At 56.8% G+C, this 56,253-nt stretch carries 54 protein-coding genes (2 of these 54 only partly in view); 41 read left to right on the top strand and 13 right to left on the bottom strand.

What is annotated here, in order from left to right:
• A protein-coding gene (gene hda / locus N2M06_RS11440; RefSeq protein WP_019934324.1) for a DnaA inactivator Hda crosses the window boundary here: on the top strand, positions 1–469 show its 3' portion. Its footprint begins 254 nt before the window's first position; only the last 469 of its 723 coding nucleotides appear in the window; its start codon lies off the left edge, out of view; the stop codon is at positions 467–469.
• A gap of 167 nt (positions 470–636) precedes the next feature.
• Here hda and N2M06_RS11435 read toward each other — a convergent pair whose 3' ends face one another.
• Together N2M06_RS11435 and arsC are read right to left on the bottom strand one after the other, a co-directional pair.
• Positions 637–1,011: a DUF2069 domain-containing protein gene (locus N2M06_RS11435; protein WP_346350808.1), complete on the bottom strand. Its 375-nt coding sequence runs from the start codon at positions 1,009–1,011 to the stop codon at positions 637–639.
• The gene (gene arsC / locus N2M06_RS11430; protein WP_346350807.1) at positions 1,008–1,358 is read right to left on the bottom strand and encodes an arsenate reductase (glutaredoxin); all 351 of its coding nucleotides are present in this window, start codon (positions 1,356–1,358) and stop codon (positions 1,008–1,010) included. Before arsC ends, N2M06_RS11435 begins: the two co-directional genes overlap by 4 nt.
• Before the next feature lie 50 nt (positions 1,359–1,408).
• Here arsC and N2M06_RS11425 point away from each other — a divergent pair, with 50 nt between their 5' ends.
• On the top strand, positions 1,409–1,855 hold the full coding sequence (locus N2M06_RS11425) for a TlpA disulfide reductase family protein (protein WP_019934321.1): 447 nt from the start codon (positions 1,409–1,411) through the stop codon (positions 1,853–1,855).
• A 53-nt stretch (positions 1,856–1,908) separates the two neighbouring features.
• On the opposite strand, the gene N2M06_RS11420 is transcribed toward N2M06_RS11425, so the two are convergent.
• A complete protein-coding gene (locus tag N2M06_RS11420; protein ID WP_346350806.1) occupies positions 1,909–3,351 on the bottom strand; it encodes a M48 family metalloprotease in 1,443 nt (480 codons plus the stop codon).
• Between the two features lie 114 nt (positions 3,352–3,465).
• Here N2M06_RS11420 and N2M06_RS11415 point away from each other — a divergent pair, with 114 nt between their 5' ends.
• Genes N2M06_RS11415 through N2M06_RS11405 form a run of 3 tightly spaced genes read left to right on the top strand, consistent with a single transcriptional unit; the run spans position 3,466 to position 6,138 of the window.
• A complete protein-coding gene (locus tag N2M06_RS11415) occupies positions 3,466–3,687 on the top strand; it encodes a sulfurtransferase TusA family protein (RefSeq protein WP_019934319.1) in 222 nt (73 codons plus the stop codon).
• Between the two features lie 9 nt (positions 3,688–3,696).
• A complete protein-coding gene (locus N2M06_RS11410; protein ID WP_346350805.1) occupies positions 3,697–4,767 on the top strand; it encodes an AI-2E family transporter in 1,071 nt (356 codons plus the stop codon).
• 33 nt (positions 4,768–4,800) lie between these two features.
• A complete protein-coding gene (locus N2M06_RS11405; RefSeq protein ID WP_019934317.1) occupies positions 4,801–6,138 on the top strand; it encodes a sodium-dependent transporter in 1,338 nt (445 codons plus the stop codon).
• Positions 6,139–6,285: 147 nt separating this feature from the next.
• On the opposite strand, the gene N2M06_RS11400 is transcribed toward N2M06_RS11405, so the two are convergent.
• A complete protein-coding gene (locus tag N2M06_RS11400; RefSeq protein WP_019934316.1) occupies positions 6,286–7,122 on the bottom strand; it encodes a tetratricopeptide repeat protein in 837 nt (278 codons plus the stop codon).
• Positions 7,123–7,134: 12 nt separating this feature from the next.
• Positions 7,135–7,845 (bottom strand): 4'-phosphopantetheinyl transferase superfamily protein, encoded by a 711-nt coding sequence (locus N2M06_RS11395; protein WP_317075190.1) that lies wholly within the window; start codon positions 7,843–7,845, stop codon positions 7,135–7,137.
• A gap of 207 nt (positions 7,846–8,052) precedes the next feature.
• Here N2M06_RS11395 and N2M06_RS11390 point away from each other — a divergent pair, with 207 nt between their 5' ends.
• Positions 8,053–8,442, top strand: a complete 390-nt coding sequence (locus N2M06_RS11390; RefSeq protein ID WP_317075365.1) for an NlpC/P60 family protein — start codon at positions 8,053–8,055, stop codon at positions 8,440–8,442.
• Between the two features lie 62 nt (positions 8,443–8,504).
• Here the strand turns inward: N2M06_RS11390 and N2M06_RS11385 are convergent, their stop codons facing one another.
• Both N2M06_RS11385 and N2M06_RS11380 read right to left on the bottom strand, forming a co-directional pair.
• Complete coding sequence (locus N2M06_RS11385; RefSeq protein WP_346350804.1) at positions 8,505–10,355, bottom strand: DUF3413 domain-containing protein; 1,851 nt, start codon at positions 10,353–10,355, stop codon at positions 8,505–8,507.
• 33 nt (positions 10,356–10,388) lie between these two features.
• Positions 10,389–10,616 carry a DUF1414 domain-containing protein gene (locus tag N2M06_RS11380; protein WP_019934312.1) on the bottom strand — a complete coding sequence of 76 codons (228 nt, stop codon included), beginning with the start codon at positions 10,614–10,616 and terminating at the stop codon, positions 10,389–10,391.
• Positions 10,617–10,693: 77 nt separating this feature from the next.
• Between N2M06_RS11380 and yejK the strand changes: the two genes are divergently transcribed.
• Positions 10,694–11,695: a nucleoid-associated protein YejK gene (yejK, locus tag N2M06_RS11375; protein WP_346350803.1), complete on the top strand. Its 1,002-nt coding sequence runs from the start codon at positions 10,694–10,696 to the stop codon at positions 11,693–11,695.
• Positions 11,696–11,744: 49 nt separating this feature from the next.
• Here yejK and ahpF read toward each other — a convergent pair whose 3' ends face one another.
• Both ahpF and ahpC read right to left on the bottom strand, forming a co-directional pair.
• Positions 11,745–13,286 carry an alkyl hydroperoxide reductase subunit F gene (ahpF, locus tag N2M06_RS11370; RefSeq protein WP_317075193.1) on the bottom strand — a complete coding sequence of 514 codons (1,542 nt, stop codon included), beginning with the start codon at positions 13,284–13,286 and terminating at the stop codon, positions 11,745–11,747.
• A gap of 80 nt (positions 13,287–13,366) precedes the next feature.
• Complete coding sequence (gene ahpC / locus N2M06_RS11365; RefSeq protein WP_346350802.1) at positions 13,367–13,933, bottom strand: alkyl hydroperoxide reductase subunit C; 567 nt, start codon at positions 13,931–13,933, stop codon at positions 13,367–13,369.
• A gap of 805 nt (positions 13,934–14,738) precedes the next feature.
• Between ahpC and N2M06_RS11360 the strand changes: the two genes are divergently transcribed.
• The 5 genes from N2M06_RS11360 to N2M06_RS11340 all read left to right on the top strand — a co-directional run bounded on the left by N2M06_RS11360 (position 14,739) and on the right by N2M06_RS11340 (position 21,682).
• On the top strand, positions 14,739–16,337 hold the full coding sequence (locus N2M06_RS11360; RefSeq protein WP_346350801.1) for an isocitrate lyase: 1,599 nt from the start codon (positions 14,739–14,741) through the stop codon (positions 16,335–16,337).
• Positions 16,338–16,482: 145 nt separating this feature from the next.
• Positions 16,483–17,643, top strand: coding sequence for a thiamine pyrophosphate-dependent dehydrogenase E1 component subunit alpha (locus N2M06_RS11355; RefSeq protein ID WP_346350800.1), 1,161 nt, complete (start codon positions 16,483–16,485; stop codon positions 17,641–17,643).
• Positions 17,640–18,617 (top strand): alpha-ketoacid dehydrogenase subunit beta, encoded by a 978-nt coding sequence (locus N2M06_RS11350; protein WP_346350799.1) that lies wholly within the window; start codon positions 17,640–17,642, stop codon positions 18,615–18,617. The genes N2M06_RS11355 and N2M06_RS11350 overlap by 4 nt, the downstream gene beginning before the upstream one ends.
• Before the next feature lie 9 nt (positions 18,618–18,626).
• Entirely contained in the window at positions 18,627–19,859 is a 1,233-nt protein-coding gene (locus tag N2M06_RS11345) for a 2-oxo acid dehydrogenase subunit E2 (protein ID WP_346350798.1), read from the top strand.
• A complete protein-coding gene (locus N2M06_RS11340) occupies positions 19,859–21,682 on the top strand; it encodes a phosphotransferase (RefSeq protein ID WP_346350797.1) in 1,824 nt (607 codons plus the stop codon). Before N2M06_RS11345 ends, N2M06_RS11340 begins: the two co-directional genes overlap by 1 nt.
• Here the strand turns inward: N2M06_RS11340 and N2M06_RS11335 are convergent.
• Together N2M06_RS11335 and N2M06_RS11330 are read right to left on the bottom strand one after the other, a co-directional pair.
• Positions 21,646–22,233, bottom strand: coding sequence for an ACP phosphodiesterase (locus tag N2M06_RS11335; protein ID WP_317075198.1), 588 nt, complete (start codon positions 22,231–22,233; stop codon positions 21,646–21,648). The genes N2M06_RS11340 and N2M06_RS11335 overlap by 37 nt on opposite strands.
• Positions 22,230–22,736 (bottom strand): CBS domain-containing protein, encoded by a 507-nt coding sequence (locus N2M06_RS11330; protein ID WP_346350796.1) that lies wholly within the window; start codon positions 22,734–22,736, stop codon positions 22,230–22,232. The genes N2M06_RS11335 and N2M06_RS11330 overlap by 4 nt, the downstream gene beginning before the upstream one ends.
• 182 nt (positions 22,737–22,918) lie before the next feature.
• Between N2M06_RS11330 and queA the strand changes: the two genes are divergently transcribed.
• The 27 genes from queA (at position 22,919) to N2M06_RS11195 (ending at position 49,055) form a co-directional block, all read left to right on the top strand.
• On the top strand, positions 22,919–23,980 hold the full coding sequence (queA, locus tag N2M06_RS11325) for a tRNA preQ1(34) S-adenosylmethionine ribosyltransferase-isomerase QueA (protein WP_346350795.1): 1,062 nt from the start codon (positions 22,919–22,921) through the stop codon (positions 23,978–23,980).
• 85 nt (positions 23,981–24,065) lie between these two features.
• Positions 24,066–25,217 carry a tRNA guanosine(34) transglycosylase Tgt gene (gene tgt, locus N2M06_RS11320; protein ID WP_317075201.1) on the top strand — a complete coding sequence of 384 codons (1,152 nt, stop codon included), beginning with the start codon at positions 24,066–24,068 and terminating at the stop codon, positions 25,215–25,217.
• 33 nt (positions 25,218–25,250) lie between these two features.
• Entirely contained in the window at positions 25,251–25,580 is a 330-nt protein-coding gene (gene yajC, locus N2M06_RS11315) for a preprotein translocase subunit YajC (RefSeq protein ID WP_019934299.1), read from the top strand.
• A 24-nt stretch (positions 25,581–25,604) separates the two neighbouring features.
• A complete protein-coding gene (gene secD, locus N2M06_RS11310) occupies positions 25,605–27,458 on the top strand; it encodes a protein translocase subunit SecD (protein ID WP_346350794.1) in 1,854 nt (617 codons plus the stop codon).
• Positions 27,459–27,470: 12 nt separating this feature from the next.
• Positions 27,471–28,415, top strand: coding sequence for a protein translocase subunit SecF (gene secF / locus N2M06_RS11305; protein WP_346350793.1), 945 nt, complete (start codon positions 27,471–27,473; stop codon positions 28,413–28,415).
• Positions 28,416–28,559: 144 nt separating this feature from the next.
• On the top strand, positions 28,560–29,435 hold the full coding sequence (gene nlpI / locus N2M06_RS11300; protein WP_346350792.1) for a lipoprotein NlpI: 876 nt from the start codon (positions 28,560–28,562) through the stop codon (positions 29,433–29,435).
• 82 nt (positions 29,436–29,517) lie between these two features.
• Entirely contained in the window at positions 29,518–30,246 is a 729-nt protein-coding gene (gene trmJ / locus N2M06_RS11295) for a tRNA (cytosine(32)/uridine(32)-2'-O)-methyltransferase TrmJ (protein WP_019934294.1), read from the top strand.
• 83 nt (positions 30,247–30,329) lie between these two features.
• Positions 30,330–30,827, top strand: coding sequence for a Fe-S cluster assembly transcriptional regulator IscR (iscR, locus tag N2M06_RS11290; RefSeq protein ID WP_026344735.1), 498 nt, complete (start codon positions 30,330–30,332; stop codon positions 30,825–30,827).
• A gap of 52 nt (positions 30,828–30,879) precedes the next feature.
• Complete coding sequence (locus tag N2M06_RS11285; RefSeq protein ID WP_019934292.1) at positions 30,880–32,094, top strand: IscS subfamily cysteine desulfurase; 1,215 nt, start codon at positions 30,880–30,882, stop codon at positions 32,092–32,094.
• Between the two features lie 31 nt (positions 32,095–32,125).
• Complete coding sequence (gene iscU, locus N2M06_RS11280; protein WP_019934291.1) at positions 32,126–32,512, top strand: Fe-S cluster assembly scaffold IscU; 387 nt, start codon at positions 32,126–32,128, stop codon at positions 32,510–32,512.
• Positions 32,513–32,522: 10 nt separating this feature from the next.
• The gene (gene iscA, locus N2M06_RS11275; protein ID WP_019934290.1) at positions 32,523–32,846 is read left to right on the top strand and encodes an iron-sulfur cluster assembly protein IscA; all 324 of its coding nucleotides are present in this window, start codon (positions 32,523–32,525) and stop codon (positions 32,844–32,846) included.
• A 10-nt stretch (positions 32,847–32,856) separates the two neighbouring features.
• Positions 32,857–33,375, top strand: coding sequence for a co-chaperone HscB (hscB, locus tag N2M06_RS11270; protein ID WP_317075203.1), 519 nt, complete (start codon positions 32,857–32,859; stop codon positions 33,373–33,375).
• Between the two features lie 5 nt (positions 33,376–33,380).
• Entirely contained in the window at positions 33,381–35,225 is a 1,845-nt protein-coding gene (gene hscA / locus N2M06_RS11265) for a Fe-S protein assembly chaperone HscA (protein WP_346350791.1), read from the top strand.
• Positions 35,226–35,227: 2 nt separating this feature from the next.
• Positions 35,228–35,566, top strand: a complete 339-nt coding sequence (gene fdx, locus N2M06_RS11260) for an ISC system 2Fe-2S type ferredoxin (protein WP_346350790.1) — start codon at positions 35,228–35,230, stop codon at positions 35,564–35,566.
• Positions 35,567–35,592: 26 nt separating this feature from the next.
• The gene (gene iscX / locus N2M06_RS11255; protein WP_346350789.1) at positions 35,593–35,793 is read left to right on the top strand and encodes a Fe-S cluster assembly protein IscX; all 201 of its coding nucleotides are present in this window, start codon (positions 35,593–35,595) and stop codon (positions 35,791–35,793) included.
• Positions 35,794–36,088: 295 nt separating this feature from the next.
• Complete coding sequence (gene pepB, locus N2M06_RS11250; RefSeq protein WP_346352179.1) at positions 36,089–37,393, top strand: aminopeptidase PepB; 1,305 nt, start codon at positions 36,089–36,091, stop codon at positions 37,391–37,393.
• 97 nt (positions 37,394–37,490) lie between these two features.
• The gene (gene ndk / locus N2M06_RS11245; RefSeq protein WP_019934284.1) at positions 37,491–37,922 is read left to right on the top strand and encodes a nucleoside-diphosphate kinase; all 432 of its coding nucleotides are present in this window, start codon (positions 37,491–37,493) and stop codon (positions 37,920–37,922) included.
• Between the two features lie 199 nt (positions 37,923–38,121).
• A complete protein-coding gene (locus N2M06_RS11240; RefSeq protein ID WP_346350788.1) occupies positions 38,122–39,639 on the top strand; it encodes a nucleobase:cation symporter-2 family protein in 1,518 nt (505 codons plus the stop codon).
• Between the two features lie 158 nt (positions 39,640–39,797).
• Positions 39,798–40,916 carry a bifunctional tRNA (adenosine(37)-C2)-methyltransferase TrmG/ribosomal RNA large subunit methyltransferase RlmN gene (locus N2M06_RS11235; protein ID WP_019934283.1) on the top strand — a complete coding sequence of 373 codons (1,119 nt, stop codon included), beginning with the start codon at positions 39,798–39,800 and terminating at the stop codon, positions 40,914–40,916.
• A 24-nt stretch (positions 40,917–40,940) separates the two neighbouring features.
• A complete protein-coding gene (gene pilW, locus N2M06_RS11230) occupies positions 40,941–41,723 on the top strand; it encodes a type IV pilus biogenesis/stability protein PilW (RefSeq protein WP_346350787.1) in 783 nt (260 codons plus the stop codon).
• Positions 41,716–42,642, top strand: a complete 927-nt coding sequence (locus N2M06_RS11225; protein ID WP_346350786.1) for a RodZ domain-containing protein — start codon at positions 41,716–41,718, stop codon at positions 42,640–42,642. The genes pilW and N2M06_RS11225 overlap by 8 nt, the downstream gene beginning before the upstream one ends.
• Before the next feature lie 20 nt (positions 42,643–42,662).
• Positions 42,663–43,781, top strand: a complete 1,119-nt coding sequence (gene ispG, locus N2M06_RS11220; protein WP_317075207.1) for a flavodoxin-dependent (E)-4-hydroxy-3-methylbut-2-enyl-diphosphate synthase — start codon at positions 42,663–42,665, stop codon at positions 43,779–43,781.
• A gap of 42 nt (positions 43,782–43,823) precedes the next feature.
• Positions 43,824–45,101 (top strand): histidine--tRNA ligase, encoded by a 1,278-nt coding sequence (gene hisS / locus N2M06_RS11215; protein WP_346350785.1) that lies wholly within the window; start codon positions 43,824–43,826, stop codon positions 45,099–45,101.
• Position 45,102: 1 nt separating this feature from the next.
• Positions 45,103–45,738, top strand: coding sequence for a tetratricopeptide repeat protein (locus tag N2M06_RS11210; protein WP_019934278.1), 636 nt, complete (start codon positions 45,103–45,105; stop codon positions 45,736–45,738).
• Between the two features lie 2 nt (positions 45,739–45,740).
• A complete protein-coding gene (gene bamB / locus N2M06_RS11205; RefSeq protein ID WP_019934277.1) occupies positions 45,741–46,913 on the top strand; it encodes an outer membrane protein assembly factor BamB in 1,173 nt (390 codons plus the stop codon).
• A 76-nt stretch (positions 46,914–46,989) separates the two neighbouring features.
• On the top strand, positions 46,990–48,492 hold the full coding sequence (gene der / locus N2M06_RS11200; RefSeq protein ID WP_026344732.1) for a ribosome biogenesis GTPase Der: 1,503 nt from the start codon (positions 46,990–46,992) through the stop codon (positions 48,490–48,492).
• Between the two features lie 122 nt (positions 48,493–48,614).
• Positions 48,615–49,055 (top strand): universal stress protein, encoded by a 441-nt coding sequence (locus tag N2M06_RS11195; protein WP_019934275.1) that lies wholly within the window; start codon positions 48,615–48,617, stop codon positions 49,053–49,055.
• 5 nt (positions 49,056–49,060) lie between these two features.
• Here N2M06_RS11195 and N2M06_RS11190 read toward each other — a convergent pair whose 3' ends face one another.
• Entirely contained in the window at positions 49,061–49,201 is a 141-nt protein-coding gene (locus N2M06_RS11190; RefSeq protein ID WP_019934274.1) for a hypothetical protein, read from the bottom strand.
• An 89-nt stretch (positions 49,202–49,290) separates the two neighbouring features.
• Positions 49,291–50,697 (bottom strand): membrane-bound lytic murein transglycosylase MltF, encoded by a 1,407-nt coding sequence (gene mltF / locus N2M06_RS11185; RefSeq protein WP_346350784.1) that lies wholly within the window; start codon positions 50,695–50,697, stop codon positions 49,291–49,293.
• Positions 50,698–50,898: 201 nt separating this feature from the next.
• On the opposite strand from mltF, the gene purL reads away from it, so the two are divergent.
• Together purL and N2M06_RS11175 are read left to right on the top strand one after the other, a co-directional pair.
• Positions 50,899–54,786 (top strand): phosphoribosylformylglycinamidine synthase, encoded by a 3,888-nt coding sequence (gene purL, locus N2M06_RS11180; protein WP_346350783.1) that lies wholly within the window; start codon positions 50,899–50,901, stop codon positions 54,784–54,786.
• Positions 54,787–54,943: 157 nt separating this feature from the next.
• On the top strand, positions 54,944–56,253 hold the 5' portion of the coding sequence (locus tag N2M06_RS11175) for an EAL domain-containing protein (protein ID WP_317075212.1). 421 nt of this gene lie beyond the right edge of the window; the window shows 1,310 of its 1,731 coding nt (coding positions 1–1,310); its start codon is at positions 54,944–54,946; its stop codon lies beyond the right edge, outside the window.

Genomic DNA, 56,253 nt, shown 5'->3' with positions numbered 1-56,253 from the left:
TTTACAGTCTTACCAGCGTATGACGCCCAGCCTGCTGGAGGGCATGGAGCTGCTGCCCTTGGTGTGCCTGGATAATCTGGATGCCATTGCCGGCGTGGAAGAATGGGAGCGGGCGGTATTTAACTTCTTTAACCGCCGGCGGGAGCGGGCCGGTGGCAGCCTGGTGATCAGCGCCCCGGCACCGTCCCGCAATCTGGGGCTGAGCCTGCCGGATTTGGCCTCACGGCTGGACTGGGGCGTGGCCTATCAATTGAAAACCCTGGATGACGAAGGCAAGCTCAGTGCCCTGCAGTTGCGCGCCGAGCTGCGTGGCTTCAAGCTGCCCACCGATGTGGGCCGGCTGCTGCTGAGCCGGTTGTCCCGGGACATGAGCACGCTGCTTGCCGCTCTTGATCTGCTCGACAATGCCTCGTTTCAGGCCAGGCGCAAGCTAAGCCTGCCCTTCACCCGGGAAATACTGGGGCTTTAACGGCCCTTCGGGCCAGCTGTAAGCCATAAGCGGTCAGCTGTAAGTTAAACCTGAATATGCGGGCTGGGCATGTTTTTGTGGCTGCCACTTTAGTCGGCAGGGCCTGCGAAGCAGGTCCCGCCAGCTGAAGCGGCGGCTACAATTCCCTAATCCCCAGTCCCTGGCCGTTAATCCTTCTTTTTGCGAATGCTCAGGCCCAGCTCGCGGCCGCGTAGTTTGGCGTAATAGGTGCTGCCCACAAACATGGTGGTGGCCAGCAGCAGCTCCACCAGTGCCAGCCAGCGTTCGCCTTCATCCACCCACAGCAACGTCAGTGAATGCAGAAAGTAGGGCATGATTAAAAACACTGCCCAGGCGTGAGTGTAGGGATTACCCTTGAGCATGCCCAGCATGGGAATAAACAGCCAGGGCAGCCACATGACCAGCATAAAGACTGATCCCAGCTCAGGATGAGGAGACAGCACACCGTGCCACAAGGCCACCCAGACAATCAGCCCGAGATAACCGGTGAGCGCCAGTTTGCGCGCAAATGAAGTGGTCATGGCAGTATGCTCAGCACCTGCTCCGGCGGGCGGCCCAGCGCTGCCTTGCCATTGCATACCACTATGGGGCGCTCAAACAGTTTGGGGTTGGCCACCATGGCATTGATAAGGGCGGCTTCGTCGGTCACGTCAGCCAGTGCCAGGGTTTTGTATATTTCTTCCTTGGTGCGCATCAGTTCCCGGGCCGAGCTCATGCCCAGCTGGTTCAGCAGTTGTGTTATTTGTTCTGCATCAGGGGGCGTGTCGAGGTATTTGATAATCTCGGGCTCCAGACCTTTTTCCTGCAGCAGGGCCAGGGTTTCCCGGCTTTTAGAGCAGCGGGGATTATGATAGATAAACAGATTCATTTTTCACTCCTGTGGCGTGGCTGCGGGCATTGTATAGAAGGGACCTCGGAATGGGCAAACTTCGCCTTCTGTTTTTAACGGCGCTGCTGGCGCTGGCCGGTTGCGGCGAGCCGGCCAGCCTCACACTGGCCGATGGCCGGCAGCAGACCTTGAATGATTTTAAGGGAAACTGGCTGGTGGTGAACTATTTTGCCGAGTGGTGCCAACCCTGTTTGCGGGAGCTGCCATTACTCAATGAGCTGAACGACAGGCAGGGCCCCAAGGTGCTGGCGGTGAGTTTTGATGCACTGGCCCCGGAGGCGCTGCAGGCCCTGGGCGAACGCCACCAAATGACCATGCCGGTGGCGGCCAGTCTCAGTGGCCCCTGGCCCTTTGAGTCGCCCCGGGTGCTGCCCACCACTTTTGTAATCGATCCCGACGGCCAGCTGGCGGAACGCCATCAGGGGGAGCTGAAGGCGGAAGATATTGTCCGCTGGCGGGAAAAGTACTGGGAATAGGGAATGGGGAGCAGGGAATGGCTTCACTACTCCCCATTGCCTATTCTCTGAAGTTAGTTTCTGAGCGCGTCCCATTCCTGTTGTTGCTGGCGCAGCTGCTCCAGACGGGCCCCCAGGCGGGCGCGCTGCATGGTGTCCTGAGACAGGGTGGCGGCCAGCTCCATTTGCTGTACCGCTATATCATAGCGACCTTCCAGCGCGGCCAGCTCGGCCCGGGCACGGCGAAAGGCCGACTCATCACCCAATGGACGCAGCGCCTGGGCCAGCAAATCCCACACCAGCGGCTCTTCAGGATGGCGGCGGGCGTAGTCATCCAGCAGAGTGGCGGCATCCTGATGCCGGCCTGCCTGCAGCAGAGTATCGGCCAGGTTAATTACCACCACCTTGTGCTCGGGTAAACGTTGCTGAGCCTGAGTAAGCCGGGTAATGGCGGCCTGATGGCGGCTTTCGGCGTTATCCAGATCCGTCAGTGCATCGAGCACAAATAAATTGTTGCCATGACGCCGGGCCAGCTGCTCCAGCAGGGGTCTGGCCTCTTCCGGCTTGTTAATATCCAACAGCCCCAGGGCCTGACCATAACGGGCGGCGTCGGGCAGCCAGCTGCCATGGCCGTTGACCTCTCTGGCAAAGTACTTGTGCAGCTCTCTGGTTCCCGACTGCTGCAAGCGCACCATAATGCGCGCCTTGGCAAACTGAAAATCGAGTGAAGGGGGGACCTTGTCTGCTTTATAATCAGCAGCCCGGGAGCGGGCTTCGGCAATACGGCTGGCGGGCAGGGGGTGGGTCAGCAGCATTTGTGGCGGTGTACTGGCAAACTGATATTTTTCGGCCAGTTTCTGAAAAAAGCCAGCCATGGCATTGGGATCAAAGCCGGCATTATGCAACAACCTCAAGCCTAAGCGGTCGGCTTCAAATTCGTTGTCCCGGGTGTAGTTGATGGCCGACTGCATTTTCAGCCCCAGTGTGGTTTGTAACGCCGCCATGCCTGCCTGCGGGTTCACCACCGCCAGCGCGACCGAGCCTACCAGACCGGCAATCGTTAATGGTGTGCTGCGCGACTGGGACTCCAGATAGCGGGCGATATGACGCTGGGTAACGTGAGTGATTTCATGGGCCATTACCGAGGCCAGCTCACTTTCGTTGTCGGCGTACAGGAACAGACCGGTATGCAACTGCACCACGCCGCCCAGAAAGGCGCTGGCGTTGATGCTGTCGTCTCGGATCAACAAAAACCGGAACGGAAACCGTACCGAGTCTGCCTGAGATAACAGCCGGTGTCCCAGACTGGTGATATATTCGTTCAGCACAGGGTCATTCACTACCGGCTGATTAGCCCGGGCAAAGCGGCTGAAGGCTTCCCCAAAGCGGGCTTCCCGCTCCACCGACATGGCACTGACACCGGCGGTGCCGATATCGGGCAAACGGTTGTCGGCCTGAGCGGGCAGACTGTTGCCAAGAAAAAGAGCCAGTAACAGGGGCGTGGAGTAAAACCGCATAGTTCAACCTTTTGCCGAAGGGGACAGGCAGAATAACCGGCCGTTTCAAGGGTAACAAGCATTGTTTGCGAACCTCAGGCAGGGGATAATGCCCCTTTGTATAAGGGGCAGAACATGGAACAGCTGGATGTAAGCCACCTGCGTTGCCCTCAGCCCCTGCTTGAGGTCAAGCTTTGGCTAAAACAGGCACAGTGTGGCCAGCAGCTTGAACTGGTGCTGGCTGATGCCGGCTCGCGCCGGGATATTCCCGCCTATCTGGAGCGCGTCGGGCACAGCGTGAAAACAGTGTCACACTCTTCCCACCGGCTCAGGCTTATCATTACCAAACTCTCATAAGGACAGGTCATGTTGGATGTAATCAAGCACTGGTATCGGCAGCGCTTCTCCGATCCGGGTGCCGTGGTATTGTTTCTGCTGTTGCTGTTCGGCTTTGTGGTCATGTATTTCATGGGCCGCATACTGACCCCGTTTTTTGCTGCCATTGTGATTGCCTATCTGCTGGAGTGGCCCGTGGGCCGTCTGCGCCGCCTCGGGCTGGGCCGTGGGCCGGCGGCGGGGGTGGTCTTGCTGCTGTTTGCGGTCTTGCTGGTATTGTCACTGGTCAGTCTGGTGCCCTCCATTCTCAATCAGAGCACTAATCTGGCGCGGGAAATTCCCACCATGATCAACCGGGCTCAGGAGGTGCTGCTGACCCTGCCGGAAGACTACCCTGAGCTGGTGGATGTGACCCTGATGCAAAACCTGCTGACCGAGCTGCGCGGCCGGCTGCTGGGCTCAGCTGATGCCATTTTAAGTGTCTCTATCAGCTCGCTGACCAATGTGGCTGTGATGCTGGTTTATCTTATTCTGGTGTCTGTGCTGGTGTTTTTTATGCTGAAGGACAAGCCGTTGCTGCTGCAGAGCATGAACCGTTTTTTGCCGGAAAACCGGGAGCTTATTTCCCGCGTGTGGCATGAGATGAACGTGCAGATTGCCAACTACGTGCGCGGCAAGGTGATTGAAATTCTGATAGTGGGCAGCGTCAGTTATGTCACCTTTGCGCTGCTGGGGCTTAATTATGCCCTGCTGCTGGCGGTGCTGGTGGGCTTTTCGGTGCTGATCCCCTACATAGGTGCTGCTGCGGCCACAGTGCCGGTGGCCATGGTAGGGCTGTTTCAGTGGGGTTTTACTCCGCCGTTTTTCTATCTGATGGTGGCCTATGGCATTATTCAGGCACTGGATGGCAATGTGCTGGTACCTGTGTTGTTTTCGGAAGCCGTTAACCTGCACCCCATTGCCATTATTGTCGCTGTGCTGGTGTTCGGTGGCCTCTGGGGTTTTTGGGGGGTGTTTTTTGCCATTCCGCTGGCCACCCTGGTAAAGGCGGTGATCAACGCCTGGCCGCGGCAGAATGCATTACCTGATAAGCCGGCTTGATCTAGTAACAAACAATAATTCAAGGAATACAGAGTGAGAGAACATTTTGCTTCCCGCTTCGGGTTTATTATGGCGGCCGCGGGAGCAGCGGTAGGACTGGGTAATATCTGGGGCTTTCCTACCCAGGCGGCCAGCAATGGCGGCGGAGCTTTTCTGGTGGCCTATCTGGTATTGGTGCTGATCCTGGCATTTCCCATGCTGATTATGGAAGTGGCCATTGGCCGGCACGGTCAGGCCAACCCGGTGGACTCGGTGCGTAAACTGGGTAAAACCCGGCTGCAAAAGCAGCTGGCGGCCCTGGTGGGTTATGCAGGCATGCTGGTACCCAGCCTGGTGCTGTCGTTTTATGCCATTGTGGCGGGCTGGCTGCTGGCTTTTCTGGCCGCCAGCGTAACCCGTATGCTGGGCTGGCAGGCCGCCACCGGCTGGCTGGAAGCCTTTGGCCTGGGCCGTAATATTGTCTGGACCCTGGTGTTTTACCTGCTCACCATTCTGGTGGTGCAGGCCGGTGTGCGCAAGGGCATAGAACGCTGGTCGGCACGGCTGATGCCGGCGCTGTTTGTGCTGTTTATTCTGCTGTTTGGCTACATTCTCACTCAGAATGGGGCCATGGAAGGGTTGCGTCATTATCTGGTGCCTGACTTCAGCAAAGTGATGGACAGTCAGCTGTTGATCAGTGCCATGGGGCAGGCGTTTTTCTCTCTGACCATCGGCGGTTGTTCCATGCTGATGTACGGCTCTTATCTGAGCCGGCAGGAAAGTATTCCCGCCACTGCTTTTCAGGTGACGTTGCTGGATACCGGCGTGGCCTTTCTGGCGGGGCTGGTGATTTTGCCCGCCATGTTTGTGGCCATGCATAACGGTGTGACCATTTATGCCGAAGACGGCAGCCTGCTGAGCAGTGATACCCTGGTATTTGAGGTACTACCGGCCTTGTTCGAGACCATGGGGCCCGTGGGCCTGGTGATGGCGCTGGTGTTCTTTGTGCTGATGGGGATAGCAGCACTGACCTCATCGATTTCCATGCTGGAAGTACCTGTGTCTTACACCACAGAGCGTTTTAATGCTCCCAGACCCATGGTGACCTGGTTGCTGGGAGGGGCGCTGGCGCTGTTCAGTGTGGTGATCTGTCTGAATTTCGGCGCTTTGTTCGGTTTTGTTATTCGCCTGTCTACCCAGAATATTCAGCCGCTGGTGGGGCTGGGCTTTTGTGTGCTGGGGGGCTGGATGTGGGGCCGGGCCAAGCTGTTTGACGAGCTGGTGAAAGGTACTCCCGAGCTTGCCGGCAGCCTGTTCTGGCGTATCTGGCCCTGGTATGTGCGGCTGGTGTGCCCGCTGCTGGTAGTGCTGGTGATTGCTGCCAGCTGGTAACCCCCTTCGGGGAGCCGTAAGCCATAAGCTGTCAGCGGTAAGAAGAGTAGGTTGGGATGAGCAGCGCGAATCCCAACACTGTCACGGCTTGCTCGATTGTTGGGACTCGCTTCGCTCGTCGCCAACCTACGATATCCCTGGTCCCGATCAGTACAACATACTGTACAGCTTGCGGCGGTAGCGTGATGCCAGCGGATCGGCACCCATGCTGGTGAGCATATCCAGCAGGTGTTTTTTGGCTTCGCCAAAAGCGAGGTCTTTCTGCAATATTTCAATCAGCAGCTGTAAACCTTCTTCCTGCCGGCCGGCCTGAAAATACTGCACTGCCAGCTCTTCTTTCAGTCCAAGGTCGTCCGGTGCGGCAGCCAGTTTCTGCTCCAGCTCGCGCAGCTCGGGGCTGTCGGCGGCTTCCTGAGCCAGCTCCAGCCGGGCCAGAATATGCTGATACTGACTGTCCTGATCTGCCATGCCGATGGTGCCGAGCAGCTGCTGAGTTTCTTCCAGTTTGTTCAGGGCGAGGGCGGTTTCGGCCAGGGTCAGGCGAATGGCCGGGGTGTCGTCCAGCGCTCTGGCCTGCTGCAGCAGACCGTAAGCGGCTTTTGGATCCATACCGAGCATTTGCTTGGCCTGATCCAGCAGCAGTTCCGCCTCGTTGGGCAGATAGGGCTTGAGAAAAGTCTTGAGGGCATGTTCATCCTGCGGGCCTTCCAGTACGTCTACCGGCTGCCCTTCCTTAAAAGCCACCAGCGCCGGCAGCGCCTGCAGTCCCAGCTGCATGGCCAGACTTTGCAGCTGCGGATCGGCCACATCTACCCTGGCCAGATCCACATGGCTGTTGTCGGCACCGATCAGCTGCTCTGCCTGAATGCGCATGGGCTCACATTCGGGCACCTGAGCGGCATGAAAGAAGATCACTACCGTTTTTTCCATGGATGCCTGGATCAGCGCCTGCTGAAAATTTTCTACCGTGATATCAAGGATCATGTAAATGTCTCTTTAGGGGTTTATGGCTAGATTGGGTTGCACACCGGTAATTTCAAGCATCGGCCCATAATCAGCCAGGTCCGGCAGCCGCACCGGCGTACTCCGGGCTGAAGCCAGCGTTAATGTACCGGTGCCAACAGGCCAGTGTTGCAGCCGGTATTCCCGTTCGTTGAAGCGGGCGCTATGACTGCCGGGCTGCCAGCATACTCTGTGCAGATTATTGGCGATGCCGCTGCCATCAGCTTTCAGGACCGCTTCCTTGATGGTCCAGAGCTGCTGAAAGTCACTGGCAGGCTGTGTACTTTGTGCCAGCCAGGTTTGTTCTTGCGTTGCCAGATAGCGCCGGGCCAGCCGCTGAATGCCGGCAGGTGCCAGCAGCCGGCTTTCCAGATCCACGCCAACGGGCTCGCTGGAAATGGCCAGTGCCAGCAGTGAGCCGCTGTGGCTCAGGTTGAATCTGAGCGGTTCGCCATGCAGCTCGGGTTTGCCTTTGTCGGTACGATAAAAGTCAAGGCTGTCGGGAGGCACAGCCAGCAGACTGCCCAGCCGCTGGCGCAGCAGGTAGCGGCTGAGCAGATACAGGTGCGCCTGCTGCGCATTTTTGATGGCTGCCAGGCGCTGTTTTTCCGGAGTTGAGAGCAGCTTATAAGCATCTTTCGGCGAATTTATCGCCATGGCGTCACAAATTAACAGCTCTGCAAAAATATCCTTGTTTTTACTCATTTTTCGCTTTGCAAAATACGCAGCAACTGGACTATGCTGGAACCCATTGTTCGGTTGCCATTGTTCATAATGCTTAAACATATCATTGTTGTTGGCAGTCTGCTGGTAATGACGGGGTGCAGCAGCACTCACGATTCCGAGTCAGGCAAAAGGATGACTGGTAAAAAGCCGTCCTCTTCCCTGACTTACAGCATCAGTACAACGCCCATGAAGCCCAGCCGTCCGCTTTCTGCACTGGCGGATCTGCAGCAGGTATATCAGCGCTGGCGTGGTGTTCCCTATCGCTTTGGTGGTGAGAGTGAGCAGGGCATAGATTGCTCTGCCTTTACTCAGACCATGTATCAGGAAGCGTTTGGCATGGAGCTGCCCCGCAGTACCTATGAGCAGGTATTGCTGGGGCGTGAAATTGACCGCAGTGAGCTTCGCCCCGGTGATCTGGTGTTTTTCCGCACCGGCCGCAGCACCCGTCATAACGGCGTGTATGTGGGCAATGGCAAGTTTGCTCATGCGTCGTCCAGCGTAGGCGTGACCATTTCCAGCCTGGATAATGTCTATTGGCGCAGCCGCTACTGGCAGGCGCGACGGGTACTGGATTAAATAACAGGGAACAGGGACTGGTGAACAGGGAATCGTAACCGATAATCCCTAATCCCCGGTGTTCATTCCCCCTGAAACCGGTTGAGTTCGTTCATTACCTGCATTAACAGTGTCAGCTCCGGGCTGCTGTCTTTGCGCTCCTGAAAGCTTGTGGCATCCACCAGCTGCAGCTCGCCACGACGGCTGAACAGGGTAATATCGTTTTGCTGATAAATGGCATATTCCTCTTCATCAGAGGCCATCCGCCAGCGATTTGGACGAGCCCTGAACAGTGACTGACCGCTGGCATAGCTGCGCAGCGGCGTCGTCACACCCAGCGCCTGTTGCAGCAGGGTAGGGGCCAGATCAAGGTGACTGGTGGGATAACTGATGTGTTCTGCAGGTTTGCCGGGCCAGCCTATTACCAGTGGTACCCGCAGCTGTGCCGGTGAATAGGCATTGCCATAACCCCAGGTGTTATTACCGTTGTCATTAAACTCCATGCCATGCCCTGCGGTCACTACCACTATGGTGTCGCGTTCGGCATTTTGTACCAGCCCCAGCAGAGCACCCAGCAGCTGATCGGTATAAAATACGGCGTTGCGGTAATGGTTTAGCAGCGCATCTCTTTGCCCGGACTGAAAAGGCGCTGCCGGGTTCAGCTGATCCAGCGCTGGCTGAAACGGCCCTTGCAATCCCTCGGGTACTGACAGTGAATTCAGCGCATCCAGATACACATAAGAAAACCAGGGCCGCTCCTTACTCTGAGTATTGAGCCAGTTGGCAAAATTACTCAGTGCTTGCCGGTCACCTTCGGCACCTTCCGGAGCCGCCTGCATGCCTGGCGAGCGAAGATTGCTGAAAATAGCGTCTTTATAGAGAGGTGAGCCGGTGCCACCGCTGATAAACAAACCAAAGCGATAGTCCTGACGCTGCAATTCGTTTAGCAGCACTGGGGCGGTGCGCTCCAGCTCGGCTTCCCGGCGGTAATGGGCAGGCAGACTGTAAAACAGGCTGAACAGTGCCGGTTCCGGCCGGTTGCCGGCACTGAGGTGATCGTCAAAACGCAGATGGCGTTCAGCGTAACGGCTCAGATTGGGCATGGTAATATGATCGAGATAATCCGCCCGCAGACCATCTGCCACCACCAGCAGAATATTGGGTGCCCGCTCCGGCGGTTGTACCGATAACGGCCGGAGCGGGTAATTCAGCCGCTGCTTGGGTTTATCGATAATTTGTTCGGAGCGTTCGCGATATTCTGCTTCATCCAGCCAGCCCTGCTTGATTAAAAAGCTTTTGGCGGTCATGGGATAAGACAGCGGAAAGTTGGCTTTTTGCAGAGTAATGGGCGTATACAGGGTGGCATCTGCCCAGATATGCACGCTGTGGGTGAGAAAAAAGCACACCAGCAGTGGCAGGCCAAGCGGGCGCGACAGTCTGCGTGAACGGCGCGGGCTCCAGCGCCACAGCCAGGCACCCAGCCACAGCTCCAGCACAAACAGCACCGGCACCAGGGCAAACAGCCAGCCCCAGCCGGACGCTCCTTCCGCCTGGGCCTGATCCAGCAGCAGCCGCCACACTGAGGGATTTAAATGAAATCCAAACAGGCTGAATACCTGAGTGTCTATCAGTAACAGGGTAAGTGCCCCTGTGGCCAGGCCAGCTCCGAGAAACTGCACTGCTTTCAGTTTCGGAAATAAAAATGTGAGCGGAAACAGCGTCAGCAGATAGGTGCAGAAGGTCAGAAAGGCAAAATGCCCGACCCAGCTCACCAGCATATAGACGGTGCCCAGCACAGTGTCGGGCAGGCCGGCGGCAAACAAATAGCGCACCGATACCGCCATGGCCAGCAGAATATTGAAAAACACAAACCAGTGACCCCAGCCAATCAGGCGGGAAACGTGGTCACGATACTGGGGGCCGGTTTCAACCATGAGCGGTATGATTCTCGGTGAAGCAAAGGGCGCTTAGTGCGCCCCTTTTTGTGTGTCGACGGATGAAGTGAGCACGCTGGCAAACTTGTCGGCAATGGCTTTGCGCTGGCCGGGAGCAATCTGATGATTGATGATATGCGTAGCCAGGTTGCCCAGCACCATCAGGCGAAGATCTGCCGGAGCTTTATGGTTGTCCATGACTGCTTCCAGTTCACTCAGCAGCTGGTCGAATTGTTTGTCGTATTTGGAAATAACAGGCATGGGCGTTCAGTCATTTAACTTGGTAACAGGGCGTCTATAATACCCCACCCCATTCGGCAACTCTATGGCAATCTGATATGAGCCTGGACATAGAACACATCATAGTACATTCCCTGTTTCTGAATGAGCAGGGGCAGACCGCCCTTGCCAAGCGTGACGATGAGCTGGCCACTGGCCCGGCAGTAAATCAGCTGATGAGCGAGCTGCATCATGTTTACAATACCAAGGCCGGCAAGGTGTTTGGTTATTTCAGTGAGGAAGACACCGGTTTCAGAGATCTGGTGCGGCGAATGGAAGATCAGAGCCTGGGCTTTGCGGCCTTTTCTCATCAGGCCGCCGATCGGCTGCTGGGGGAGCTGAACCGGCTGGATATGCAGGAAGAAGGCGTGCTGCTGTTTGTGCATTATCAGTGGCTGGGTGCCCGTTATCTGCTGATAGCCCTGCTGGATAACAAAGACAGCGTCACCGTGACCGAAAAGCTGGATGTGAGCCGGGCCAGCTATCTGGACCTGGGGCGGATGCAGCTGGCGGCACGGCTGGATCTGACCGAGTTGCAGACCCGCCCCGAGTCAAAACGGTATTTCTCTTTTATCAAGGGCCGGGCCGGACGCAAGGTGTCGGACTTCTTTCTTAACTTTCTGTCTTGTGTTGAGGGTATGGATCCCAAGGTGCAGAGCCAGGGCCTGATGAAGGCGGTGGATGACTACTGCGATGCCCGTCAGCTGAGCAAGGAAGAGCGGGAAGAAAGCAAGGCTACCATCAGCAAATACTGCCGGGAGCAGTTAAAGGAAGGGGAAGAGCTGGAGTTGCGGGAGCTGTCGGCCGAGCTGGGCTCGGACGACGATCTCGACTTTTATCAGTTTGTGAGCGAGGAATATGCGCTGGAAGAGCGTTTTCCGGTGGACAGATCTTCCCTCAAAGGGCTGACCAAATACGTGGGATCCGGCGGCGGTCTGACCATCAGTTTTGATCAGAAGCTGCTGGGAGAGCGTATTGAATATGACCCCGCCACCGACACCCTGACCATCAGGGGCACGCCGCCCAACCTCAAGGCGCAACTGCAAGGGAGCAGGGAATAGGGACCAGGGATTTACTATTCCCCAATCACTATTCCCGATTCCTTGGGTGTTAACTCCGGATCAGGTGATCAAAGGCTCCCAGCGCGGCGGTGGCACCGGCACCCATTGAGATAATGATCTGCTTGTAGGGCACGGTAGTGGCGTCGCCGGCGGCAAACACGCCCGGCATGGAAGTGGCCCCTTTGGCGTCTATGATGACTTCACCAAAGCGGGTCAGCTCTATCTCCGAACCTTGCAGAAACTCGGTGTTAGGCACCAGACCAATCTGTACAAAAATACCTGCCACATCGAGTTGCTTGCTGTCACCGCTGACGCGGTCGGTATACTGTATGCCGGTGACCTTGTTGCCATCACCCAGCACTTGTGTGGTCTGGGCATTCATAATGATGTCGATATTGCCCATGGAACGGGCCTTGCGCTGCAGCACCTCGTCGGCGCGCAGGGTATCGGCAAACTCCAGCACGGTGACATGCTCGACAATACCAGCCAGATCGATGGCGGCTTCAATGCCGGAGTTGCCGCCACCCACCACGGCCACCCGCTTGCCCTTGAAGAAGGGGCCGTCACAGTGGGGGCAGTAGGCCACCCCTTTGGTACGGTATTCAGCTTCGCCGGGCACATTCAGCTCGCGCCAGCGGGCACCGGTGGCCAGAATGACTGACTTGCTCTTAAGTACGGCACCGCTTGCCAGCGGCACTTCAATCAGCTCGTTTTGATGTATGCCGGCGGCACGCTGGCTGGTGATCAGCTCAACGTCATATTCCTTCAGGTGCTGCTCCAGGCTGGCGGCCAGTTTGGGGCCTTCGGTGTAGGGCACGGAAATAAAGTTCTCAATGCCCACTGTGTCCATCACCTGGCCGCCAAAGCGCTCGGCCACCAGACCGGTGCGCACTCCTTTGCGAGCGGCATAAATGGCCGCTGCGGCACCGGCGGGGCCACCGCCCACCACCAGCACATCAAAGGGGGCCTGTTCGTTAAGGGCCTCTGCCTGGCGCTCGGCAGCACCGGTATCGAGCTTGCCGACAATTTCTTCCAGGGTCATGCGGCCCTGCCCAAAGTGCTCGCCATTCAGGTAAACCGCAGGCACCGCCATAATCTGGCGCTCGTTCACTTCGTCCTGAAACAGGGCACCGTCAATCATTACATGAGTAATGTTGGGATTGAGGGTAGCCATCAGGTTCAGCGCCTGCACCACGTCCGGGCAGTTCTGGCACGACAGCGACACATAGGTTTCAAAGTGAAATTCACCTTTAAGATCCCGAATCTGCTGCTGCAGCTCGGGGGCAGCCTTAGACGGATGGCCACCGGTCTGCAGCAGGGCCAGCACCAGAGAGGTGAACTCGTGACCCAGCGGAATGCCTGCAAAGCTGATGCGCGGCTCCTGGCCTTCGGCGGCAATGCTCATGCTGGGCGTGCGTGCAGCCTGAGTTTCAGTCAGGCTGATTTGATTTGAGAGCCCGCTAATCTGACTGGCCAGCTCTCTTAATTCATTGGATTTTGCAGAGCCATCACCGGACACGCTGAGGGCTACCGGCGAGGTAATGTTTTGCAGATAGGTAGAAAGTTGTTGTTTGAGATTATCGTTCAGCATGGTGATGTCCTGTGTGGTAAACAAATAGAAAAGGTTTGTAAAAGGCCCGCCGCAGGCGGCGGGCACAGGGCAACAAAAATTTAGATTTTGCCTACCAGGTCGAGCGACGGAGCCAGAGTGGCTTCGCCTTCCTGCCATTTGGCGGGGCATACTTCACCCGGGTGCGCAGCTACATACTGGGCAGCCTTGATCTTGCGCACCAGGTCGGAGGCATCGCGGCCAATGCCTTCGGCAGTGACTTCAATGGCCTGAATCACACCCTGAGGATCAATGATAAAGGTGGCGCGATCTGCCAGGCCCTGACCTTCACGCATCACACCGAAGTTGTTGGTAATGGTGCCGGTCTGATCGCCCACCATGTAGTAGTTGATCTTGCCAATGGTCTCGGAGCTGTCGTGCCAGGCCTTGTGGGTGAAGTGAGTGTCAGTGGATACCGAGTACACTTCCACGCCCATTTTCTGCAGCTCTTCATAATGGTCGGCCAGATCACCCAGCTCGGTGGGGCACACAAAAGTGAAGTCGGCGGGGTAGAAGAACACCACAGACCATTTACCCTTGAGATCCGCATCGCTCACTTTAACGAACTCGCCCTGATAAAAGGCATCGGCAGTGAAGGGTTTGATTTCGGTATTGATGGAAACAGCCATGTAAAGCTCCTTATTGAGGTTAACGAATGAGACCTTGTCTCGAACGCTGTCCATACTAGAGCTTATTGATTATTAGGTTAAGTCGTTATTATCTTTCCCATTGATTGCTGAAAACTATTGATTGGTTTTTTTTAAGCCATTTTTCAAAAAAATTTTTGTGCCGGTTATGAGTCTGTAATGACACCAGATCATGCCACTTTACTCAGGTAAACCGGCTGCTCCTGTCCGCCAGTAAATTCTGACCAAACAACCACTCAGGGTGACAGGCCGCCCCTTTTTAATCATCAATGGCTTATTTTTGCGATCGCAAAAGATGATCCGTGCCGGCTTGTAAAGCCCGCCCTCAGCCTTTTCAAACGAAATGGCACTATGCTGACAGTACATAACCAAGGGTAGAGTTAACTCTACCCTTGGTTTGGTTTATGTTTTTTTATTACGTTAATTTGTTTCATTTCGTGGAGGCTGCTGTGATTTGAGTCACCTTTGCAAGACGGGTTTTATCAGGTGTTTGGTGCCGTGCGACTTTGGTAGCAAGCAGGTGAAGGAGTGTGATGTGTGTTGTGTTTTAGTTAAATCGGATCTTGAACAAATCTGATTTTTTGCGCAACTTAATAACCACACCGCAACACAACAAGAAACGGCACTGTTCGGTAAAGTTTTTGCTGTAACAAGCCAGACAAACGGAAACGCGCTACCAGGCGCTCTATAAAAATAACTATGTGAACTGACAGATCAGCCAAGCGGCGGTGAACAGGCTGGTATGACAGAGATGGACAACAACTTCAAACAAGAAAGGACTGGAACCATGCCATACGCAAACGAGATAGATACCCTGGCCACTCTTATCAAGCAAAACCCGAGCTGGAGTGCCATTAAACCTGAACATGCCGCCCGCATGCGCGTGCAGAATCAATTCAAGACCGGTCTGGACATTGCCAAATACACCGCCAAAATCATGCGTGAAGACATGGCTGCCTATGACAATGATCCGGCGCAATACACCCAGTCTCTGGGCTGCTGGCACGGTTTTATCGGCCAACAAAAGCTGATTTCCATCAAGAAGCACTTTGGCAGCACCAAGCGCCGCTACCTCTACCTGTCTGGCTGGATGGTGGCCGCCCTGCGTTCCGAGTTCGGTCCGCTGCCGGATCAGTCCATGCACGAGAAAACCTCTGTGCCGGCCCTGATTGAAGAGCTGTACACCTTTCTGCGCCAGGCTGATTCCTGGGAACTGAACCATCTGTTCCGTGCGCTGGAAGAGGCCCAGAAAGCCGGTGATACTGCTAAAGCAAAAGAGATCACCGCCCAAATCGATAACCATGAAACCCACATAGTGCCGATTGTTGCCGACATTGACGCCGGTTTTGGTAATGCGGAAGCCACCTACCTGCTGGCCAAGAAGATGATTGAAGCCGGTGCCTGCTGTATTCAGCTGGAAAACCAGGTATCCGACGAGAAGCAGTGTGGCCACCAGGACGGCAAGGTGACCGTGCCGCACGCCGACTTCCTGGCCAAGATTAACGCCGTGCGTCTGGCCTTCCTGGAGCTGGGTGTGGACGATGGTGTAATTGTTGCCCGTACCGATTCTCTGGGTGCCGGCCTGACTAAGCAAATTGCCGTGACCAATGAGCCGGGTGATCTGGGTGACCAGTACAACAGCTTTATTGACGGTGACGAAATTCAAAGTGCCGACGACATTGCCAACGGCGATGTGGTTATCAAGCAAAACGGCAAACTGATTCGTCCCAAGCGTCTGGCTTCCGGTCTGTTCCAGTTCAAGGAAGGATCCGGTGAAGACCGTGTGGTAATGGACTGTATTGCCAGCCTGCAAAACGGTGCCGACCTGCTGTGGATTGAAACCGAGAAACCGCATATCGGCCAGATCAAAGGCATGGTTGACCGTATTCGCGCCGTGGTGCCCGATGCCAAGCTGGTGTACAACAACAGCCCGTCGTTCAACTGGACTCTGAACTTCCGTCAGCAAGTGTTCGATGCCTGGGCCGAAGAAGGTAAGGATGTATCCGCCTATGACCGCGACCGCCTGATGAGCGCCGATTACGACAGCACCGAGCTGGCTCAGCTGGCCGATGAGTGGACCGCCAACTTCCAGCGCGACGCAGCCCGTGAAGCCGGTATCTTCCACCACCTGATCACGCTGCCCACTTACCACACTGCGGCCCTGTCTACCGACAATCTGGCCAAGGGCTACTTTGGTGACGAAGGCATGCTGGCCTATGTGGCAGGTGTTCAGCGTCAGGAAATCCGTCAGGGCATTGCTACTGTTAAGCACCAGGACATGGCCGGCTCCAACATTGGTGACGACCATAAAGAGTTCTTCGCCGGTGAAGCCGCCCTCAAGGCTGGTGGTAAAGACAACACCATGGGTCAGTTCGAAAACATCTGAGCCGGGTAATACGCACAACAATAACATCGCATATTCCATCTCGTTTTTGGCAGCCCTGTGAGGGCTGCCTTTTTTCGTTTGGGCTCAATTTGGCCCGCTCTACTAGAATTAGCCTCGAGGTTCCAGTCTGGACTGCGAGGACGGCATGACCAATCCCAATAACGCCACCATTAGTTTGGTGCACCGGGTCCGGTTTGTGGACGGCCACGGCCTGACCATTCCCACCTTTCGGCTGCTGAAAGACGACGGCCAGCTTTATGCCGACGCCACTGCGCCGAATATCGGCCAAAAGCAGGCACTGGCCATGTATCACAGCATGGTGGCCACCCGGCTGCTGGATGAACGCATGCTGGCGGCTCAGCGTCAGGGGCGCATCAGTTTTTATCTGCAGAGTCTGGGAGAAGAGGCCCAGGCGGTGGCCAGTGCGGCGGCGCTGGCCCCGCAAGACATGATAATGGCGCAATACCGGGAGCAGGGGGCCTTGCTGCACCGGGGTTTTACCCTTGAGCAATTTATGAATCAGCTGTTTTCCAACGAGCGGGATTTGGGCAAGGGCCGGCAGATGCCGGTGCATTACGGCAGCCGTGAGCTTAACGTTATGACCATTTCTTCCCCGCTGGCCACGCAAATTCCTCAGGCCACCGGCTTTGCCTATGGCCAGCGGCTGGCCGGTGAGGAGGCGGTTACGCTCTGCTATTTCGGCGAAGGGGCCGCCTCGGAAGGAGACTTTCATGCGGGGGTGAACATGGCGGCGGTGCTGAAAACCCCGGTGATTTTCTTTTGCCGCAATAATGGTTATGCCATTTCCACGCCGGCCAGCGAGCAGTTTGTGGGAGACGGCATTGCCAGCCGGGCGGTGGGCTATGGCATTCGCACCCTGCGGGTGGACGGAGCCGATGCCCTGGCGGTGTATGAGGCCACGCTGCAGGCCCGGCAACTGATGCTGAAGGAGCCGCAGCCGGTGTTGATTGAAGCCATGTCCTACCGGCTGGGAGCACACTCTTCTTCCGATGACCCCAGCGGCTATCGCTCCAAAGCCGAAGAAGAGCGCTGGCGCAAGCGGGATCCCATCGGCCGTTACCGGCGCTGGCTGCAGCATCAGGGCTGGCTCAGCGAAGACGAGGATCGCCGCCAGCAGGATGCGCTGCGCCGGCACATTCTGGAGGCGATGAAGCAGGCGGAGCAGGTGCCCAAACCGCCGCTGGACAGCCTGATTGAGGATGTGTATGCCGAGCCGCCGGCTCACTTGCAGCGGCAGCTGAAGCAGCTTAAAGCCAGCGCCAACAAGCGGGGAGGAGCACAATGAAACAAATGAACCTGTTGCAGGCGGTGAATCAGGCGCTGCATCTGGCCATGGAGCGGGATGACGGTGTGCTCTGCTTTGGTGAAGACGTGGGTCACTTCGGCGGTGTGTTCCGGGCCACCAGCGGCCTGCAGGACAAGTTTGGCGAGGCGCGCTGCTTTAATACTCCCCTTACCGAGCAGGGCATTGCCGGCTTTGCCAATGGCCTGGCGGCCAAAGGGCTGAAGCCGGTGGCAGAAATTCAGTTTGCCGATTATATTTTTCCCGCCTTTGATCAGCTGGTGAATGAGACCGCCAAGTTTCGTTACCGCTCCGGTAACGAGTTTAATGTGGGCGGCCTGGTGGTGCGGGCTCCTTATGGCGGCGGCATTGCCGGCGGGCACTATCACAGTCAGTCGCCGGAAGCCTATTTTGTGCATACGCCCGGCCTGAGAGTGGTGATCCCCAGAGGCCCGGTGCAGGCCAAGGGCTTGCTGCTGGCCGCCATTGATTGTCCGGATCCGGTGATCTTTTTCGAGCCTAAACGGCTGTACCGGGCGGCGGTGGCCGAGGTGGATGAAGGCTATTATCAGTTGCCGCTGGACCGGGCCGAGATAGTGCGAAAAGGGCGCGATATTACCCTGCTGGGCTGGGGGGCGCAGCTGGAATATCTGCTGAAAGCGGCGGACATGGCGGAAAAAGAGGGCATCTCCTGCGAGGTGATTGATCTGCAGAGCCTGCTGCCCTGGGATGAAGAAACCGTGGTCAATTCCGTGCTGAAAACCGGCCGGCTGCTGATAAGCCATGAGGCACCGCTGACCGGTGGGGTGGGTGCCGAAATTGCCGCTACCGTGCAGGAGCGTTGTTTTTTATATCTGGAAAGTCCCGTCGCCCGGGTATGCGGCCCCGACACCCCTTTTCCACTGGCGCTGGAAAAGCATTATATGCCTGATGAGCACAAGATAGGGCAGGCCATTCACGCCACCATTCATTTTTAGGAGAACGGTATGAAGCAGGACTTTTTTCTGCCGGATATCGGCGAAGGCATAGTGGAGTGCGAGCTGGTGGAGTGGCTGGTGGCCGAAGGCGACCGGGTGGAAGAGGATCAGGCCATCTGTGATGTGATGACCGACAAGGCGCTGGTGCAGATACCGGCGGTGCATGGGGGCATCATCAGCCGGCTGCATGTAAAAAAGGGAGAGATGGCCAAAGTGCATGCGCCGCTGTTTGAAATGGAGCTGGCCGTTGAGGAGAGGGATGCCGGGCCTGAGCACGAGAGTGATATTGACTCAGGCTCCAGCTCGGACTCCAGCTCTGACTCTGGCGTCAGCTCTGACACCGAAAGCCAGCCGGAGCTGCCATCGACATCCGAATCTGCCGGCAGCCGAGCAGTGGCCAGCCCCGCGGTGCGCCGGCTGGCCCGGGAGTACAATATCGACCTTGCCGAGGTGCCGGGCTCCGGCGACAAGGGCCGGGTGTATAAGGAAGATGTGGAAGCCTGGCTGCAGGGCAGTAAGCACCGGCACATGCACAGCGACTCCGGCTGGCGCGAGCCCATTACCGGCGTACGTGCTGCCATGGCCCGGCACATGACTGCAAGCCTCAGTATTCCTCGTTTTACCTTCTGTGATGAGTTTTGCCTGAATGAGCTGCTGGCGCTTAAGCAGCAGCTGGCACCGGAATTTGAGCAGCAAGCAGTGAAACTGACGCTGCTGCCGTTTTTTATCAAGGCGCTGTCGCTGGCGCTGTCGGACTATCCGCTGCTGGGTGCCCGGCTCGATGAAGACGGCAAGAGCCTGGTGTATGAAGACGGCCATCATGTGGGTGTGGCGGTGGATACGCCGGCGGGCCTGCTGGTGCCGGTGCTGCATCACTGTGAAGATAAATCACTGCTGACCATTGCCCGGGAGCTGAGCCGTTTGTCGGACGCGGCGCGCCATGGACGCCTGACTCAGGCCGAGCTTACGGGAGCCACCATCAGTCTGTCCAATATCGGTATTCTGGGCGGCACCGTGTCTACCCCCATCGTTAATCCGCCCCAGCTGGCCATTGCCGCCATGGGCAGGCTGCAGCGCCTGCCCCGCTTTGACGAGCAGGGCAGGGTAGTGGCCACTCATATCATGACGGTATGCTGGTCGGCGGATCACAGGGTCATAGACGGGGCCACCATGGCTCGCTTTAACCGCTGCTGGCAGGAGTATCTTGAACACCCCGGGCGTATGCTGGCACGGCTGCACTGATGGATGCCCTGGGCAACTTTTATATTCCCGAAGAGCAGTCGGTTTATCTGCTCAGTGCCAATGATGCCCAAAAGCTGAAAGACTGGATTGCCCTGTGCGTTGCCGAGCTGGAAAAGCTGGGTTATCGCAATATCAGTCTGGCGGGCAAGGGCGTTTATGGGTTCACCTTTGCCGGCACCGGCGCACAGGATGAGCAGGTGGCGTTCAAGTTCTCCCGCATTGATCTGCCCGAGGCGGTGCGGGAGCGGCTGGCAGACGAGGCCTATATGCTGTCTTGTGTGCAGCACCGGTTAATTCCGGATTATATTGCCTATGCCCTGCGCGGCCGTCAGGGCATTTTGCTGATGAGCCGGGCTGCCGGTGAAGATCTGGATCACTACAGTCTGCGCCGTGGCCGGCTGCCGGCGCGGGAAGTGATCGACATTGCCGCTCAGCTGGCAGAGGTGCTGCTGGTATTACGCAACCACCGCAATCATGGCGAGCCGGCACCCGTGGTGCACGGCGATATCAAACCCTCCAATATTATGTATGACTCAAATACGGGCCGCATCAGTCTGGTGGACTGGGGCTCTTCGGTGTTTGCGCAACTGGACGCCGACGGTAACTGGGCCGGCGCTCAGGGGCTGGCGCTGCTGTCGGGAGATTTGCAGCAGTCCAATGCCCGCATGGGGGATGTGTATTTTATCGGCCCCGAGCAACTGGCGGGCGCGCTGTCCAGTCCTCGTTTTGACGAGCAGGGGGTAGCCGGCACCCTGTATGCGCTGGCCTCGGGGCAGGCCTGTCGTTTTGGCCGCAAGGCCATGCCTGCCACCAGTCTGGGCTTGCCCAAAGAGTTTGCTTTGCTGCTGGATGCCATGCTGTCGGACGACGCTGAACTCAGCCGCCGGGCCGGGGATTACTGGCTGGCGGCCATGCCCCGGTTAAAACGGCTGGTGCTGCCCGAGCTGCCGCTGTTTGACGATGAGCCTCAGCTGCCGGTGTGGCTCAGCAGGGGCGGGCGGGAGATAGAAACCGTGGTGTATTCTTCGCGCAAGTCGTTTCTGCGGGAGCACAGTGAGCAGGAAGATATACAGCAGGTAGCAGATGCCCAGCTGGAGCGCTACTACAAGCAATATCTGGAAGGCATGGGCGAAACCGAAAAAGCCTTTGTGGCCGCGGTCAGCCGGCTGGGGCGTTATCCGGTGATGGGGGGGCTGGCCATTCACTGGCATGAGCGAGGCCTGAATATCGACTCCAGCCTGAATTTATATGACGAGTCGCTGCAGCCGGCCTTTGTGGTGGCGGTCAATAATGTGGTGACCCTGGCGCGGGCCATCAGCAAAACCGGTGTGTTCAAGGCCTGTTTATTTAATGCCCGTAATACCTTGCATCTGAGCCGAAACGGGCCGGAACAGCCTTTTGTGCCGCCGCCAGAGATGCAGATTCCCTACCGGCTGGCAGACAGACCCGATACCGGTGCCGACCGCCAGCCGCATTCTTATTTTGAGGATGGCCGGGATCCGGACGAGCAACTGATGCTGCCCGCCGAGATCATGGCGGTGATTGCCAGGCTGAACCAGCTTCATCACAGTGGCTGCATTATTTTTGAGGTGACCGCCGAGCACCTTAAGCTGCACAGTTATTATCGTCTGCTCGACGCCAGGGCAGAGGCGGAATTTGCCGGCCTGCTGGCGCAGATTGTGCAGCATATTCCTTTGATCACCGATGTGGGCGTGGGGGGCTTTATGAAGCTGCCTTTTAAAAATACCCGTCACTTTACGCATCAGCCGGTGCAGCCCGACTGCTTTTATCCGGCCAACCCTCGCACCTGGCGCAGAACGTAATGCTGTAGTTGGGGATAAAAATCGAGAAAAGCCTGTTCAAAACCGGTGTAGTGCTGCTCCAGCACGGGCCGGCAGCGGGGCAGGGGCGTAGGGCGTTTAAAGCGCTGATCAATCCGGCCAAGGGCGGTAATGATGCCGTCAAACTCCCGGTAATACAGCAGCAGGTTATTTTGTTTCATGCGCGCCACCAGTAATACCATGGAATGGGGCCAGTGCCGGTCGGGCTCAAGCTGAGCATGAGCCTGCTGCACAAAGCCTTCAAGGGGCAGAGAATGAAAACGCTGCCAGTGCCGGGCCAGAAAGTGATCAAACATCATGTCGGTAATAATACCGCCAAAGCGGCGAAACGGCGGCGGCAGGGCGCGCACTTGCCCGGCATGGAGCGGGTGCGCGTCGGTAAAGCTGTCGATGCGCCTGTGCAGCACAATGCCGGTTTGCAGCGGAGCAGGCAGAGAAGCGTCTATTGCGCCCCTGGCATATTCCCCCAGCAGGGCACCGGCCAGGCTGGTATTGCTGAGTTCCGCCAGATGCAGGTGCGCCAGGTAATTCATCCGTTGGGGGAGTCATCCCGGTAGCCGGTGCTGTCGGCTTCTGCCTGCCAGTCGTCGAGATCCGGCTCGTCGTCCTGCTCGTTCAGCTGGTTATCCAGCACTTCCAGCAGATGAATAGCCACGCCGATAAAATCGCTGTCGGTCACTATGCCTACCAGTTTGCCTTTGTTAACTACCGGCAGGCAGCCGTATTTGTGCTTTTGCAGATACAGTGCCGCTTCGCGCACGCCGGCATGGGGGCTGACGGTGGTGACGCCGGTGACCATGATTTCCGACAGCTGATGTTGTTGCAGAAACTCACCGTTAAGGCCCTGCTCCAGGCTGGACTCCTGAGCCGCCAGAATATCCCGCTGGCTGATCAGGCCTATCAGCTTGTCGTTTTCTATCACCGGCAAATGACGAATATGGTGGCGTTGCATCAGGGTGCGGGCTTCGGCCAGGCTGGCGGAAGGAGGCAACCCCAGAACGCGGGATGACATTATCTCGGAAACAATAGCGGGCATAGTGGCTCTCCTCTTTTAGTATCAAGATAGCTCAACAAGATGGGCGAGTAACCTGACCGGGATCACGGCAAAGGCAAAGATTGTCGGTGGTGAGGACGGCCGGCGATTATTTCAACGTCGAATTGCCTTGATCCCATCAGGTGCGCTCACTAGACTAGCGCTCGTCCGACACAGAGGTAGTTATGCAGGTCCACGATTTTTCCTTTGAGCTTCCCGATGAACTGATTGCTCGCCACCCCATGGCCGAGCGCACCGGCAGCCGTTTGCTGCAGCTGGACGGTAACAGCGGGAACCTGACCCATGGCCGTTTTGGCGACATTCTGGACTTGATCCACCTTGGTGATCTGCTGGTGTTCAACAACACCAGAGTGATTCCGGCCCGAATGTTCGGCCGCAAGGCCAGCGGCGGCAAGCTGGAAGTGCTGGTGGAGCGCATGCTGGATGACAAGCGAGTGCTGGCTCATGTGCGTTCGTCCAAGGCCCCCAAACCCGGCACCGGACTGATTCTGGAGCCCGATGTCAACGCCACCATGGTAGCGCGCCACGATGCCTTGTTTGAAATTGAATTTGACGATGAGCGCACTGTGCTGGAGATCCTTGAAGCGGTGGGCCATATGCCGCTGCCGCCCTATATCGACCGGCCTGATACCGACGCCGATAAAGAGCGCTACCAGACCGTTTATAATGAAAAGCCCGGTGCCGTGGCGGCACCCACTGCCGGCCTGCATTTTGATGAGCCGCTGCTGAGTGCCATTCGCGCCAAGGGCGCGGAGCTTGCCTTTATTACCCTGCATGTGGGGGCCGGCACCTTTCAGCCGGTGCGGGTCGACAATGTGCTCGATCATAAAATGCATGCGGAATATATCGAAGTGCCTGCCGAGGTGGTGGCACAGATTGACGCAACCCGAGCCCGGGGCGGCCGTGTGATTGCCGTGGGCACCACCTCGGTGCGCTCGCTGGAAAGCGCCGCTCAGGCCAGCCTGGCCAAAGGCGAGCCGCTGGCACCTTTTTATGGCGACACCGATATTTTTATTTACCCCGGCTATCGCTTTCAGCTGGTGGATGCCATGGTCACCAATTTTCACCTGCCGGAATCGACCCTGATCATGCTGGTCAGCGCCTTTGCCGGCCAGGATCATATCATGGAAGCCTACCGCCAGGCGGTGGCCGAGCGTTACCGTTTCTTCAGTTACGGCGACGCCATGTTTATTACTCGGCAACAGGGAATGGGGAATAGGGATTAGGGAGTTGCCATTCCCCATTCCCTGCTCCCTAGTCCCCAATCCCCAATATCAAGGTCGGACTGTTTCTCCGGCCAGTGAGGTAACAATGAAATTTGAACTGGATACCACAGACGGACGTGCCCGCCGCGGCCGGCTGATTTTTGACCGGGGCGTAGTGGAAACCCCCGCCTTTATGCCGGTGGGCACTTACGGTACCGTCAAGGGCATGACTCCGGAAGAAGTGGCCGCCACCGGTGCTCATATTCTGCTGGGCAATACTTTTCACCTGTGGATTCGCCCCGGGCAGGAAGTGATGAAACTGCACGGCGATCTGCACGATTTTATGAACTGGCAGGGCCCCATTCTTACCGATTCCGGCGGTTTTCAGGTGTTCAGCCTGGGTGATATTCGCAAGATCACCGAAGAAGGCGTACATTTCCGCAACCCGGTCAACGGCGACAAGATCTTCCTGTCGCCGGAAGTGTCCATGGAGATCCAGTATGATCTGGGCTCCGACATTGTCATGATCATGGACGAATGCACTCCGTATCCGGCCACCTGGGAAGAAGCCAAAAAGTCGATGGAAATGTCATTGCGCTGGGCCAAGCGGTCCCGGGATCACTTCGACAAGCAGGGCAACAAGAACGCCCTGTTCGGCATTATTCAGGGCAGTGTTTACGAAGATCTGCGGGATCAGTCTCTGGACGGCTTGCTTGAAATCGGCTTTGACGGCTATGCCGTGGGTGGCCTGGCGGTAGGGGAGCCCAAGCACGAAATGCACAAGGTGCTGGAGCATACCTGCCCGAAAATTCCTGAAGACAAGCCCCGCTACCTGATGGGCGTGGGCAAGCCGGAAGATCTGGTGGAAGGGGTGCGCCGGGGCGTGGACATGTTTGATTGTGTGATGCCTACCCGCAACGCCCGCAATGGCCACCTGTTCACCACCGACGGCGTGGTCAAGATTCGTAACGCCAAACACAAGACAGATACAGGCCCGCTGGATGCAGACTGCGACTGCTACACCTGCAAGAATTACTCCCGTGCTTATCTGTATCATCTGGACAAGTGCAATGAAATTCTGGGCGCGCGTTTAAACACCATTCACAACCTGCGTTACTATCAACGGGTAATGGAAGGTTTACGGAGTGCCATTGAGCAGGGTAAATTAGACGACTTTGTGGCAGAGTTCTATTGTCGGCAGGGCAAGCCCGTGCCGCCTCTGGATCAGAACAACGCCGAACATCGCGAAGAACAGTAACCGTTTTTAACCATTAACGAGGAAACTGCAAGAATGGATTTTATCTCCAGTGCTTACGCCCAGGGTGGCGGTGCCGCCGGTGGCGGTATGGAAATGATCATCATGCTGGTTGTATTTGGCCTGATTTTCTATTTTATGATTTTTCGTCCTCAGTCCAAGCGGGTTAAAGAGCACAAGAACCTGATGTCTTCTCTGAGCAAGGGAGACGAAGTGCTGACCAACGGTGGTCTGGTAGGCAAAATTGCCAAGATCTCCGACGACAACGACTACGTGGTATTGAGCCTGAGCGAGCAAAGTCAGGTGACCATCAAGAAGGACTTCATTACTGCCGTCCTGCCCAAGGGCTCTATTCAGTCCCTCTAATTCTTTCCTGTCGAGGAGCACAGCGTGTTGAATCGATATCCGCTGTGGAAATACTTGATGGTGATCCTGGTGATCACCATCAGTTTTCTTTATGCAGCACCCAACCTGTTTGGTGAAGATCCGGCGCTTCAGGTGTCCGGCAGCCGTGGCACTCAGGTTTCTTCCGAGACACTGGTCCAGGCGCAGCAAAGTCTGACTCAGGCCGGCATTGATGTGAAAAGTGCCGCCCTGGAAAATGATCAGCTACTCATTCGTTTTACCAATACCGATGATCAGCTCAGAGGCAAAGACATAGTGTCCGAGGCGCTGAGTGATGATTATATCACTGCTCTTAACCTTGCCCCGTCCACACCCGCCTGGCTGGAAGCCATTGGGGCCGGCCCGCTGAAACTGGGTCTGGACCTGCGTGGTGGTGTGCACTTTCTGATGGAAGTGGACATGGACGAAGCCCTGAGCCGGGTGCAGGAGCAGACGGTACAGGATTTTCGTACCGAGCTGCGTCAGGAGCGGCTGCGCTATTCCGGCGTGCTGAACCGGGACGGCGGCACCCTGGTACTGTTCCGTGATGCGGACACCCGCGACAAGGCCATCAGCCATCTGCGCCAGCAATATCCGGAGCTGGTGTTTACCACGCGGGATAACGGTGACAATGTGGGCCTGTTTGCGGTGATGAGTGAGCAGCGGCTTAAGGAAGTAAAGGAGTACGCCCTGCAGCAGAACATCACCATTATCCGTAACCGGGTGAATGAGCTGGGCGTGGCCGAGCCGCTGGTACAGCGCCAGGGTGCTGAACGCATTGTGGTGCAGCTGCCCGGCATTCAGGACACGGCCCGCGCCAAGGAAATTCTTGGTGCTACCGCTACCCTGGAATTTCGTCTGGTGGATGAGCGTGCCGATGCCGCTGCGGCGGCGGCGGGCAGAGTGCCGCCCGGTTCCGAACTGTTCAGTGATCGCAATGGCCGCGCTGTGGTACTGCAAAAGCGCGTTATCCTCACCGGTGAGCATATTGTGGATGCCAATTCCGGCATGGATGAGTTCAGTCGTCCGCAGGTAAACATCAGTCTGGATGCCCCCGGTGGCAGCCGCATGGCCGACTTCACCAAAGACAATGTGGGCAAGGCCATGGCCACGGTATTCACCGAATACAAACCCGGTGACGAGCTGACCGCAGAAGGCAAGCCGACCCTGCGCAAAGAGCAGGAAGTGATCAACGTGGCCACCATTCAGTCCCGGCTGGGCCGCAGCTTCCGCATTACCGGCATCGACTCCATGGCCGAAGCTCAGAACCTGGCGCTGCTGCTGCGTGCCGGTGCCCTGATTGCGCCCATTCAGATTGTGGAAGAGCGCACCATAGGCCCGAGTCTGGGCAAGCAGAACGTGGAAAACGGCCTGTTGGCCATGATCTACGGCTTGCTGGCAGTGGTGCTGTTTATGGCTATTTACTACCGCAAGTTTGGTCTGGTGGCCAACGTGGCACTGCTGGCCAACCTGGTGATCATTATCGGCATCATGTCCATGGTACCCGGTGCCACCATGACACTGCCGGGCATTGCCGGCATAGTGTTGACTATAGGTATGTCGGTGGATGCCAACGTGCTGATCTTCGAGCGTATCCGTGAGGAGCTGAGGGACGGGCGCAGTGTGCAGCAGGCTATTCACATAGGCTATGAAAAAGCCTTTGGTACCATTGCCGATGCCAACATCACTACTTTCCTTACGGCGATCATTTTGTTTGCTGTGGGCACCGGCCCCATCAAGGGCTTTGCCGTGACCCTGATGATCGGTATTCTGGCTTCCATGTTTACCGCCATTGTCGGTACCCGGGCCGTTGTTAACCTGATTTGGGGCGGCAAGCGTCTCAAAAAGCTGTCGATATGAGGAGTTTGAGCGATGTTTGAAATCCTCAAGACCAGAGAGCCATTGCCTTTCATGCGCTTTTCAAAGGGCGCGACAGTACTCTCACTGATCCTGATGGCCCTGTGCTTTTTCAGCCTGGCCACCAAGGGCCTGAACTGGGGGCTGGACTTTACCGGCGGCACCGTTGTGGAAGTGGCCTTTGAGCAGGCAGTGGAGCTGGATGAAGTGCGCAATCAGCTGGATGGTGCCGGTCTTGGCGGGGCTACAGTGCAACACTTTGGCACCAGCCGTGACCTGCTGATCCGTATGCCACCTCAAGACGGTGCCAATGTGCAACAGCAGGGTGAGGAAGTCATGGCTGCCATGCAGCAGCTGTCGACGGATGCGCAAATGAAACGGCTGGAGTTTGTAGGGCCGTCTATCGGTAAAGAGCTGGCAGAGCAGGGTGGTCTGGCCATTCTGGTGGCGCTGCTGTGTATCCTGATTTATGTCGGAATTCGCTTTGAGTGGCGTCTGGCGTCCGGTGCCGTGTTGTCACTGGCGCACGATGTGATCATTACACTGGGCGTATTCTCCTGGATGCAGATTGAGGTGGATCTCACCATAGTTGCGGCATTGCTGACGGTGGTAGGTTACTCCCTCAACGACACCATAGTGGTATTTGACCGGGTAAGGGAAAACTTTCGCCGGGTCCGTGACACTACCACGGAGCGGGTATTTGACGAAGCCATCACCGATACCCTGAGCCGGACCTTGATCACCTCGGCCACCACCCTGGTGGTGGTAGTGGCGCTGTTCCTCAAGGGCGGTGCCCTGATCCACGGTTTTGCCACAGCACTGCTGTTGGGTATTGGTTTTGGTACCTACTCTTCTATTTATATTGCCAGTGCCTGGTCCATGCTGCTGGGAGTAACCCGGGAGCATATGCTGCCGCCCGTGGTAGAAAAGGAAGGAGCAGATCAGGAGCCCCTGACTTAAGCCGGATTTAATGAAAAACAAGGAGCCTGCGGGCTCCTTTTTTATTTTTCGGCGCTTTATGCCGATTGATTGCATTTGCAGCATGACAAACGCGCTGTGGCTGCATAACATGGGGAAATAGAAAAAGACAAGTTCGGAGCCTACTTGAAACACAGATTTTTGCCTGCTGCTCTGGCCCTGTTTGGCCTGATGCTAAGTGGTTGCAGTACACCCGGTGTGGTCACACCCACTCTGGTGTTGCCGGTGCCGATGCAGGTTTCCTACCAAAGCGAACTGGGCATTGCCCGTCTGGGACAGATGCTTAATGCCCCGGGATTAACCCCGGAGCAGCGAGCCGAGCTGTTTTTTCAGCGCGGTGTAGTGTTTGACCGGGTTGGTCTGCGTGCTATGGCCCGCCTTGACTTTAACCGGGCATTACGGGAACAGCCTGATTTTGCTGATGCCTATAATCTTAACGGCGTCTATCTGACTCAGAATCAGGAATTTGACGAAGCTTACGAGTCGTTCGACTCGGCACTGGAGCTGGCACCGGATTATGTCTATGCCAACCTGAACCGGGGTATTGCCTTGTATTATGGTGGCCGGCCCGAGCTTGCCGCGCGGGATTTACGGGTGTTTCTGGATGACGAGCCCGCCGATCCTTATCGTTTGCTGTGGTGGCATCTGGCCCGTTACCAGATTGATGCCGAAGATGCGTTGACGACACTGGCTGCACACCGTGATCAATATGGCACTGATGAATGGGCCTGGGACATAGTGGATGTCTATCTGGGCCGGCTGGCTCCCGAGGTGCTGTTAAGCCGTATTTCCGAGCAAAGCCAGGATAATCAGGAGCTGGCGGAAATGCTGTGCGAAGCCTATTTCTATCTGGCCAAGCTGGCTCAGCACAATGCTCAGCCCGAGCAGGCCGAGGTATATCTCAAGCTGGCCCTGGCGACTAACATTTATGATTTTGTCGAACATCGTTATGCGTTGCTGGAACTGGACTTGATTGGTCAGCAGGCAAGACTGAAACGCTGAGCCGGCTCACGATTAAAACCTGATCCACCGGTACGACTGTGTTAAAATCCTGCGCCTTAAGCGCAACGGAAACAAAGTCAATATGCTTGAGCAAGTACGCATCGTGCTGGTAAACACGTCTCATACCGGCAACATCGGCTCCGCCGCCCGGGCCATGAAAACCATGGGGCTGAGCGATCTCTGCCTGGTGGATCCGGTTTCTCCTCCCGATGGTCAGTCGGTGGCACTTGCAGCCGGTGCCAGCGATATTCTGGCCAATGCCCGCATTGTGCCCACGCTTGCCGAGGCAGTGGCCGACTGCGGTCTGGTGATTGGCACCAGTGCCCGTTCCCGTACCTGGTCCTGGCCCATGCTGGATGCTCGTCAGGCGGGGGAAAAAGCCATGACTGAAGCGCCCAATCACAAAGTAGCGCTGGTGTTTGGCCGGGAGCGTACCGGCCTGACCAACGAGGAGCTGCAGCAATGTCATTATCACGTTTCCATTCCTGCCAATCCGGACTACAGCTCCCTTAATCTGGCCATGGCCGTGCAGACGCTCAGTTATGAAGTGCGTATGGCCTGGCTGGCGGGCAGTCATCATGAGCCGGAAGCCACCGATTATCCGCTGGCCGATGACCTGGAGCGCTTTTATGCTCATCTGGAGCAGACTCTGCTGGAGACCGGCTTTATTATTAAGCCCCATCCGGGACAGGTGATGACCAAGCTGCGCCGGTTGTTTAACCGGGCCCGGCCAGAGGATCATGAACTGAATATTTTGCGCGGTATACTGACTTCCGTACAGCGTTTTGGCACTCACAGAAAAGCAGAATAACCCAGTATTTCACTCGGCTATATACTTGACTAAAACACTCAGGTATGACAATCTGAGGCCATGTTCGAAAACGGTTTAACTTCATGAGACTGACATCGAAAGGGCGTTATGCTGTCACCGCCATGCTGGATGTGGCGCTGCATGCCAATAACGGACCGGTATCTCTGGCCGATATTTCCGAGCGACAGGGGATATCTCTGTCTTACCTGGAACAGTTGTTTTCCCGCCTGCGCAAACAAGGGCTGGTGAGCAGTGTCCGTGGTCCGGGAGGCGGTTATTTGCTGGGGCTTGAGCCCGCTGATATCTCTGTCGGGGCCGTGATTGCCGCTGTGGATGAGTCGGTCGATGCGACCAAGTGTCAGGGCAAGGGTGACTGCCACGGTGGTAATCAGTGTCTTACGCATTCATTGTGGTGTGCCCTGAGTGAGCGCATCAGCAACTTTCTGGATGCCATCTCCCTGGCGGAGCTGGTCAGCCAGAATGAGGTCCGGCGTATATCCGGAGAGCAAGACAAACATCTGAGCATGCTGAGCCTGAATGAGAAAGACGGTCAGCAAGTGAGCCTGAAAGTTCAACTTTAAAATGTCGATGACAAGACTGCCTTCAAAGGGCAGCGCTGGAACGGAGAATATGATGAAACTGCCCATTTATCTGGATTATGCGGCCACCTGCCCGGCAGATCCGCGCGTTGCTGAAAAAATGATGCAATACCTGACACCGGACGGCTTCTTTGGTAACCCGGCATCCCGCTCCCACCGCTTTGGCTGGCAGGCGGAAGAGGCGGTAGACATTGCCCGTAATCAGATTGCCGATCTGATCAACGCTGATCCCCGTGAAATTGTGTTCACCTCCGGTGCCACCGAGTCCGACAACCTGGCCATCAAGGGCATTGCCCACTTCTATGGCAAAAAGGGCAAGCACATTATCACCTCAAAAACCGAGCACAAAGCCGTGCTGGACCCTTGCCGTCAGCTGGAGCGGGAAGGATATGAAGTGACTTACCTTGAGCCGCAGTCCAATGGACTGTTTACTCTGGAGCAGATTGAAGGTGCTCTGCGTGATGACACCGTGCTGGTAAGCCTGATGCACGTAAATAACGAAACCGGTGTCATTCAGGACGTGAAAGCCATTGGTGAGCTGTGCCGCAGCCGCAAAATCATGTTCCATGTGGATGCGGCCCAGAGTGTGGGCAAGGTTCCGCTGGACGTACAGAGCATGAACATTGATCTGCTGTCCATGTCGGCACACAAAATTTACGGCCCCAAGGGCATTGGTGCTCTGTATGTATGCCGCAAGCCGCGGGTACGTCTGGAAGCTCAGATGCACGGCGGCGGTCATGAGCGGGGCATGCGCTCCGGCACGCTTCCCACTCACCAGATTGTGGGCATGGGTGAGGCCTTTCGTATTGCCAAAGAAGAAATGCAGGCTGAAAGCGAGCGTATTCTGGCGTTGCGTCAGCGTCTGTACAATGGCCTGAAAGACATTGAAGAAGTACATGTAAACGGCGATCTGGAACAGTCTGTTCCCGGCATTCTCAACATCAGCTTTGCCTATGTGGAAGGCGAGTCACTGATGATGGCGCTGAAAGATCTGGCGGTATCTTCCGGCTCGGCCTGTACCTCTGCCAGCCTGGAGCCGTCTTATGTGCTGCGTGCACTTGGCCTGACTGATGAACTGGCGCACAGCTCCATTCGTTTCAGCATTGGTCGTTTTACCACGGAAGAAGAAATTGATTACGCCATTCGTCTGGTAAATGAGTCCATTGGCCGCCTGCGCGACATGTCTCCGTTGTGGGAAATGTTCAAGGACGGCGTGGACCTGAATAAAGTTGAGTGGGCACACCATTAAGGTGTAAACGGATTGCGAGAGGAGCAGAATCATGGCTTACAGCGAAAAAGTAATTGATCACTATGAAAACCCCCGTAACGTGGGCGGTTTTGACAAAAACGACCCGAGCATTGCTACTGGCATGGTAGGTGCGCCTGCCTGCGGCGATGTAATGAAGCTGCAGCTGAAAATCACCGATGACGGCATTATTGAAGATGCCAAATTCAAGACCTATGGTTGTGGCTCTGCCATTGCCTCCAGCTCACTCATTACCGAATGGGTAAAGGGCAAGAGTCTGGATGAAGCAGCCAGCATCAAAAATACCGATATTGCCGAAGAACTGGCACTGCCGCCGGTGAAGATCCACTGCTCTATTCTGGCAGAGGACGCCATAAAGGCGGCCATCGACGACTACAAAAAGAAAAAGAACCTGGCGTAACGGAGATATTATGGCGATCACCATTACCGACGCGGCCGCCCGGCGGGTGCAGACCTTTCTTACCAACCGAGGCAAGGGCCTTGGCTTGCGCCTGGGGGTGAAAACCTCCGGCTGCTCCGGCCTGGCTTATGTGCTGGAGTTTGTGGATGAGCTGTCCGAAGGCGATCAGGTGTTCGAGCATGGCGAGGTCAAGGTGATCGTCGACAGCAAGAGCCTGGTTTACCTGGATGGCACCGAGCTGGACTTTGTTAAAGAAGGCCTGAACGAAGGCTTTCGCTTCAACAACCCGAACATGACCGGGGAATGCGGCTGCGGCGAGAGTTTTAACGTTTAAGGAAGGCAGCATGAATTATTTTGAGCTGTTTGGCCTGCCGGCCCAGTTCCGGATTGACGGTGAGGTACTGGCACAGGCCTATCGTCAGTTACAGACTCAGTTCCATCCCGATAAATTCGCCTCCCGCCCCGAGCGGGAGCGCCTGCAGGCGGTGCAACAGGCCGCCCGCATCAACGACGCCTTTTCTACCCTCAAAAACCCTCTGAGCAGAGCCGAATATCTGTTATCGCTGCAGGGCATGGATATTCGCGGCGAGCAGCAAACCCTGAAAGATCCCATGTTTCTGATGCAGCAAATGGAATGGCGCGAGCAGCTGGAAGAGATTCCTGCCGCCACCGATGTATTTGCTGCCATCATGGCCTTTGAGCGGGAGCTGAAGCAGGCTTCCGATGAATACTTCCGTGAGCTTGAGCAACAGCTGAGCGCCGCAGACTGGGAGCAGGCCGCCGACACGGTGCGCAAACTTAAATTTATGGCCAAGCTGCATGCTGAGCTTGAGCGGGTAGAAGACGCGCAGCAGGAATTCTGAATCTCATGGCATTATTACAAATATCCGAGCCGGGCCAGAGCGCGGCTCCTCACGAGCATAAATGGGCCATTGGCATCGATCTGGGTACCACCAATTCACTGGTGGCCGTGGTGCGCAGTGGTCTGGCAGAAACCCTGGCTGATGATCAAGGCCGGGAGTTATTGCCCTCTGTGGTGCATTACACCGCAGACGAAAAACGCATTGGTTACAGCGCCAAACAGGAAGCCGAGCTGGATCCGCAAAACACCATTATTTCGGTGAAGCGGCTGCTGGGCAAGGCCCTGGCAGACGTGCCGGTGCACAAGCTGCCCTACGACTTTTGCGATACCGGTGCCGGCATCATCGAGCTTAATACCCCTCAGGGACCGATGAACCCGGTGCAGGTGTCTGCCGATATTCTCAAGGCCCTTGGTGAGCGGGCCGAGCAGGTGCTGGGCAATCCGGTGAATGGTGCTGTGATTACAGTGCCGGCCTATTTTGATGATGCTCAGCGTCAGGGCACCAAGGACGCGGCTCAGCTGGCCGGCCTGAATGTGCTGCGCCTGCTGAACGAACCTACCGCCGCCGCCATTGCCTACGGCCTTGATTCCGGACAGGAAGGCGTCATAGCGGTATTTGATCTGGGTGGCGGTACCTTTGATATCTCCATTCTGCGTCTGCACAAGGGCGTGTTTGAAGTACTGGCCACCGGCGGTGACTCTGCTTTGGGCGGCGATGACTTCGATCATGCGCTGGCCGACTGGATTCAGCAGCAGGCGGGTATTGCCGGACTGACACCGGCACAGCAGCGCAATCTGCTGGATGTGGCCAACGCCGCCAAGGTGGCACTCACCGACAGTGAGACGATTACCGTCAGCTGGCAGGACTGGCAGGGGGAGCTGACCCGTGAGCAGTTCAACAGTCTTATTCAGCCCTGGGTGAACAAGACACTGATGGCCTGTCGCCGGGCGCTGAAAGACGCCGGCGTCAGTCAGGACGAGGTGCAGAATGTGGTGATGGTCGGTGGCTCTACCCGGGTTCCGCTGGTGCGGGAGCGGGTAGGGGACTTCTTTGCCCGTGAACCGCTCACCAGCATCGATCCCGACAAGGTGGTGGCGATTGGTGCCAGCATTCAGGCGGATATTCTGATTGGCAACAAGCCCGACAGCGACATGCTGCTGCTGGACGTGATTCCGCTCTCGCTGGGGCTGGAAACCATGGGGGGCCTGGTGGAGAAGGTGATTCACCGCAACACCACCATTCCCGTGGCCAAGGCTCAGGAATTCACCACCTTCAAGGACGGCCAGACCGCCATGGCCATTCATGTGGTGCAGGGTGAGCGTGAGCTGGTGGCCGACTGCCGCTCGCTGGCTCGCTTTGAGCTTACCGGTATTCCGCCCATGGCCGCCGGTGCCGCCCATATTCGCGTGACCTTTCAGGTGGATGCCGACGGTCTGCTGTCGGTCAGTGCCATGGAAAAATCTTCCGGGGTGCAGGCCAGCATTGAGGTCAAACCTTCATACGGCCTGAAGGAAGAAGATATTTCCAGCATGCTCAAGGCCTCTTTTGAATATGCCCAGGAAGACATTGCCGCCCGTATGCTGGCGGAGCAGAAGGTAGAAGCGGCCCGGGTGGTGGAAAACATCATCAGCGCCCTGCAGGCCGATGGCGATGCGCTGCTCAGCGAGCAGGAGCAGGCCGGGATTATCGCCGCGCTGGAGTCACTGCAGCAGGCGGCCCAGGGCACGGATCCGGAGGCCATCAAGCAGGCCATTGAACAGACCGACAAACAAACGGCCGACTTTGCTGCCCGCCGAATGGATGCGTCCATTCGCAAGGCGCTGGCCGGTCAACGAGTGGACAAGGTGTAACCATGCCGAAAATTGTATTTTTGCCTCATGCCGATCTGTGCCCTGAAGGGGCCGCTCTGGAGGCCAAGACCGGTGAAACCGTACTGGATGTGGCATTGCGCAATGGCATTGACATTGAGCACGCCTGTGAGAAGTCCTGTGCCTGTACCACCTGTCATGTGATAGTGCGCGAGGGTTTTGACTCGCTGGAAGAAAGCACCGAGCTGGAAGACGACATGCTGGACAAGGCCTGGGGGCTGGAGCCGGAGTCGCGCCTGGGGTGTCAGGCAGTTGTGGATGATGAAGATCTGGTGGTGGAAATTCCGCGCTATACCATCAATATGGTGTCGGAAGGCCATTAAGCGTAGCGATTCACCAAGGAGCTGATATGAGCTTGAAATGGACCGACAGTCAGGACATAGCACTGGCCTTGCTGGAAGAGTATCCCGAGGTGGATCCCAAAACGGTGCGCTTTACCGATCTGCATCAGTGGATTTGTGCGCTGGACGAGTTTGACGATGAGCCGGAGCACTCCAACGAGCGCATTCTGGAAGCCATTATCCTCGCCTGGATGGACGAATACGACTGAACTGAAGCTTGAAGCCTGTAGGCCGTGCTTTATGCGCGGCTGACGTCAGGTGCAGATACGAAGCATCAGCGCGGTTGCACTCCGCCGACACGCTGCAAGTACGTCCTTGTAACGCTCGAAAATGCCATCCATGGCATTTAATGGTCGGCTCAGGCAATCCCCACTGCTGCTTCGGGCAACACCGACGTTGTCTGCTTTCAGCTTACCGCTTATAGCTTTCTTTCGAGCCACAGTGATACTGTGGCTTTTTCTGTTTTTCGACCAAACATTATTTAGCAAAGAACAAGGAGTCATGATGTCTGCAACCATGAAGGTCATGCTGACCACAGACGCGGCCCCGGCCTGCTGGGGCGACAAGGCACTGCTCAGTTTTCACAATGACGAAGTCCATATTCACACCGGTGAAAATGAGGTTGCCCGCCGGGTACAACAGGCCGGCCGCAAGCTGGACGGCATGGGCATCAAGCAGCTGGCACTTTGTGGTGAGGGCTGGACTCTCGAAACCAGCTGGGCCTTTGCGCAAGGATTTTACAATGCCAAGGGCGGCCAGCAACTGGAGCTGGCCGAGCTGAGCGCCGATGATGAGATCGAATTCAACGCCCGCCGCACTGCCATTAACTGGGTGCGGGAAATGATCAACGGCACCCCGGAAGATGTTTATCCGGCGTCGCTGGCCACGGAAGCGGGCAAATTTATACAGTCGCTGGCCCCCGAGGCCGTGACCTATCGCATTTACAGCGGCGAGCAGCTCAAGGATCTGGGACACGTAGGTATCTATGAAGTGGGTCGGGGCAGCAGCCGGCCGCCCACTCTGCTTGAGCTGGACTTTAACCCCGGCGGCAACCCGAATGCGCCGGTGGCGGCCTGCTTGGTGGGCAAGGGCATTACCTTTGACTCCGGCGGTTACAGCATCAAATCGTCTGATGGCATGTCGGTGATGAAATCGGACATGGGCGGTGCCGCCACCGTTACCGGTGCCCTGGCGCTGGCCATTGCCCGGGGGCTGGACAGCCGGGTGAAACTGTTTCTGTGCTGTGCCGAAAACCTGGTGTCGGGCCATGCCTTCAAGCTGGGTGATATTCTCACCTACCGCAACGGCCTGACCGTAGAAATTCTCAATACCGATGCCGAAGGCCGGCTGGTACTGGCAGACGGCCTGCTGGCGGCCTCGGCCACCGGTGCGCCCTTTATTCTGGATGCCGCCACCCTCACCGGTGCCGCCAAAATGGCCCTGGGCCGGGACTACAATGCCGTGTTCAGCATGAACGACGAGCTGGCGCTGCAAACCGTGCAGGCGGCCAAAGCGGAAGGCGAAAAAGCCTGGCCGCTGCCGCTGGAGCCGTTTCATCAGGGCCTGCTGACCTCCTCGTTTGCTGATATGGCTAATATTCATGCGGGTGAGGGGCAGGCGGGTGCTTCTACCGCCGCGGCGTTTTTGTCCCGCTTTGTGCCCGATAACGGCCGCAGCTGGGTGCATATGGATTTGTCGGGCTCTTACCAGAAGGTGCCCAACGACCTCTGGGCTGCCGGTGGCAAAGGCCACGGCGTGCGCACCATTGCCGCCATGCTGGCTCAGGTGTGCCAGAAACAAGGCGAATAAAATTCATCGCCGGCGGTGTTAACTCGCCGCCGGTTTTCGTATAATCCGCGCGTTTTTACTATCGAAAACAGAACCTGTTGATTTAAAGGATACTCCTATGGCTATCGAACGTACCTTCTCCATCGTCAAGCCCGACGCTGTTGCCAAAAACCTGATCGGCGCTATCTACGGCCGTTTTGAGTCTGCTGGCCTCAAGATTGTTGCTTCCAAAATGGTTCACCTGAGCCGTGAGCAGGCTGAAGGCTTCTACGCCGAGCACAGCGAGCGCCCCTTCTTCAAGGCTCTGGTTGACTTCATGACCTCCGGTCCGGTAATGGTTCAGGTACTGGAAGGTGAAAACGCCATTCTGCGTAACCGCGAAATCATGGGTGCCACCAACCCCGCCGACGCCCTGGCCGGTACCCTGCGCGCCGACTACGCCGACAGCATCGACGAAAACGCCGTACACGGCTCCGATGCTCCCGAGTCTGCCGCTCGCGAAATCGCTTACTTCTTCAGCGACGAAGAAATCTGCCCGCGCACTCGTTAATAGCGGGTTGAACGGCATAAAAAAGACGCTTCGGCGTCTTTTTTTTTATGGGTGCCCAACAGGACAGCAAGTAAAAGTGTGATCTTGCATTGTTATTTTTGTATACATCTGGTGTTATAAGTGTTTACATATTCTGCAACATAAATAATGATGTTGCTATGTTAATAGTATACAAACTGTAACAATTCAGGGAGCGAAGATGACAGCAGAAATTCGACAGGTTCCGGCCGGCAAACGTCCGGAGGACGAAAACCTGGGGTTGGGGGCGAACATTGCTTATGGCTTCCAGCATGTGCTTACCATGTATGGCGGCATTATTGCGGTGCCGCTGATAGTGGGGCAGGCCGCGGGTCTGCCGTCGGCAGAAATTGGTATGCTGATCGCTGCCTCTCTGTTTGTGGGAGGCGCTGCTACTTTGCTGCAGACCCTGGGTATCCGCTTCTTTGGTTGTCAGCTGCCCCTGGTGCAGGGCGTATCTTTTGCCAGTGTGGCCACCATAGTGGCCATTGTGACCACGGGCGGCGGCCTGCCGTCCGTGTTCGGGGCGGTAATAGGGGCCTCGCTTATCGGTTTGCTGATCACCCCCGTGTTCTCCAAAATCATTCGGTTTTTCCCGCCGCTGGTTACCGGGGCCGTCATTACCACCATAGGTTTAACCCTGATGCCGGTGGCAGCACGCTGGGCCATGGGCGGTAATTCTCAGGCGGCAGACTTCGGCAGCATGACCAATATCGGCCTGGCCGGTGCCACTCTGGCCATAGTACTGGTGCTGAGCAAGCTGGGTAATGCGGCCATCAGCCGGCTGTCCATTCTGCTGGCCATGGTGCTGGGCACGCTGCTGGCCTGGTCCATTGGACTGGTCGACTTCTCCCGCGTGCTGGATGGTCCTGTTTTTGCCTTTCCCACGCCGTTTCACTTCGGTATGCCGGTATTTGAACTGGCCGCCATTATCTCCATGCTGATAGTGGTGCTGGTCATTCTGGTGGAAACCTCTGCCGATATTCTGGCAGTGGGTGACATTATCGACACCAAGGTTGACTCCCGTCGTTTGGGTGACGGCCTGCGCGCCGATATGATCTCCAGTGCCATTGCGCCCATGTTTGGCTCCTTTACGCAAAGTGCCTTTGCCCAGAACGTGGGCCTGGTGGCGGTAACCGGCGTGAAAAGCCGTTATGTGGTGGCCGCTGCCGGCGCGATTCTGGTGACCCTGGGGCTGATGCCCATTATGGGCCGGGTGATTGCCACTGTGCCCACCGCCGTGCTGGGCGGTGCCGGCATCGTCTTGTTCGGTACCGTGGCGGCCAGTGGTATTCGTACTCTGGCCAAGGTGAACTACACCAACAATATGAACCTGATTATTGTGGCCACCTCCATCGGTTTTGGCATGCTGCCCATCGCCGCACCCAGCTTCTATCATCACTTTCCGACCTGGTTTGAAACCATTTTTCATTCCGGTATCAGCTCCACCGCCATTATGGCCATTCTGCTCAACCTGCTGTTTAATCACCTGAGCTGGGGGAATTCCGACAAACAATCCGTGTTTGCGGCCGGCACCGAGCGCACCATCAGCGAGGCCGACATTGCCTGCCTGAACGACGGCGATTACTTTGTGGACGGCAAACTGTTTGATGCCGAAGGCAACGAGGTTACGATTGAGTCTTGCAAGGGGCGCGCTTCCGGTAAGCCCAGGCTCAAGACGGTGGCCAACGACCACTGAGCCAGACTGAATGTGGAATGACAGCTTTTCAGCCGCCCTGGAGGCGGCTTTTTTAATGGCCCCATATGGCGTCAGCGTTCCTTGCCACTGGCAACCCGGTGCTAAACTCTGTACAATTTCGCGCCCTGTGGGCTCTGGTAAAACGCGTGAGGCAACCGATGAGTGAAACCAAAATTAATCTGCTGGATCTGGATCGTGACGGCATGCGAGCACTCTTTCAGGAGATGGGAGAGAAACCTTTTCGTGCCGACCAGGTGATGAAGTGGATTTATCATTTCGGTTGCGACGATTTTGATCAGATGACCAACATCAATAAGGTGTTGCGAGGCAAGCTGAAGGAGCGCGCCGAAATTCGTGCGCCAGAGATAAGCGTTGAGAAAAAGTCTGCCGATGGCACCATCAAGTGGGCCATGATGGTGGGCGGACAGGAAGTGGAAACTGTCTATATTCCCGACGGTGACCGTGCCACTTTGTGCGTGTCTTCCCAGGTGGGCTGTGCCCTGGATTGTAAATTCTGCTCTACCGCTCAGCAGGGCTTTAACCGTAACCTGAAAGTATCTGAAATTATCGGTCAGGTCTGGCGTGCTGCCACTCGGGTTGGTTTTGTGCGTGACTCCGGCCGCAAACCCATCACCAATGTGGTGATGATGGGCATGGGCGAGCCGCTGCTTAACCTGAATAACGTAGTACCTGCCATGCGGCTGATGCTGGAAGACTATGGCTTTGGTCTGTCCAAGCGCCGGGTAACCTTGTCTACCTCCGGTGTGGTGCCCGCACTCGACAAAATGGCCGACATGATAGACGTGGCCCTGGCGGTGTCTTTGCATGCGCCCAACGACAAGCTGCGCTCCGAGATTATGCCGATCAACGACAAATATAATATTGCCGAGCTGATCGCCAGCATTCGTCGTTATCTGGCGGTGTCCAATGCCAACCACGGCAAGGTGACCATAGAGTATGTGCTGCTGGATCATGTCAATGACGATATGCAGCATGCCCACGAGCTGGCCGAGCTGCTCAAGGATCTGCCCTGCAAGATCAATCTGATCCCGTTCAATCCGTTCCCGGGCAACCCCTACGGCAAGCCCAGCAACAGCCGCATTGACCGCTTTAACAAGGTGTTGATGCAATATGGCAACACTGTCACCATTCGCAAAACCCGGGGCGATGATATTGATGCCGCCTGTGGGCAGCTGGTGGGCGATGTGATTGACAGAACCAAGCGCACCATGAAAAAACGGATGCAGGAACAAAATATATCCGTCACAATGGTTTAACTCAAAAACACTGGCGGAAAAGTAATGCGAAAGGCCTTTTTGGTGCCGGCGCTGCTGATGGCGGGGGTGCTGACGGCTTGTGTAAGCGAAACCGTAAACCTGACCCAGGGGCGGCCGGCTGCCAATGTCAGGCCTGAACTGCCTCAGGCAGCACAAGCTCGCATGAACCTTGGTCTGGCTTATTTGCGTGAGGGAAATATCAGCCAGGCCAAATTCAACCTTGAGCGAGCCCTGACGCAAGACGAGACTAACCCTGATATTCATCTGTCACTTGCGTACTTTTATCAGCGAGTAACCGAATATGACAAGGCAGAACAGCATTATCAGCGTGTGCTGGCGCTGGATGCCGAGCATGGTGACGGACTGAATAACTACGGTGCTTTTCTGTGTGACAGGGAACGATTTGACCAGGCTGATGTCATGTTCAGCAGGGCAATGGCTGTAGCAGGCTATGTCAAAGTTGCCGATACCCTCGAGAATGCTGCTGTGTGTGCTGCTAAAAGCGGCCGTGTAAAGGTGGCCCGGGAATACTATCGGCGTGCTTTGGAGTATGCTCCTGACAGATCTCAGTCGTTACTGGGGCTGGCTGAGCTTGAGCTTGCGCAGCAGGACCCGAACATGGCCCGGGTGTACCTTGACCGCTACCGGCAGCAATATGCTCCTTCAGCAAAAAGTTTGTGGCTGAGTGTGCTCAGTGCCCGAGCATTGGGGCTGAGCCAAGAGTATGAGACAGCGGGAGCTGAGCTGGTACGTTTATTTCCGGATTCAGAACAAGCCGAGCGATTCCTGACACATGACAATGAATGAACCCCAGTCTCTTGCGGGAGACGAACAGAACAACACTGATACTGGCCCGGGTAAACTGTTGCGTGACGCACGTGAACGCAGAGGCTGGAGTCAGCAGGATGTGGCGCGCCGGCTTAATCTGCGCCTGGCCGTGATTGAGTCGATAGATGACGATCATTATACGGCTGGCGTTGCCCTGACTTTTTTGCGTGGTTACGTCAAAGCCTATGCCAAGCTGGTGGGAGTGAGCGAGCAACTGGCACTGTCGTCCTTTGATACCATGTCAGGCACCGAGCAGTTGCGTAGTGCCGGTCCGGCTCCCATGCAAAGCTTTTCCAAAAAGACCCGGCAACAGGCCAGTGACAAGTGGCTCAAACTCACCAGCTGGCTGGTGGTTCTGGGGCTGGTGGCCTCGCTGGTGTTCTGGTGGTGGCAAAATAGCAGTAATGGCTATACCGAGTCGCCCGTTATCGAGCCGGCGTCGGACTCTGCCACACAAGCACCGGCAACGACGCAGCCCGAGCCTGTTACTGAGGCTGAGCCTGTGCCGGAAGCTGAACCGGAGCCGGCGAGCGAACCGGCAGTCGCCCCTGAGACACTGTCCGGCCTGTCTCAGCCGGCCGGCAGCGAAGTCATTGCACCTGATACGCCTGCTGACACTGCGGCCGCCGCCATGCCGGCAGAGCCAGCGCCGGATCCCGAGCGACTGGTGCTGGGCTTTACCGCCGATTGTTGGATAAAAGTGACCGATGCCGAGGGCCGGGTGCTGTCTGAAGGTGTAAAAACATCCAGTGACCGTCTTGAGTTAACAGGTAAGCCGCCGTTCAGCCTGGTGCTGGGTGCGCCCCAGGCTGCCACTGTCGAATATTTGGATCAGATGGTGGATCTGACTTCCTTCCGTGCCGGACGGGTCGCCCGCCTGACTGTACCGAAATCCTGATATAACGAGCAAGAGTAACCATGTCCCAACACGAATCACCCATTATTCGCCGCAAGTCCAAGCAAATTCGTGTCGGCTCTGTGCTGGTAGGGGGCGATGCTCCCATCAGTGTGCAGACCATGACCAATACGTCTACCACCGATGTAGCAGCCACTCTGGCGCAGATTCGGGCAGTGGAAAAGGCCGGTGCCGACATAGTGCGGGTGTCTGTGCCTACCATGGAGGCGGCAGAAGCTTTTAAAGTCATTCGTGCCGGTACTTCCATCCCTCTGGTGGCAGACATTCACTTTGACTACCGTATTGCCCTGCAGGTCGCCGAATACGGGGCCGATTGCCTGCGTATCAACCCGGGTAATATCGGTCGGGAAGACCGTGTTCGTGCCGTAGTGGATTGTGCCCGGGATAAAGGTATTCCCATTCGCATTGGTGTGAACGGCGGCTCGCTGGAAAAGGATCTGCAGGAAAAATACGGTGAGCCTACCCCGCAAGCGCTGGTGGAGTCGGCCCTGCGCCATGTGGATATTCTCGATAAACTCAACTTTGACCAGTTTAAGGTAAGTGTTAAAGCCTCCGACGTATTTCTGGCGGTAGGTGCTTACCGGGAGCTGGCGCGTCATATTGAGCAACCGTTGCACCTGGGGATTACCGAAGCCGGCGGTTTTCGCAGCGGCGCAGTCAAGTCGGCCATTGGCCTGGGCATGCTGCTGGCGGAGGGCATCGGCGATACCCTGCGCATTTCCCTGGCAGCCGATCCGGTAGAAGAAGTGAAGGTAGGTTTTGATATTCTCAAGTCCCTGCGTATTCGTGCCCGGGGTATCAATTTTATTGCCTGCCCGTCCTGCTCCCGCCAGGAGTTTGATGTGATTGGCACCGTCAATGCGCTGGAAAGCCGGCTGGAAGACATCACCACTCCCATGGATGTGTCCATTATCGGCTGTGTGGTTAACGGCCCCGGTGAGGCGCTGATTTCCGATCTCGGGCTGGCCGGTGCCCAGCGCAAAAGTGCCCTTTATGATGGCGGCGAGCGGGTAGGACGGCTGGATAATGCTGATCTGGTGGATGCTCTTGAAAGCCGCATCCGTGCCAAGGTAGCCATGATGGATCCCGCCGCCCGCATTCCGGTGCAGGGCAAAGACTGAATCCGCTTCTTATTTTAATGATTTAACCCAGAGAACTTTTTTGTGGCCAAACAAATCCAAGCAATTCGAGGAATGAACGACTGCCTGCCGGAACAGACGCCGGCCTGGCAACAGGCAGAAAGCGTGCTGCGCAACACCATGAGCGCCTATGGTTACAGCGAGATCCGCCTGCCCATCATGGAGGTAACCGGCCTGTTTCAGCGCGCCATCGGTGAAGTGACCGATGTGGTGGAAAAGGAAATGTACACCTTTGAGGATCGCAGCGGCGACAGTCTGACCCTGCGTCCGGAAGGCACCGCCGGTTGTGTGCGCGCCGGCATAGAGCATGGCCTGCTCTACCATCAGGAGCGGCGCATGTGGTATATGGGTCCCATGTTTCGCTATGAGCGTCCGCAAAAAGGCCGCTACCGCCAGTTTCACCAGTTCGGAGTAGAAGTATTCGGCCTGAATGGCCCGGACATCGACGCCGAGCTGATTATGCTCACCGCCCGGCTCTGGAAAGCGCTGGGCGTGACCGAGCACCTGACCCTGCAGCTGAACAGCCTGGGCCAGCCGGAAGAGCGGGCGCAATACCGTCAGGCGCTGGTGGACTTTCTGCAGCAGCATGAAGACCGCCTGGATGAAGACTGTCGCCGGCGGATGCATACCAATCCGCTGCGGGTGCTCGACAGTAAAAACCCTGATGTACAGGCCCTGCTGGCCGATGCGCCGGTACTGTCCGATTACTTCGGTGAAGACACTCAAGCCCACTTCAAGGGGCTGCAGGCGCTGCTGAGCGCAGCCGGTATTCAGTTCGAGATAAACCCCCGGCTGGTGCGTGGTCTCGATTATTATAATCTCACCGTGTTTGAGTGGGTGACCGAAAGCCTGGGTGCGCAGGGTACCGTATGTGGCGGCGGCCGTTACGATGGCCTGGTGGAGCAGCTGGGCGGCCAGGCCACCCCGGCGGTAGGCTTTGCCATGGGCATGGAGCGGCTGGTATTGCTGCTGGAAACCCTGAATCAGGTGGCAGCGCAGCCGGCTCAGGCCGATATCTATGTGGCCATGATGGGTGACAGCACCAGAGCGGCAGGTTTTGCCCTGGCTGAGCAGCTGCGTGATGCCCTGCCGGCCCTCAGAGTGATGAGCCATTGCGGTGGCGGTAACTTCAAAAAGCAGCTCAAGCGGGCTGACAAGAGTGGCGCCGCCGTGGCGCTTATCCTCGGAGAAGATGAAGTTGCCAACGCTCAGGTGACCGTTAAATATCTGCGTGGTCAGGGTGAACAACAAACGCTGAACCAGAGTGAGCTGGTTACACTGCTCGAACAAAAGGGGATTTGAGTTGGACGTTTACAGCACGGAAGAACAACAGATTGAAGCCATCAAACGCTGGTGGCATGAATACGGCAAGGCCATTATTCTGGGCTCTGCCATTGGTCTGGCCGGTTTATTCGGCTGGCGTTATTACCAGAGTCATCAGGTAGAAACCCGCTCTGCCGGTGCCGAAGCCTTTGAACAGGTAAGCCGCAGTCTGGCAACCCGGGGCAGTGCTGCCTTTGACAGCGCTGCCACTTTTGTGGCCGAAAATCAGGGCAACAACTACGGTGAGCTGGCGGCCATGCTGCTGGCAGCAGAAGCGGTAAAAGCCAATGATCTCGAGCTGGCTAAAACTCAGCTGGAGCAAGCTTTGGCAGGAACTACCGATGAGGTGCTGAGCAACACCATAGCGCTGCGCCTGGCCCGAGTGCTAATTGCCACGGAAGAGTTCAGTGCCGCGCAAGGCCGGCTTGATGCCGTGAATGGTGCGGCCTTTGCTGCACAGAAAGCGGAAGTGCAGGGTGACCTTTACCTTGCTCAAAATCAGCCGGAGCAGGCCCGCAGTGCTTATGAGCAGGCCCGCAGCGCAGGTGGTGTGGGAGAAAATCCGGCGCTGACGCTGAAACTCGATAATCTTGCTGCAGCGCCACAAGGAGAATAAGGATGAGTACACCACTGCATCGTTTGTTGCCGTTAACACTGGCCCTGGGGCTTGCTGCTTGTTCAAGCCAGACGCCGGTTGCGCCGGCCAGTCCGTTGCCAGAGATTGATAACCGCTTTGAGATTAACACTCGCTGGTCTGATTCTGTAGGCAAAGGCGTAGGGGAATATTACTCTCAGTTGAGCCCTGTTATAGACGGAGAGCGTTTATTCGCCGCTGCCCGAAATGGTGTTATCAAGGCCTTTGATGCCGCCAGTGGCGAGGAGCTGTGGGAAGCCGAACTGGATGAGCTGGATATTAACCGGAATCAGCGCAGCCCGCGTCTTGCCGGGGGCCTGACCGCCGCCTATGGCAACCTCTATTTCGGCTCCGAGAATGGCGTTGTTTATGCCTTGTCTCAGGACGATGGTGCCGTGCTGTGGACACAAAGCGTGCCCGGTGAAGTGCTGGCGGCGCCGGCAGTGGACGAAGGCAAGGTGGTGGTGCATACCAGTGCCGGTAACCTGGTGGCGCTGGATTCTGCCAGTGGTGAGCAGCAGTGGCTGTTGCGCAACGAGCAGCCCAGCCTGACCCTGCGCAGCATGGCCACGCCCATTACCACCGGTGGTGCCGTGCTCTATGGCCGCGCCGACGGGCGTCTGGGCATTGCCTTGCTGGCCAATGGTCAGCCGGTGCGTGACACCCGTATTGCCAGCCCCCGCGGTGCCACCGAGCTGGAGCGGATGGTGGATGTGGCCTCAAAGCCGGTGATCCTGGGCGATATTTTGTTCACCATGGCTTATAATGGCCAGCTGACTGCGCACCAGCTGGTTTCCGGCCAGCAATTATGGAAACGCCAGTATCAGGGGTCGGAAGATCTGAGTACAGACGGCCGTCTGCTGTTTATTACCGACAGCCGCAGTCACCTGTTTGCGGTGGATGCCCGTAGTGGCAGCGAAGTCTGGTCCAACACCGAGCTGGAAAACCGCCGCCTGACCGCACCTGTGGTGTTTGGTGATTATCTGGTGGCTGGCGATGGTGACGGCTATCTTTACTGGCTGGATCGTAACAGCGGCGAGTTGCTCTCGCTGGAACGCATAGACAGCGCCGGCCTGTATGTGGCCCCTGTGGTTGCCGGAGATACGCTTTATGTGCAAAGCCGTGATGGTGAACTGGTGGCGATAGCCCGCCCCTGATTGAGTTCCGCGGTGTTGCCCTCGGCTCCTGATCCCAACAATCAGGAGCCGTTATTGTTTTTTGGAGATGTTTTTTATGATGCCAGTTGTGGCTCTGGTGGGCCGTCCCAATGTGGGCAAGTCCACTCTGTTTAACCGCCTGACCCGCACCCGTGATGCCCTGGTGGCAGACTTTCCCGGCCTGACCCGGGATCGCAAATACGGTCAGGCCCGCTTTAATGAGCTTGAATATATTCTGGTAGATACCGGGGGTATCGACGGCAGCGAGCAGGGTATCGAGCTGGAAATGGCGACTCAGTCGCTGGCTGCCATTGACGAAGCCGATGTGGTGCTGTTTATGGTAGACGCCCGTGCCGGCCTGACCTCGGCCGATGAGGCCATTGCTGCTCATCTGCGCCGTTGCCAGAAGAAAACCCTGCTGGTGGCGAACAAAACAGACGGTATTGATGCCGACTCGGCCACCGGTGAATTCTATCAGCTGGGTTTGGGAGAGATTTATCAGATTGCCGCGGCTCACGGCCGAGGTGTGCTGACTTTGCTGGAAACAGCCCTGGCACCGCAGCTGGAGCAGCTTGCCGCCGGCTCTGCACCGGCTGACGAGGCCGGGGACATTGATGAAGACGGACTGGAATTTGACGATGCCATGCTGGAAGACGCCATGGCAGTGTTGGATGAAGTAGAGGAAGAAGAGGCCATTCCCTTTGAAGATGCGCCCATCAAGCTGGCCATTGTAGGCCGGCCCAATGTAGGCAAGTCTACCCTGACCAACCGCATTCTGGGTGAAGAGCGGGTGGTGGTATATGACATGCCCGGCACCACTCGTGACTCCGTGTATATTCCCATGCAGCGGGACGAGCAGGATTACATTCTGATCGACACCGCCGGTGTGCGCCGCCGTGGCAGGGTACATGAGGCGGTAGAAAAATTTTCGGTGATCAAGACGCTCAAGGCCATTGAAGACGCCAACGTGGTGCTGCTGGTGCTGGACGCCCGGGAAGGCATTTCCGATCAGGATCTCAGTCTGCTGGGCTTTGTGCTCAATGCCGGCCGCAGTATTGTGCTGGCGGTGAACAAGTGGGACGGTCTGAGCACAGACGTGCGTGATGAAATCAAGCGCGAGCTGGATCGCCGGCTGGGCTTTATCGATTTTGCCCGCCTGCATTTTATCTCAGCACTGCACGGCAGTGGCGTGGGTAATCTGTTTGAGTCGGTAAAAGAAGCTTATGCTTCGGCCACCAAACGGGTAAATACCTCCATGCTGACCCGCATTATGCAGATGGCTCAGGACGATCATCAGCCGCCGCTGGTACGGGGCCGCCGGGTGAAACTCAAATATGCCCATGCCGGTGGTTATAATCCGCCGCGTATTATCGTGCACGGTAATCAGGTGAAAGACCTGCCTGATTCTTATAAGCGCTATCTGATCAACTACTTCCGCCGCTCGCTGCAGGTGGTGGGCACGCCCATTCGCGTCGAGTTTCAGGAAGGGGATAATCCTTATGCCGGTATCAAGAACAAGCTGACCGCCAGCCAGTTACGTAAGCGCAAGCGTCTGATGAAGCACCTGAAGAAAAAGTAATCTGTTCAAAACGCCGGCTCTGCCGGCGTTTTTTCTCAAATGACCCCCATCCTTTTTGCGCACAGCGCTACTCCTGCCTAGTCTTGATATGCATTGCCATATTTTGATTCCATGGAGGATATATGTACAAATCGTTACTGGTTGCGGTAGATGGTTCCAAACATGGCCGCAAGGCGCTGGAGCTGGCCTGTCATCTTGCCAGGGTAGACAATGCGGAGCTGCACATACTGCATGTGCCCGAAGTGCTGCCCCATGAAGCGACCTTAATCTGGGGAATTGGAGCGGTGGCCATCAGTGATGAGCTTAAAGAAATGGAAGCGCTGGGCAATCGCATTCTGGCAGGAGCGGAGGCCGAAGCGCAAAAATTGGGTGTGGGCAATATTTATACCCATGTCGATAAAGGGGAACCTGCCCGGACCATTTTAAAACAGACCGAAAAACTCGGTGTGGATGTGGTGGTGCTGGGCACCAGAGGCCTGGGTGATCTGGCTGGTCTGGTGATGGGCAGCGTGTCTCACAAGGTGGCCAACAGCGCCAAGTGCGGCGTGATCACTGTTCGCTGAATGGGTCAGTCAAAACTGGCCTGGGTCAGAAAATAAGTGGTGCTGCGGCGCAATATCTTGCGGCGCACATCCTGCATCATCAGCCGGCGGCGGGAGCCGGCTGCGGGCTTGTGATGTTTCAGCAGATTACGTTTTCTTCTCAGCATTCTCATGCTCCTTATTATCGGGGCCGCCGCATCAGCGGCCTTTTTGTTTTATTATCAGCTGATCATAACGGCGTAAAGTGACAATACCGTTAAAGTGCCGATTTTGTCGGCTGGCTCTCATGCTGAGTGCTGGTAAGCTGAGTGTCAGTGGTGGGCTTATAAAGCCACTGCAGGCTTTGATAGTACTGACGGATATTGTTGACAAATTTTTGCGCTTCCCGCCCTCTGGCATAGCCGTAGCGGGTTTTACGATGCCATTTGGGCTGATGCAGCAGAGGCAGATTGGCTTTGACCTCTGCCCATGCATTGGGATCCTGACCGCGCAGCCGGGTAATCCGGCGGGCATCAAGCAGGTGCCCCAGGCCTATGTTATAGGCCGCCAGCGCAAACCAGACGCGCTCGCTGTGAGGAATGCTTTCCGGCAACCTCTCTATCAATGAAGCCAGATAACTGGCCCCGCCACGAATACTTTGCTCGGGATCAAGCCGGTTATCCACACCCACTTGCCGGGCGGTGTCTTCGGTCAGCATCATCATACCGCGCACACCGGTATAGGACTGAGCATCGGGCTGCCAGTGCGACTCCTGATAGCTGACTGCAGCAATCAGTCGCCAGTCCAGGGAGCCGGCATGTCGCTCAAACAGCGGACGATATTGAGGCAGCAGATCTTCAGCCCGGCGCAAAAAAATACGGGTATCGACGTAATCAAAGTCCTGAATATGACCAAAGTATTTTTCATTCAGCCGGGCCAGGGTGCCACTGTCGCGTTCGATAGCAAAGTAATCCAGCATGGCGGCCAGCAGACTGTCATCGTCACGGCTATCCATCACCCAGGATACCGGCTGAGAGCCGGGTAAAGTAAAAGCGGCATCTATGCCCGGGTAATAACGCTGAGTGCGTGCCAGCAGAGTATCTTCCACCAGGGTATAATCGGCCCGGCCCTCGGCCACCTGCCGCAATAAATCTTCTGCATCCGTGTCTTTACGGGACTCCCAGCTGAGCGCCGGCTGTTGTTGTTCAAGGCGCTGCAACCATTCCGCCTGACTGGAGCCGGCCATCACCCTGACAGTACCCTGTAACTGCTGCAGATCCTGCGGCCGGGCTTCGCCCTTGCGATAGACCAGAGTCTGGGCCACTTCATAGAGAGCGGGCCCAAAACGGTAGTGTTCCCGGCGGGTGCTGCTACCTACCAGACCGGCAGCCAGCATATCGACCCGGCCGTTATCCAGCAGAGCAAACAGCTCTTCCAGGCTGTATACCGGCACCATGGTCAGCTGTACTCCCAGATAATCAGCAAAGCCGCGGGCCAGTTCATAATCCAGGCCTTCTTCCTGCTCATTACGCAAAAAGTAGTAAAGCGGATGATAAAGGGTGCCTACCCTCAGCTCACCTCTGGCCTGAATGTGGCTGTGCTGGTTGGCATTGTTATCGCTGTCATCACAGCCGGCCAAAATAAGCAACCCCAGCAACAGCCATTGTCTAGCAAGCATACGCATGGTCAGCACTGACAACTCCAAGAGAAAAAATCACGCCACTTTATAGCAAAAGCCGACGCTTTAGTCAGGTTATTGCCGATATTTACGGCAGTCTGTCACATCAGACAGGGGTAAATCGGCGTCGACAGGGCAGGGGCGTAAACCTATAATACCGCCAGTTTGAGAACCCCCCATACACTCACGCTTTGAGAATTAGCCACTATGGAAATACTGAGAGGCTTACCGGCCTTATCCGGTTTCAGAACCCAGGCGATTATTCGTCGTGCCGAGGCACAGTCCCTGCCGTTATCCGCCATTGAAACCGAGTATGTGCACTTTGTCGCTCTGACCGCCGAACTCGACGAGACGGGCCGGCAAACTCTGGTTCAGCTGCTCGACAGCCCCGCCGATGGCATTACCCCCGCTGCCGGCAGCCACCTGGTGCTGGTGACCCCACGCCCCGGCACCCTTTCTCCCTGGTCGTCCAAGGCCACCGACATTGCCCGCAACTGTGGCCTGACGCAGGTCAAACGTATTGAACGTGGCATCATCTATTATCTTTCTTTTGAGCGTGAGCCGTCTGCCGCCGAACTTGATGCCGTCAGCCAGTTGCTGCACGACCGCATGACCGAAGCCACCTTTGCCAGTCTTGCCGAGGCCGAGTGCCTGTTTGCCGAGTCTCAACCGGCCCCGCTGACCTCGGTGGATATTCTCGGTGGTGGCCGCGACGCCCTGGCCGAGGCCAACCTGCGCATGGGGCTGGCGCTGGCGGATGATGAAATTGATTATCTGTTTGACGGCTTCAGCAAGCTGGGCCGTAACCCCAACGACATTGAACTCTATATGTTTGCTCAGGCCAACTCGGAGCATTGTCGTCATAAAATTTTCAATGCCGACTGGACCATAGACGGCGTCGAGCAGCCCAAGTCGCTGTTTAAAATGATCAAAAATACCTTTGAGCAGAACCCTGAGTATGTGCTTTCTGCCTACAAGGACAACGCCGCCGTGATGGCCGGCTCGCCGGCGGGCCGGTTTTTCCCCAGCCCAGAGTCTGGCGAGTACCGTTATCATCAGGAAGATATTCATATTCTGATGAAGGTGGAAACCCATAACCACCCTACCGCTATCGCGCCCTATTCCGGTGCTGCCACCGGCTCCGGCGGTGAAATTCGTGATGAAGGTGCCACCGGCCGGGGTTCCAAGCCCAAAGCCGGTTTGGTGGGATTCAGCGTGTCCAACCTGAAGATTCCCGGTTATGCACGTCCCTGGGAGCAGGACTTCGGTAAGCCCGAGCGCATTGTCAGCGCCCTCGATATCATGATCGACGGCCCCTTGGGTGGTGCTGCCTTCAATAACGAATTCGGCCGTCCGGCCCTGCTGGGTTATTTCCGTACCTATGAAGAGCAGGTTGCCAGCTTTAACGGCGAGGAAGTGCGCGGTTATCACAAGCCCATCATGATCGCCGGCGGTCTGGGCAACATTCGCGGCGAACATGTGGAAAAAGGCGAGATTCCGGTCGGTGCCAAACTGGTGGTGCTGGGCGGTCCGGCCATGAACATTGGTCTGGGCGGCGGTGCCGCTTCTTCCATGACCTCGGGCCAGTCCTGTGAAGATCTGGACTTTGCTTCGGTGCAGCGGGACAACCCGGAAATGGAGCGTCGCTGCCAGGAAGTGATTGACCGTTGCTGGGCCATGGGTGATGACAACCCCATCGTCTTTATTCATGATGTCGGTGCCGGTGGCCTGTCCAACGCCATGCCCGAGCTGGTGAATGACGGCGACCGCGGTGGCCGTTTCTATCTGCGTGATATTCCCAATGACGAGCCGGGCATGAGCCCGCTGCAGATCTGGTGTAACGAGTCTCAGGAGCGCTATGTACTGGCGGTGGCCGATGACCGTCTGCCTGAGTTTGAAGCCTTCTGCCGCCGTGAGCGGGCTCCCTATGCGGTGATCGGTGAAGCCACTGCCGAGCGTCACCTCAGCCTGCATGATGAGCATTTCGATAACCAGCCCATCGATATGCCGCTGGAGGTGCTGCTGGGCAAGCCGCCCAAAATGCACCGCGACGTGGAAAGTGCACAGCATCAGAGCCCGGCATTGGATCTGCACGGCATCAACCTGAAGGACGCCGCCGAGCGTGTTATGACACTGCCTGCTGTGGCTGATAAAGGCTTTTTGATCACCATCGGTGACCGCACCGTCACCGGTCTGGTGGCCCGTGATCAGATGGTGGGCCCCTGGCAGGTGCCGGTGGCCGACTGTGCCGTGACCGCCGCCGCCTACGACACCTATGCCGGTGAGGCCATGTCCATGGGCGAGCGCGCGCCGGTGGCCCTGCTTGACTTTGCCGCTTCTGCCCGGCTGGCAGTGGCCGAAGCCATCACCAACATTGCCGCCACTGAAATTGGTGAACTCAACCGCATCAAGCTGTCTGCCAACTGGATGTCTGCCGCCGGTCACCCCGGTGAAGACGCCGGCCTGTATGAAGCGGTCAAGGCCGTGGGCGAAGAGCTGTGCCCGGTGCTGGGGCTGACCATACCGGTAGGCAAGGACTCCATGTCGATGAAGACCCGCTGGCAGCAGGATGGTGAAGACAGAAGTGTGACTGCGCCGCTGTCGCTGGTGATCTCCGCCTTTGGCCGGGTCACCGATGTGCGCAGCACCGTCACTCCCTGGCTGCGCACCGATATGGGCGAAACCGACCTGATCCTGGTTGATTTGGGTAATGGCAAGAATCGCCTCGGTGCTTCGGCACTGGCCCAGGTGTATCGTCAGTTGGGCGACCAGCCGGCGGATCTGGACGATGCCGAGCAACTCAAGGGCTTCTTTAACGCCATGCAGGCGCTGGTGGCCGAGAAGAAGCTGCTGGCCTATCACGACCGGGGCGACGGCGGCTTGTTTGTGACCCTGGCGGAAATGGCCTTTGCCGGTAACACCGGCCTGAATGTGGAGCTGGATCTGCTGGGAGCGGATCACCTGGCAGCGCTGTTCAGCGAAGAGCTGGGAGCCGTGCTACAGGTGCGCCGTGACGAGAAGGAAGCGGTACTGACCTGCTTGGCCGGCCACGGTCTGGCGGCCTGCACTCATGTGATTGGCGGTCTCAATAACGACGATACCCTGCGTGTGCTGGCCAACGGCGAAGAAGTGTATGCTGAAAGTCGCACTGAGCTGCGCCGCCTGTGGTCCGAGACCAGTTACCGCATGCAGGCGCTGCGGGATAACCCCGAGTGTGCCAAGGCCGAGTTTGACGCCAAGCTGGAAGCCAATCCCGGTCTGTCCGCTTCGCTCAGCTTTGATCCGAAGGAAGATATCGCCGCGCCTTACATTGCCAGGGGTGTGCATCCGAAAATGGCCATTTTGCGCGAGCAGGGCGTTAACTCCCACATGGAAATGGCTGCCGCTTTTGACCGGGCCGGCTTCAGCGCCGTGGACGTGCATATGAGCGATCTGCAAAGTGGCCGTCTGCGCCTGGACGAGTTTGCCGGCCTGGTGGCCTGTGGTGGCTTCTCTTACGGCGACGTGCTGGGTGCCGGTGGTGGCTGGGCCAAGAGTGTTCTCTTTAATGAGGCGCTGCGGGCTCAGTTCGAGGCCTTCTTCCAGCGCAACGACAGCTTTGCTCTCGGCGTGTGCAACGGTTGCCAGATGTTGTCCCAGCTGCGGGATCTGATCCCCGGTGCGGCCCATTGGCCTGACTTTGTGCGTAACACTTCAGAGCGCTTTGAAGCCCGTTTCAGCCTGGTGGAGGTGCAGGAATCTCCCAGCCTGTTCCTGTCCGGCATGGCCGGCTCCCGCCTGCCTATTGCCGTGTCTCACGGTGAAGGCCGGGTGCAGCCCAAGCGTGCCGACATTGCCGCCCTGGAAGCCAGCGGCACGGTAGCGCTGCGCTTTGTGGACAATCACGGCCAGGCCACTGAACGTTATCCGTTTAACCCCAACGGCTCTGCCAACGGCATTACCGGCCTGACCAGCGAAGACGGCCGGGTGACCATTATGATGCCGCACCCGGAGCGGGTATTCCGCACCGTGGCCAATTCCTGGCATCCGGATAACTGGGGCGAAGACAGTGGCTGGATGCGGATGTTCCGCAATGCCCGCAAGCATCTCGGCTGAATTTGCCATTTGCATCTCAAAATAAAAGGCCCGCAATTGCGGGCTTTTTATTTATCAAATGAGCCTATATGATGGAGCAGCTTATAATAAAAATTCTCGCCTGAATCCTGCCATATCAGGTCACGCACGCAGTGCTCTTACTAATGAAAGATGCGATATGGAACAACAACACTGGTTACAAAAGGTGGAAGCAAATACCGGCGGCGTGCCGGATATATCTTGTGACAGCCTGCTCCTGACACGCAGAATTATGCAATACACCCGTGAGGGCATTGTGATTATGGATGCCAGAGGGCGGGTACTGGAAGTGAACCCGGCCTTTTGTCAGCATTGTGAGCTGGATGCGTCGACCTTGCTTGGTCGCCATCTGACCCACGTCAGTAAGGGCCTGCATAATGGCCGCTACTACCGTCGCATCTGGAAACGACTGCAATATCAGGAGCAATGGGAAGGGGAGGTTGAGCAAATCAACCGCCATGGCGAGGTGGCTACGCACTGGTTGATGCTGCGGCTGATCCGTGATGAAGCCGGTCTTATCAGCCATATTATCGGCATAGTGGATAACATCAGCCGGCTGCGTCAGTCGGAAGAGCGGCTCAGCTTTCTGGCTCATCACGACAGCCTGACCGGCACCGCCAACCGTGAATTTTTAATCAGCTGGTTTAACCGCATCAGTATGGCACTGGCTACCGACGAGCAGCTGGCCCTGCTGTTTATCGATCTGGACAGGTTCAAGCCCATTAATGATGGTTTTGGCCACGGCGTGGGTGATCGGGTGCTTAAAGCGCTGGCCGGCCGTTTGCAAAAGATGACGGGTGACAATGAAATTGTTGCGCGCATCGGTGGTGATGAATTTGTACTGGTGTGGCGCGATATAGATGAAGAAAGTCAGTTGTTTGAACGGGCCGGCAGGCTGGTGGAAGCGCTGGAAGCTCCGGTACGGGTGGATCATCATGAGTTGAGTGTAGGGGCCAGTGTGGGCATCAGTCTGTACCCTCTTCATGGCCTTGAGATTGAAACTCTGCTGCGGTATGCCGATACTGCCATGTATGAGGCTAAAAGCCGCAGCCGCTCTCATATATCGCTTTTTGACAGCCACAGTTTTTCCCGTCTTAAACAACGCACTCGGCTGGCACAGGAAGTGCGGGAAGCCCTTGAGCAACAGCAGTTATACCTGGAATATCAGCCTCGTATCACTCTGCAGCATCAGACCTTGCCGGCGGTGGAAGCACTGTTGCGCTGGCATCATCCCGTGCTGGGTGTGGTCATGCCCAATGTTTTTTTACCGGCGGCCCGGGATGCAGGGCTGCTGGGCCGGCTGGCTGAATGGGTGTGTACCGAAGCGGCTGCTCAGCTGGTAGAGTGGCGGCAGCAGGGATGGTCCGGCCGTATCAGCCTGAACATGAGCGGGCTGGAGCCGGAGCTTGAGCAACTGCGTATTCTACGGCTGCTGGATAGGTTGCGTGA

This window comes from Oceanimonas sp. AH20CE76, from assembly GCF_039654065.1.
GTDB lineage: Bacteria > Pseudomonadota > Gammaproteobacteria > Enterobacterales > Aeromonadaceae > Oceanimonas > Oceanimonas smirnovii.
Note: the sequence above shows the minus strand (reverse complement) of the source record. Positions and strands in the feature narration are given on the sequence as shown.

What these genes read in the sequence shown, in the direction of transcription:
- ahpC (WP_346350802.1), bottom strand. Translation starts at nt 13,933, where the DNA reads ATGGCTGTTTCCATCAATACCGAAATCAAACCCTTCACTGCCGATGCC.
- iscA (WP_019934290.1), top strand. Translation starts at nt 32,523, where the DNA reads ATGGCGATCACCATTACCGACGCGGCCGCCCGGCGGGTGCAGACCTTT.
- N2M06_RS11190 (WP_019934274.1), bottom strand. Translation starts at nt 49,201, where the DNA reads ATGCTGAGAAGAAAACGTAATCTGCTGAAACATCACAAGCCCGCAGCC.
- N2M06_RS11385 (WP_346350804.1), bottom strand. Translation starts at nt 10,355, where the DNA reads ATGGTTGAAACCGGCCCCCAGTATCGTGACCACGTTTCCCGCCTGATT.
- N2M06_RS11425 (WP_019934321.1), top strand. Translation starts at nt 1,409, where the DNA reads ATGGGCAAACTTCGCCTTCTGTTTTTAACGGCGCTGCTGGCGCTGGCC.
- N2M06_RS11355 (WP_346350800.1), top strand. Translation starts at nt 16,483, where the DNA reads ATGACCAATCCCAATAACGCCACCATTAGTTTGGTGCACCGGGTCCGG.
- ispG (WP_317075207.1), top strand. Translation starts at nt 42,663, where the DNA reads ATGTCCCAACACGAATCACCCATTATTCGCCGCAAGTCCAAGCAAATT.
- iscX (WP_346350789.1), top strand. Translation starts at nt 35,593, where the DNA reads ATGAGCTTGAAATGGACCGACAGTCAGGACATAGCACTGGCCTTGCTG.
- bamB (WP_019934277.1), top strand. Translation starts at nt 45,741, where the DNA reads ATGAGTACACCACTGCATCGTTTGTTGCCGTTAACACTGGCCCTGGGG.
- N2M06_RS11330 (WP_346350796.1), bottom strand. Translation starts at nt 22,736, where the DNA reads ATGCCCGCTATTGTTTCCGAGATAATGTCATCCCGCGTTCTGGGGTTG.
- N2M06_RS11410 (WP_346350805.1), top strand. Translation starts at nt 3,697, where the DNA reads ATGTTGGATGTAATCAAGCACTGGTATCGGCAGCGCTTCTCCGATCCG.
- fdx (WP_346350790.1), top strand. Translation starts at nt 35,228, where the DNA reads ATGCCGAAAATTGTATTTTTGCCTCATGCCGATCTGTGCCCTGAAGGG.
- N2M06_RS11350 (WP_346350799.1), top strand. Translation starts at nt 17,640, where the DNA reads ATGAAACAAATGAACCTGTTGCAGGCGGTGAATCAGGCGCTGCATCTG.
- N2M06_RS11420 (WP_346350806.1), bottom strand. Translation starts at nt 3,351, where the DNA reads ATGCGGTTTTACTCCACGCCCCTGTTACTGGCTCTTTTTCTTGGCAAC.
- N2M06_RS11240 (WP_346350788.1), top strand. Translation starts at nt 38,122, where the DNA reads ATGACAGCAGAAATTCGACAGGTTCCGGCCGGCAAACGTCCGGAGGAC.
- N2M06_RS11340 (WP_346350797.1), top strand. Translation starts at nt 19,859, where the DNA reads ATGGATGCCCTGGGCAACTTTTATATTCCCGAAGAGCAGTCGGTTTAT.
- N2M06_RS11400 (WP_019934316.1), bottom strand. Translation starts at nt 7,122, where the DNA reads ATGATCCTTGATATCACGGTAGAAAATTTTCAGCAGGCGCTGATCCAG.
- tgt (WP_317075201.1), top strand. Translation starts at nt 24,066, where the DNA reads ATGAAATTTGAACTGGATACCACAGACGGACGTGCCCGCCGCGGCCGG.
- yejK (WP_346350803.1), top strand. Translation starts at nt 10,694, where the DNA reads ATGAGCCTGGACATAGAACACATCATAGTACATTCCCTGTTTCTGAAT.
- iscU (WP_019934291.1), top strand. Translation starts at nt 32,126, where the DNA reads ATGGCTTACAGCGAAAAAGTAATTGATCACTATGAAAACCCCCGTAAC.
- N2M06_RS11225 (WP_346350786.1), top strand. Translation starts at nt 41,716, where the DNA reads ATGAATGAACCCCAGTCTCTTGCGGGAGACGAACAGAACAACACTGAT.
- N2M06_RS11390 (WP_317075365.1), top strand. Translation starts at nt 8,053, where the DNA reads ATGAAGCCCAGCCGTCCGCTTTCTGCACTGGCGGATCTGCAGCAGGTA.
- secF (WP_346350793.1), top strand. Translation starts at nt 27,471, where the DNA reads ATGTTTGAAATCCTCAAGACCAGAGAGCCATTGCCTTTCATGCGCTTT.
- N2M06_RS11360 (WP_346350801.1), top strand. Translation starts at nt 14,739, where the DNA reads ATGCCATACGCAAACGAGATAGATACCCTGGCCACTCTTATCAAGCAA.
- iscR (WP_026344735.1), top strand. Translation starts at nt 30,330, where the DNA reads ATGAGACTGACATCGAAAGGGCGTTATGCTGTCACCGCCATGCTGGAT.
- pilW (WP_346350787.1), top strand. Translation starts at nt 40,941, where the DNA reads ATGCGAAAGGCCTTTTTGGTGCCGGCGCTGCTGATGGCGGGGGTGCTG.
- N2M06_RS11345 (WP_346350798.1), top strand. Translation starts at nt 18,627, where the DNA reads ATGAAGCAGGACTTTTTTCTGCCGGATATCGGCGAAGGCATAGTGGAG.
- N2M06_RS11235 (WP_019934283.1), top strand. Translation starts at nt 39,798, where the DNA reads ATGAGTGAAACCAAAATTAATCTGCTGGATCTGGATCGTGACGGCATG.
- ndk (WP_019934284.1), top strand. Translation starts at nt 37,491, where the DNA reads ATGGCTATCGAACGTACCTTCTCCATCGTCAAGCCCGACGCTGTTGCC.
- N2M06_RS11335 (WP_317075198.1), bottom strand. Translation starts at nt 22,233, where the DNA reads ATGAATTACCTGGCGCACCTGCATCTGGCGGAACTCAGCAATACCAGC.
- N2M06_RS11195 (WP_019934275.1), top strand. Translation starts at nt 48,615, where the DNA reads ATGTACAAATCGTTACTGGTTGCGGTAGATGGTTCCAAACATGGCCGC.
- N2M06_RS11285 (WP_019934292.1), top strand. Translation starts at nt 30,880, where the DNA reads ATGAAACTGCCCATTTATCTGGATTATGCGGCCACCTGCCCGGCAGAT.
- der (WP_026344732.1), top strand. Translation starts at nt 46,990, where the DNA reads ATGATGCCAGTTGTGGCTCTGGTGGGCCGTCCCAATGTGGGCAAGTCC.
- pepB (WP_346352179.1), top strand. Translation starts at nt 36,089, where the DNA reads ATGTCTGCAACCATGAAGGTCATGCTGACCACAGACGCGGCCCCGGCC.
- queA (WP_346350795.1), top strand. Translation starts at nt 22,919, where the DNA reads ATGCAGGTCCACGATTTTTCCTTTGAGCTTCCCGATGAACTGATTGCT.
- yajC (WP_019934299.1), top strand. Translation starts at nt 25,251, where the DNA reads ATGGATTTTATCTCCAGTGCTTACGCCCAGGGTGGCGGTGCCGCCGGT.
- hscB (WP_317075203.1), top strand. Translation starts at nt 32,857, where the DNA reads ATGAATTATTTTGAGCTGTTTGGCCTGCCGGCCCAGTTCCGGATTGAC.
- hscA (WP_346350791.1), top strand. Translation starts at nt 33,381, where the DNA reads ATGGCATTATTACAAATATCCGAGCCGGGCCAGAGCGCGGCTCCTCAC.
- trmJ (WP_019934294.1), top strand. Translation starts at nt 29,518, where the DNA reads ATGCTTGAGCAAGTACGCATCGTGCTGGTAAACACGTCTCATACCGGC.
- N2M06_RS11380 (WP_019934312.1), bottom strand. Translation starts at nt 10,616, where the DNA reads ATGCCTGTTATTTCCAAATACGACAAACAATTCGACCAGCTGCTGAGT.
- arsC (WP_346350807.1), bottom strand. Translation starts at nt 1,358, where the DNA reads ATGAATCTGTTTATCTATCATAATCCCCGCTGCTCTAAAAGCCGGGAA.
- N2M06_RS11435 (WP_346350808.1), bottom strand. Translation starts at nt 1,011, where the DNA reads ATGACCACTTCATTTGCGCGCAAACTGGCGCTCACCGGTTATCTCGGG.
- ahpF (WP_317075193.1), bottom strand. Translation starts at nt 13,286, where the DNA reads ATGCTGAACGATAATCTCAAACAACAACTTTCTACCTATCTGCAAAAC.
- purL (WP_346350783.1), top strand. Translation starts at nt 50,899, where the DNA reads ATGGAAATACTGAGAGGCTTACCGGCCTTATCCGGTTTCAGAACCCAG.
- N2M06_RS11415 (WP_019934319.1), top strand. Translation starts at nt 3,466, where the DNA reads ATGGAACAGCTGGATGTAAGCCACCTGCGTTGCCCTCAGCCCCTGCTT.
- N2M06_RS11395 (WP_317075190.1), bottom strand. Translation starts at nt 7,845, where the DNA reads ATGAGTAAAAACAAGGATATTTTTGCAGAGCTGTTAATTTGTGACGCC.
- mltF (WP_346350784.1), bottom strand. Translation starts at nt 50,697, where the DNA reads ATGCGTATGCTTGCTAGACAATGGCTGTTGCTGGGGTTGCTTATTTTG.